The sequence below is a fragment of the Streptomyces sp. NPDC051172 genome (assembly GCF_040682555.1).
Lineage (GTDB): Bacteria > Actinomycetota > Actinomycetes > Streptomycetales > Streptomycetaceae > Streptomyces.
Window position 1 is genome coordinate 1 of sequence record NZ_JBFBBE010000008.1, and the last position, 57459, is coordinate 57459.

47 protein-coding genes and 4 pseudogenes (1 of these 51 only partly in view) are annotated in these 57459 nt (G+C 71.0%); 22 read left to right on the forward strand and 29 right to left on the reverse strand.

All coding sequences use genetic code 11. The annotated features are described in order from the left end of the window. Positions 1 to 78 precede the first annotated feature (78 nt). Entirely contained in the window at positions 79 to 1113 is a 1035-nt protein-coding gene (locus AB0N07_RS06485; RefSeq protein ID WP_365832693.1) for a 2-dehydropantoate 2-reductase N-terminal domain-containing protein, read from the reverse strand. Positions 1114 to 1170: 57 nt separating this feature from the next. Further along, positions 1171 to 1719: a DUF1697 domain-containing protein gene (locus tag AB0N07_RS06490; protein ID WP_365832695.1), complete on the reverse strand. Its 549-nt coding sequence runs from the start codon at positions 1717 to 1719 to the stop codon at positions 1171 to 1173. Positions 1720 to 2108: 389 nt separating this feature from the next. Here AB0N07_RS06490 and AB0N07_RS06495 point away from each other — a divergent pair, with 389 nt between their 5' ends. Further along, on the forward strand, positions 2109 to 4367 hold the full coding sequence (locus tag AB0N07_RS06495) for an MMPL family transporter (protein WP_365832697.1): 2259 nt from the start codon (positions 2109 to 2111) through the stop codon (positions 4365 to 4367). 73 nt (positions 4368 to 4440) lie between these two features. On the opposite strand, the pseudogene mgt reads toward AB0N07_RS06495, so the two are convergent. Next, positions 4441 to 5713: pseudogene (gene mgt / locus AB0N07_RS06500) on the reverse strand (macrolide-inactivating glycosyltransferase). A 12-nt stretch (positions 5714 to 5725) separates the two neighbouring features. Between mgt and AB0N07_RS06505 the strand changes: the two are divergent. Beyond that, positions 5726 to 5905: pseudogene (locus AB0N07_RS06505) on the forward strand (IS200/IS605 family accessory protein TnpB-related protein); the annotation flags it as partial. 455 nt (positions 5906 to 6360) lie between these two features. Further along, complete coding sequence (locus AB0N07_RS06510) at positions 6361 to 7233, forward strand: aminoglycoside phosphotransferase family protein (RefSeq protein ID WP_365832699.1); 873 nt, start codon at positions 6361 to 6363, stop codon at positions 7231 to 7233. Positions 7234 to 7237: 4 nt separating this feature from the next. On the opposite strand, the gene AB0N07_RS06515 is transcribed toward AB0N07_RS06510, so the two are convergent. The 4 genes from AB0N07_RS06515 to AB0N07_RS06530 form a co-directional block, all read right to left on the reverse strand. Next, on the reverse strand, positions 7238 to 8026 hold the full coding sequence (locus AB0N07_RS06515) for a 3'-5' exonuclease (protein ID WP_365832701.1): 789 nt from the start codon (positions 8024 to 8026) through the stop codon (positions 7238 to 7240). A 102-nt stretch (positions 8027 to 8128) separates the two neighbouring features. Further along, positions 8129 to 9406, reverse strand: a complete 1278-nt coding sequence (locus AB0N07_RS06520) for an SAV2148 family HEPN domain-containing protein (RefSeq protein ID WP_365832968.1) — start codon at positions 9404 to 9406, stop codon at positions 8129 to 8131. Positions 9407 to 9486: 80 nt separating this feature from the next. After that, the gene (locus tag AB0N07_RS06525; RefSeq protein ID WP_365832703.1) at positions 9487 to 10809 is read right to left on the reverse strand and encodes a copper amine oxidase; all 1323 of its coding nucleotides are present in this window, start codon (positions 10807 to 10809) and stop codon (positions 9487 to 9489) included. Positions 10810 to 10864: 55 nt separating this feature from the next. Further along, positions 10865 to 11665 (reverse strand): Tat pathway signal sequence domain protein, encoded by an 801-nt coding sequence (locus tag AB0N07_RS06530; protein WP_365832705.1) that lies wholly within the window; start codon positions 11663 to 11665, stop codon positions 10865 to 10867. 193 nt (positions 11666 to 11858) lie between these two features. Here AB0N07_RS06530 and glgX point away from each other — a divergent pair, with 193 nt between their 5' ends. Continuing rightward, positions 11859 to 13988 (forward strand): glycogen debranching protein GlgX, encoded by a 2130-nt coding sequence (gene glgX, locus AB0N07_RS06535; RefSeq protein ID WP_365832707.1) that lies wholly within the window; start codon positions 11859 to 11861, stop codon positions 13986 to 13988. Here glgX and AB0N07_RS06540 read toward each other — a convergent pair. Continuing rightward, positions 13985 to 14539: a hypothetical protein gene (locus AB0N07_RS06540; RefSeq protein WP_365832709.1), complete on the reverse strand. Its 555-nt coding sequence runs from the start codon at positions 14537 to 14539 to the stop codon at positions 13985 to 13987. The two genes, glgX and AB0N07_RS06540, sit on opposite strands and share 4 nt — an antisense overlap. Before the next feature lie 603 nt (positions 14540 to 15142). On the opposite strand from AB0N07_RS06540, the gene treY reads away from it, so the two are divergent. Then, positions 15143 to 17500 carry a malto-oligosyltrehalose synthase gene (gene treY, locus AB0N07_RS06545; protein ID WP_365832711.1) on the forward strand — a complete coding sequence of 786 codons (2358 nt, stop codon included), beginning with the start codon at positions 15143 to 15145 and terminating at the stop codon, positions 17498 to 17500. A 160-nt stretch (positions 17501 to 17660) separates the two neighbouring features. Here treY and AB0N07_RS06550 read toward each other — a convergent pair whose 3' ends face one another. Further along, positions 17661 to 18578 (reverse strand): LysR family transcriptional regulator, encoded by a 918-nt coding sequence (locus AB0N07_RS06550; protein ID WP_365832713.1) that lies wholly within the window; start codon positions 18576 to 18578, stop codon positions 17661 to 17663. A gap of 87 nt (positions 18579 to 18665) precedes the next feature. On the opposite strand from AB0N07_RS06550, the gene lpdA reads away from it, so the two are divergent. Both lpdA and AB0N07_RS06560 read left to right on the forward strand, forming a co-directional pair. After that, complete coding sequence (gene lpdA / locus AB0N07_RS06555; RefSeq protein WP_365832715.1) at positions 18666 to 20111, forward strand: dihydrolipoyl dehydrogenase; 1446 nt, start codon at positions 18666 to 18668, stop codon at positions 20109 to 20111. Between the two features lie 144 nt (positions 20112 to 20255). Then, the gene (locus tag AB0N07_RS06560) at positions 20256 to 21506 is read left to right on the forward strand and encodes a M14 family zinc carboxypeptidase (protein WP_365832717.1); all 1251 of its coding nucleotides are present in this window, start codon (positions 20256 to 20258) and stop codon (positions 21504 to 21506) included. 43 nt (positions 21507 to 21549) lie between these two features. Here AB0N07_RS06560 and AB0N07_RS06565 read toward each other — a convergent pair whose 3' ends face one another. The 3 genes from AB0N07_RS06565 to AB0N07_RS06575 form a co-directional block, all read right to left on the reverse strand. Then, positions 21550 to 21969 (reverse strand): SSI family serine proteinase inhibitor, encoded by a 420-nt coding sequence (locus AB0N07_RS06565; RefSeq protein ID WP_365832719.1) that lies wholly within the window; start codon positions 21967 to 21969, stop codon positions 21550 to 21552. Further along, positions 21966 to 23330 carry a M14 family zinc carboxypeptidase gene (locus AB0N07_RS06570; RefSeq protein ID WP_365832721.1) on the reverse strand — a complete coding sequence of 455 codons (1365 nt, stop codon included), beginning with the start codon at positions 23328 to 23330 and terminating at the stop codon, positions 21966 to 21968. The genes AB0N07_RS06565 and AB0N07_RS06570 overlap by 4 nt, the downstream gene beginning before the upstream one ends. A gap of 160 nt (positions 23331 to 23490) precedes the next feature. Then, positions 23491 to 24042: a DUF1707 and FHA domain-containing protein gene (locus AB0N07_RS06575; protein WP_365832723.1), complete on the reverse strand. Its 552-nt coding sequence runs from the start codon at positions 24040 to 24042 to the stop codon at positions 23491 to 23493. Between the two features lie 173 nt (positions 24043 to 24215). Here AB0N07_RS06575 and treZ point away from each other — a divergent pair, with 173 nt between their 5' ends. Further along, on the forward strand, positions 24216 to 25961 hold the full coding sequence (gene treZ, locus AB0N07_RS06580) for a malto-oligosyltrehalose trehalohydrolase (RefSeq protein ID WP_365832726.1): 1746 nt from the start codon (positions 24216 to 24218) through the stop codon (positions 25959 to 25961). A 316-nt stretch (positions 25962 to 26277) separates the two neighbouring features. Here the strand turns inward: treZ and AB0N07_RS06585 are convergent, their stop codons facing one another. From AB0N07_RS06585 to AB0N07_RS06595, 3 genes and pseudogenes are all read right to left on the reverse strand, one after another. Further along, a complete protein-coding gene (locus AB0N07_RS06585; protein WP_365832728.1) occupies positions 26278 to 27231 on the reverse strand; it encodes an aminoglycoside phosphotransferase family protein in 954 nt (317 codons plus the stop codon). 47 nt (positions 27232 to 27278) lie between these two features. Further along, positions 27279 to 28406 (reverse strand): aminopeptidase P family protein, encoded by a 1128-nt coding sequence (locus tag AB0N07_RS06590; protein WP_365832731.1) that lies wholly within the window; start codon positions 28404 to 28406, stop codon positions 27279 to 27281. Between the two features lie 100 nt (positions 28407 to 28506). After that, a pseudogene (locus AB0N07_RS06595) lies at positions 28507 to 28841 on the reverse strand (LysE family translocator); the annotation flags it as partial. A gap of 125 nt (positions 28842 to 28966) precedes the next feature. Here AB0N07_RS06595 and AB0N07_RS06600 point away from each other — a divergent pair. Further along, on the forward strand, positions 28967 to 29722 hold the full coding sequence (locus AB0N07_RS06600) for a metallophosphoesterase (protein WP_365832733.1): 756 nt from the start codon (positions 28967 to 28969) through the stop codon (positions 29720 to 29722). On the opposite strand, the gene AB0N07_RS06605 is transcribed toward AB0N07_RS06600, so the two are convergent. The 7 genes from AB0N07_RS06605 to AB0N07_RS06635 form a co-directional block, all read right to left on the reverse strand. Continuing rightward, on the reverse strand, positions 29715 to 30290 hold the full coding sequence (locus AB0N07_RS06605) for a PDZ domain-containing protein (protein WP_365832735.1): 576 nt from the start codon (positions 30288 to 30290) through the stop codon (positions 29715 to 29717). The genes AB0N07_RS06600 and AB0N07_RS06605 overlap by 8 nt on opposite strands. Before the next feature lie 21 nt (positions 30291 to 30311). Next, positions 30312 to 30578 (reverse strand): hypothetical protein, encoded by a 267-nt coding sequence (locus tag AB0N07_RS06610; protein WP_365832737.1) that lies wholly within the window; start codon positions 30576 to 30578, stop codon positions 30312 to 30314. 53 nt (positions 30579 to 30631) lie between these two features. Beyond that, the gene (gene cyc2, locus AB0N07_RS06615; RefSeq protein WP_365832739.1) at positions 30632 to 32788 is read right to left on the reverse strand and encodes a germacradienol/geosmin synthase Cyc2; all 2157 of its coding nucleotides are present in this window, start codon (positions 32786 to 32788) and stop codon (positions 30632 to 30634) included. A 97-nt stretch (positions 32789 to 32885) separates the two neighbouring features. Beyond that, positions 32886 to 33641 carry an ABC transporter ATP-binding protein gene (locus AB0N07_RS06620; protein WP_365832741.1) on the reverse strand — a complete coding sequence of 252 codons (756 nt, stop codon included), beginning with the start codon at positions 33639 to 33641 and terminating at the stop codon, positions 32886 to 32888. Beyond that, entirely contained in the window at positions 33638 to 34414 is a 777-nt protein-coding gene (locus AB0N07_RS06625) for an ABC transporter permease subunit (RefSeq protein WP_365832744.1), read from the reverse strand. The genes AB0N07_RS06620 and AB0N07_RS06625 overlap by 4 nt, the downstream gene beginning before the upstream one ends. 68 nt (positions 34415 to 34482) lie before the next feature. Then, entirely contained in the window at positions 34483 to 35283 is an 801-nt protein-coding gene (locus tag AB0N07_RS06630; RefSeq protein WP_365832746.1) for an ABC transporter permease, read from the reverse strand. A 7-nt stretch (positions 35284 to 35290) separates the two neighbouring features. Continuing rightward, positions 35291 to 36247, reverse strand: coding sequence for an ABC transporter substrate-binding protein (locus AB0N07_RS06635; protein WP_365832748.1), 957 nt, complete (start codon positions 36245 to 36247; stop codon positions 35291 to 35293). A gap of 113 nt (positions 36248 to 36360) precedes the next feature. On the opposite strand from AB0N07_RS06635, the gene AB0N07_RS06640 reads away from it, so the two are divergent. Further along, positions 36361 to 37623 carry a cytochrome P450 gene (locus AB0N07_RS06640; protein ID WP_365832750.1) on the forward strand — a complete coding sequence of 421 codons (1263 nt, stop codon included), beginning with the start codon at positions 36361 to 36363 and terminating at the stop codon, positions 37621 to 37623. Positions 37624 to 37639: 16 nt separating this feature from the next. Here AB0N07_RS06640 and AB0N07_RS06645 read toward each other — a convergent pair whose 3' ends face one another. From AB0N07_RS06645 to AB0N07_RS06655, 3 genes are all read right to left on the reverse strand, one after another. Then, positions 37640 to 38809 (reverse strand): damage-control phosphatase ARMT1 family protein, encoded by a 1170-nt coding sequence (locus AB0N07_RS06645; RefSeq protein WP_365832752.1) that lies wholly within the window; start codon positions 38807 to 38809, stop codon positions 37640 to 37642. Between the two features lie 322 nt (positions 38810 to 39131). After that, positions 39132 to 39776, reverse strand: a complete 645-nt coding sequence (locus tag AB0N07_RS06650; RefSeq protein ID WP_365832754.1) for a ScbR family autoregulator-binding transcription factor — start codon at positions 39774 to 39776, stop codon at positions 39132 to 39134. Positions 39777 to 39845: 69 nt separating this feature from the next. Then, positions 39846 to 40742: a ScbA/BarX family gamma-butyrolactone biosynthesis protein gene (locus AB0N07_RS06655; RefSeq protein ID WP_365832756.1), complete on the reverse strand. Its 897-nt coding sequence runs from the start codon at positions 40740 to 40742 to the stop codon at positions 39846 to 39848. A 264-nt stretch (positions 40743 to 41006) separates the two neighbouring features. Here AB0N07_RS06655 and AB0N07_RS06660 point away from each other — a divergent pair, with 264 nt between their 5' ends. Beyond that, positions 41007 to 41921 (forward strand): lytic polysaccharide monooxygenase, encoded by a 915-nt coding sequence (locus tag AB0N07_RS06660; protein WP_365832758.1) that lies wholly within the window; start codon positions 41007 to 41009, stop codon positions 41919 to 41921. An 18-nt stretch (positions 41922 to 41939) separates the two neighbouring features. On the opposite strand, the gene AB0N07_RS06665 is transcribed toward AB0N07_RS06660, so the two are convergent. After that, positions 41940 to 42593 (reverse strand): Tat pathway signal sequence domain protein, encoded by a 654-nt coding sequence (locus AB0N07_RS06665; RefSeq protein WP_365832760.1) that lies wholly within the window; start codon positions 42591 to 42593, stop codon positions 41940 to 41942. Positions 42594 to 43256: 663 nt separating this feature from the next. Here AB0N07_RS06665 and AB0N07_RS06670 point away from each other — a divergent pair. Both AB0N07_RS06670 and AB0N07_RS06675 read left to right on the forward strand, forming a co-directional pair. Further along, positions 43257 to 43910, forward strand: a complete 654-nt coding sequence (locus AB0N07_RS06670; protein ID WP_365832762.1) for a DUF6230 family protein — start codon at positions 43257 to 43259, stop codon at positions 43908 to 43910. After that, complete coding sequence (locus AB0N07_RS06675; RefSeq protein ID WP_365832764.1) at positions 43910 to 44338, forward strand: DUF6114 domain-containing protein; 429 nt, start codon at positions 43910 to 43912, stop codon at positions 44336 to 44338. Before AB0N07_RS06670 ends, AB0N07_RS06675 begins: the two co-directional genes overlap by 1 nt. A gap of 392 nt (positions 44339 to 44730) precedes the next feature. Here the strand turns inward: AB0N07_RS06675 and AB0N07_RS06680 are convergent, their stop codons facing one another. Further along, positions 44731 to 45165, reverse strand: coding sequence for a class I SAM-dependent methyltransferase (locus tag AB0N07_RS06680; RefSeq protein WP_365832970.1), 435 nt, complete (start codon positions 45163 to 45165; stop codon positions 44731 to 44733). A gap of 224 nt (positions 45166 to 45389) precedes the next feature. Between AB0N07_RS06680 and AB0N07_RS06685 the strand changes: the two genes are divergently transcribed. Beyond that, entirely contained in the window at positions 45390 to 46409 is a 1020-nt protein-coding gene (locus tag AB0N07_RS06685) for an Lrp/AsnC family transcriptional regulator (protein WP_365832766.1), read from the forward strand. A 159-nt stretch (positions 46410 to 46568) separates the two neighbouring features. Here AB0N07_RS06685 and AB0N07_RS06690 read toward each other — a convergent pair whose 3' ends face one another. Further along, complete coding sequence (locus AB0N07_RS06690; RefSeq protein ID WP_365832768.1) at positions 46569 to 47951, reverse strand: MFS transporter; 1383 nt, start codon at positions 47949 to 47951, stop codon at positions 46569 to 46571. 429 nt (positions 47952 to 48380) lie between these two features. On the opposite strand from AB0N07_RS06690, the gene AB0N07_RS06695 reads away from it, so the two are divergent. The 7 genes and pseudogenes from AB0N07_RS06695 (at position 48381) to AB0N07_RS06725 (ending at position 55907) form a co-directional block, all read left to right on the forward strand. Continuing rightward, positions 48381 to 49190, forward strand: a complete 810-nt coding sequence (locus tag AB0N07_RS06695; protein WP_365832972.1) for an SAM-dependent methyltransferase — start codon at positions 48381 to 48383, stop codon at positions 49188 to 49190. Positions 49191 to 49424: 234 nt separating this feature from the next. Beyond that, a complete protein-coding gene (locus AB0N07_RS06700; RefSeq protein ID WP_365832770.1) occupies positions 49425 to 50432 on the forward strand; it encodes a substrate-binding domain-containing protein in 1008 nt (335 codons plus the stop codon). Between the two features lie 173 nt (positions 50433 to 50605). After that, complete coding sequence (locus AB0N07_RS06705; protein WP_365832772.1) at positions 50606 to 52981, forward strand: nitrate- and nitrite sensing domain-containing protein; 2376 nt, start codon at positions 50606 to 50608, stop codon at positions 52979 to 52981. Positions 52982 to 52996: 15 nt separating this feature from the next. Next, positions 52997 to 53428, forward strand: coding sequence for a roadblock/LC7 domain-containing protein (locus AB0N07_RS06710; protein WP_365832774.1), 432 nt, complete (start codon positions 52997 to 52999; stop codon positions 53426 to 53428). A 1-nt stretch (position 53429) separates the two neighbouring features. Next, the gene (locus AB0N07_RS06715) at positions 53430 to 53789 is read left to right on the forward strand and encodes a DUF742 domain-containing protein (RefSeq protein WP_365832776.1); all 360 of its coding nucleotides are present in this window, start codon (positions 53430 to 53432) and stop codon (positions 53787 to 53789) included. Next, a complete protein-coding gene (locus AB0N07_RS06720; RefSeq protein WP_365832778.1) occupies positions 53776 to 54378 on the forward strand; it encodes an ATP/GTP-binding protein in 603 nt (200 codons plus the stop codon). Before AB0N07_RS06715 ends, AB0N07_RS06720 begins: the two co-directional genes overlap by 14 nt. A 109-nt stretch (positions 54379 to 54487) precedes the next feature. Further along, a pseudogene (locus AB0N07_RS06725) lies at positions 54488 to 55907 on the forward strand (glycoside hydrolase family 43 protein). 66 nt (positions 55908 to 55973) lie between these two features. Here the strand turns inward: AB0N07_RS06725 and AB0N07_RS06730 are convergent. Further along, the gene (locus AB0N07_RS06730) at positions 55974 to 56933 is read right to left on the reverse strand and encodes an ABC transporter substrate-binding protein (RefSeq protein WP_365832780.1); all 960 of its coding nucleotides are present in this window, start codon (positions 56931 to 56933) and stop codon (positions 55974 to 55976) included. 264 nt (positions 56934 to 57197) lie between these two features. Between AB0N07_RS06730 and AB0N07_RS06735 the strand changes: the two genes are divergently transcribed. Beyond that, positions 57198 to 57459, forward strand: the beginning of a protein-coding gene (locus AB0N07_RS06735) for an ATP-binding protein (RefSeq protein ID WP_365832782.1). It continues 2474 nt past the right edge of the window; 262 of the gene's 2736 nt are visible here — the first part of the coding sequence; its start codon is at positions 57198 to 57200; its stop codon lies beyond the right edge, outside the window.

Sequence of the window (57459 nt, forward strand, 5' to 3'; positions counted from 1 at the left end):
GATCTACCAGCGGTCCCGTTCGTCATTCACCGCAGGGCCAGCACGCCCACCCGCGCCTGGACAGCGCCCCAGCCAGCCTTAACTTCCCGGCCTTGGCTCTTGAACAAATGCGACAGCCTCGTCGGCGAGGTGGACGAGGTCCTCGACCGGCATGGATCCGGGGGCCCGGCGCTCGCGCGCGAAGGTGTTGGCGAGGCGCTGGAGGAGCTCGTTGAGCGGGGTCGGTACGCCGTGCAGGCGGCCCAGCAGAGCGATCTCGCCGTTGAGGTGGTCGGCCTCGATGGTGCCGGTGCCCCGGCTGAGCGACTGCCAGGAGGAGCCGCCGCCGCGCGGGGCGCCGTCGAGGGGCACCAGGTCGACCTTGTGGCCGCGTACCGCCTTCTGCTCCTCGGCGCTCGCGTACGCGATCCCGGCGGCATCGAGCACGGACTCGCCTTCGGCGCGCACGCGCGCGTACAGTGCCGCGGCCCCGTCACCGGCGATCGGCCCGGCGACCGCCTCCAGCGCGTTGCCCAGGTTGGACAGGAGCTTGGCATACTGCCAACGCGCCACGTCCGGCACGACCGGTGCCTCGAAACGGGACTTCTCCAGGTCGGCGGCGACCAGCCGTACCGTGTCGTCGATGCCGTGCGGATGGCGGCCCAGGTGCAGGATGCCGGTCAGCGGGGCGCACGGGGCGGAGACGACGCCCGGCTCGACGAACGTGGACGGCAGCCAGACGCAGACGCCGTACACCCGGCGGAACACCCGCAGGGCGAGCCGCTGGCCCTCGACTCCGTTCTGCGCGCAGAACAACGGCAGCCGCTCGGCCGCCGTGCCACCGCCCGCGACCGGTGCCGGGCCCCAGGCCTGCAGCGCGCTCACCGTGTCCTGGGTCTTCACGGCGAGGACGAGAACGTCGTCGGCCCTCAACTCGCCCAGCTCGTCCGGCCCTTCGACGGTCGGCAACCGGTGGGTGTACTCGCCGTCGGGCACCTTCAGGCGCAGCCCGCCGTCCCTCAGCGCCGCGTGGTGCGCGCCGCGCGCGACCAGGACCACCTCGTGCCCCGCACCCCCGAGACGCCCGCCGGTCGAACCGCCGACGGCTCCCGCTCCGATGATGATGTAACGCATGGGAGGAGCCTCGCACAGTCGTGTGTACCTGCCATGAAGAGCCGGGTACTCGCCCGGTCACTCTCCCGTGAGTTCCACCAGTTTCACGACGGTGTTCCAGTTGCGGCTGGTGGCGATCACGCCTTTGTTGATACGGGATTTGGCGAGGTGGGCGGCTAGCTGGGAGCGGCCGAGGCCGTCCGGCGCGTACAGGTACAGGGCGCGGTCGCCGAGCCGGAACTCCTCGGGGAGGTAGGCCTCCCGGTCGATCTCCGCGAACCGTTCGGCGTCCACCGGGGCGGAGAAATAGGTGACGTGGAGCTGCTTGGCCTCCAGTTCGGCGGCCGGGAACGGGCAGGCCTCGGCGACCGCCTTGAGGTAGGCGTGGTCGCGCACGATCACGTCGACGGAGAAGCCGAAGTGCTTCTGGATCGCCTGCGCGAGTTCGGCGGCCAGGGACTCCTCGTCGCCGTGGCCGGACGCGAAGACGGCCTGGCCGCTCTGCAGATGGGTGCGGACGCCGTCGTAGCCGAGGCCGTTCATCAACTGCCGCAGTTCGGCCATCGGGAGCTTCTTCTTGCCGCCCACGTTGATCCCGCGCAGCAGCGCCGCATACGTCGTCGTCATGGCGCACACCATAGAGCGGCCGTCGTGCCCCGTGGGGGCGGGCACGACGGCCGCCGCGGTCCGCGCGGGCGGACTTCCCGAAACTCTGTCCGAACCCGGGGCTCCGGTTCAACCGATACACACACCTGTGACTTGTTCAACAAGGTTTCGCAATAACAAAGAGGAGCGATGCCGACGGACCGGACACCCCGATCTTCATCCCCGAGAAGCCCCGATAGATGTAAGGGGCCGAATCCTCCCCACCGGTGAGGCGTCGCGGTCCGAGGGGAGGACCCGCGCCGCTCGCACTTCACCGAGCAGCACGACGAGACGCTCTTATCCGGCCCATACCTTCGAAGCGAAAGGTGGCGGCAGGGGGCTGTCACCGGATACGAGGGGGCAGGCCCGTCATGGGGAACGGAGATTCGCGGGTGCGGGGCATAGCCGCCCGGGCCGGTGGCTGGAGCGCCCGGCACCGATGGGCTGCCGTCGGCATCTGGGTGCTGTTCGTCGTCCTGGCGATGGGGCTCGGTTCGGCCGCGGGCCGGGTCGACGTCAAGGAGAGCGAACAGCTCAAGGGCGAGACACACACCGCCGCCAAGATCATCGAGGATGCGGGGATCAAGGAACCTGCCGGCGAAACGGTTCTGATCCAGGCGAAGGCCGGGAACCTCAAGGCGACGGACGCCGAGTTCAAGTCCGCGGTCGACGCGGTCGTGAAGGCCGTCGACGGGACCGGCAAGGTCACGGACGTGAAGTCGCCGTACGTCACGCGCACGATCTCCAGGGACGGGCGCAGCGCACTGGTGCAGTTCGACATGCGCGGCGACGCGGCGACCGCGTACGAGCGCGTGGAGCCGGTGCTGAAGGCCGTCGCGGGAGCGCAGAAGGAGCACCGGACGCTGCGGATCGAGGAGATCGGCAGCGCCAGCATGAACAAGACGTTCAAGGACGCGTTCGGCGACGACTTCAAGAAGGCCGAGCTGTCCGCGGTGCCGGTGGCCCTCGGCATTCTGCTCATCGCCTTCGGTGCGCTGGTGGCCGCGCTGCTGCCGGTGGCGCTGGCGATCACCGCGATCATGGCGACGATGGGCCTGATGGGCGTCGTCAGCCATGTGATGCCGATGAGCGACACCGCCAACTCCGTGATGCTGCTGGTCGGTCTGGCGGTCGGCGTCGACTACTGCCTGTTCTATCTGCGCCGTGAGCGCGAGGAGCGCGCTGCCGGACGCGATGCTCAGACGGCCCTGCGGATCGCGGCCGCCACCAGCGGCCGGGCGATCGTCGTCTCCGGCATCACCGTGTGCGTGGCGATGGCGGGCATGCTGTTCACCGGGCTCGTCACGTTCCAGGGGATGGGGCTGGCCTCGCTGATGGTCGTGGCGGTCGCCATGGTCGGGTCGGTGACGGTGCTGCCGGCGCTGCTCTCGCTGCTGGGCGAGCGTGTCGAGAAGGGGCGGATTCCCTTCCTGTGCAAGGCGATGGAGCGCCGGGCCGCCCGCACGGGCGGGGAGAGCCGGTTCTGGACGGCGGTGCTGCGCGGTGTGCTCGCCAAGCCGCTGGTCTCCGTGCTCGTCGCGGCCGGTGCACTGCTGGCCGTCGCGGCTCCGGCCCTCGGCATGAAGACCCAGAACCTCACGCTGGACCAGGAGTTCGGCGACTCGCTGCCGATCGTGCAGACGTACAACCGGGTCAACGAGGCCTTCCCGGGCGGCTCCGAGCCGGCCGAGGTCGTCGTGAAGGCCAAGGACATCAACGCGCCCGAGGTGAAGTCCGCGCTCGCCGACTTCAAGGCGCGGGCGATCAGTTCGGGTGCCTCGCACGGCCCGGTCGAGATCAAGCTGCACGACGCACAGAACATCGCCTACGTGTACGTCCCGCTGGTCGGCGGCTCCGACCTGGACAAGGCGGGTGCCAGCCTGGAGAAGCTGCGCGACGAGGTGCGGCCGGCCACGCTCGGCAAGGTCGACGGCCTCCAGGCGCCGATCACCGGACAGGTCGCCGGCTCGCACGACTTCAACGCCCAGCTCGGCGGCGCGGTGGTCCCTGTCTTCGCGTTCGTCGTGGTCTTCGCCTTCGTGCTGATGCTGCTGTCGTTCCGCTCGCTGACGGTCGCGATCACGTCGATCCTGCTCAACCTGCTGTCGGTGGGCGCGGCCTACGGCATCCTCGTCGCCGTCTTCCAGCACGGCTGGGGCGCCTCGCTGGTGGGCGCGCAGGGCGTCGGCGCGATCATCACCTGGCTGCCGCTGTTCCTGTTCGTGATCCTGTTCGGGCTGAGCATGGACTACCACGTGTTCGTGGTCTCGCGGATCCGCGAGGCGCGGCTGCGCGGCCGCAGCACCAGGGATGCCATCCAGCACGGTGTGGTCACCACGGCCGGTGTCGTCACCAGCGCCGCGGTCATCATGGTCGCCGTGTTCGCGATCTTCGGCACGCTGTCCATGCAGTCCATGAAGCAGATGGGTGTCGGCCTCGCGGCCGCGGTGCTCATCGACGCGACGATCATCCGGGGCGTGCTGCTCCCGGCGGTGATGGCGCTGCTGGGCGAGCGCAACTGGTATCTGCCGAAGTGGCTGCACCGGCTGCCCGACCTGACGCACGACGAGTCGGCCGAGGTCATCACGCACCCGGTGCGGCGCGACGAGGGTGAGCGGCTGCGCGTCTGAAGGGGTTGAAACCCTCACCGACCGAGGGCCCGTCGGCCACAGGGGAGCCGGCGGGCCCTCGCCATGCCCGGAACTACCGTAGTCCTGCGGGAAGTTCGGCCTCGATCAGGTCGGCCGCCCGCCGAGTTCCCCCCTCCTTCGCCATGCCGGCCTGGACCTCCTTGAGGCGGTGGGCGACCTCGGGGTCGTCGACGAGGGCGAGGGCGGTCCTGCGCAGGGTCTTTGCGGTGGCCTCGGCGGTGGGGACGTGCCGGGCGACCCCCAGGGCCTGCAGCATGTCCGCGTTGCCGAACTGGTCGACGGCCTGCGGTACGGCGATCATCGGTGTGGCGGTGGCCAGACCCTCCTGGCTGCCGCCCGCCCCGGCGTGCGTGACGAACAGGTCGGCCTGCCGGAGCACCGCCAACTGCGGCACCCAGGAACGCACTTCCACGTTCGCCGGTACATCGCCGAGCGCCTCGGGGTCCACGCGCTTGCCGATCTGCAGGACGAGGTGCCAGCCGGGCAGGCCGCCGAACGCCTCGACACACTCCCGGTAGAAGCCGGGACGGTCGGTGAAGGTCGAGCCCAACGACACCAGCACCACCTTCTCGGCTCCGGCCGGCCGCTGCCAGTCGCCCTCCCTGGTGCGGTCGCCCTGGCAGGCGCCGACGAAGGTGTACCGGCTCTCGTCGACCCGGTCGGCGTGGGGCTGAAGCGCCTTGGGGATCAGGACGAGCGAGCGGTCGGGGCGGCCCGCGAAGTCGTCCGGGTGCTGCATGATCCCGTTCTCCTCCAGCCAGGCCGAAAAGCGCGCGTAGTACGCCCGCCCGCGTTCGGTCCGCCTCGGCTCCGCCCACATCGGCTCGGCGACCTCCTCCTCGTACCCCTCCCAGGCGACGAGGTTCGGCGAGAGCGAGATCGCGGGGACACCCCAGCGGTGGGCGAGGACGCGGGCCGGGTACGCCGTGATGTCGTGCAGCACGAGGTCCGGTACGTCCCCGGCGTAGGCCTCGGCCAACTGCGGCAGCGCCTGGATCGCGTCTTCGAGGAACAGCTCGACGTGGTCCAGCAGTTCGCTCCCCCACGCCGCCGGGTCCGCGTCGGGGCCCGGCAGCGTGGAGTTCCACGGCTTCGGCTCGGCGCCGGTCTCGGCGACCTTCTCCGCGAACGCCGGCGGAACGGCGTAGGTGACCCGGTGGCCACGGGCGACCAGCTCGCGGACCACCTCGAGGCTGGGGTTCACATGTCCGTGGGCGGCGATGGAGAACATGGCGAGGTGGGCGGGGCCGGCGTGGTGAGGGCGACTGGTCATGCGACCGACAGTAGGCGAGACGATACGTCTCGTGCAATTTGTTTAGGACCACGGGACCGAACCCCACCAGACCCTCCGCGTCACCCCCGACGGCGAAGTGTCCTCAAGCCGCCGGCCCCGCTCGCCGAGTACGCGAACGCTCAGCACGACCGGTACGTCCTCGCGGGGCCGGGTCGGCTTCCTCCATCGGGGCGCCGAGTGGGCCTACTGCGTCGCAGCCGATCGGGCGGTCGCCTACCGCGTACTTCGACGATCCGACCGGCACCGACCGGCATCGTGACGCTCGGGTGTCCCTGGGCGCGCCGTCCGATCGCGGCGGCAGCGTCGTGGCGAGTGGTCTTCTTGGTCTTGCATGCCGGTTGAGCTGCCGAAACCGCTTCTCGCGGCCGTGCCATCCGGCGACGGACGGCACCGTCCCCGCATCCCCGGACCACGGCGGACCACGGCGGACCACGGACAGGATCCGTGCGCGCCGGATGCGGAGCAGACGCGGGGACCAGAACGCCCAGCACCGTTCGGGGCGTTCGGCTGAGCATGAGTTCCGGCAACAGGCCTCACTCCGGCTCAGCCTCCAGGAACGGTATGCACCGTCAAGGCAGTACACACACGGTCCGACCTGTGCGAATGCGAGACTGGGCCGGTGGGTGGCGGGATCTCGACGCCGTTCACCGATGCATACGCGGACGTGGGAGGAAGGCGATGGACGAGTCACGGGCACGCTACGTACTGGCCGCGGCGCGGGTGCTGCCCGGCCCGGCGCGGGACGCACGGCTGCTCGCCCTGGGCGAGAACGCGGTGTTCGCCTCCGGCGACCTGGTCGTCAAGGTGGGCCGCGACGCCGAACTCCTGGGCCGCGCGCGCCGCGAGCTGGACATCGCGCTGTGGCTCGCCGAGGCGGGCGTCCCCGCGGTGCGGGCGGCGGAGCCCAAGCCACTGCTGGTCGAGGGGCACCCGGTGACGGTGTGGCACCGGATCCCGGATGCCGTACGGCCGGCCGAGCCCCGGGATCTGGCCGAACTGCTACGGGTCGTCCACGCACTGCCCACACCCCCTGTCGATACCGTCGAACTGCCGCCCCGTGAGTTGCTGGGCGGTGTGGAACGCTGGCTGCGGCTCGCGGGCGACGCGATCGACCCCGCGGACGCGGCGTATCTGCGCGAGCGCCGCGACGGGTTCGCCGCGGCCGCCGCGGCACTCACTCCGCATCTGCCGCCCGGCCCCATCCACGGCGATGCGCTGCCCCGCAATGTGCACGTCGGTCCGGACGGGCCCGTTCTGGTCGACCTGGAGACCTTCTCCGCCGATCTGCGCGAGCACGATCTGGTGGTGATGGCGCTCTCGCGTGACCGCTACGGGTTGCCTGCGGCGGCCTATGAGGAGTTCACCGAGGCGTACGGGTGGGATGTGCGGGAGTGGGAGGGGCGCGGTGTGTTGCGCGGTGCCCGTGAGACGGCGAGTTGTGCGTGGGTCGCGCAGCATGCGCCGAGCAACCCCAAGGCGTTGGTCGAGTTCGAGCGCAGGGTGGCGTCGTTGCGGGACGGCGACGAGGCGGTGCGGTGGTATTCGTTCTGAGCGCCTATTGATCGGGGGCTTGTTGTTGTCCGGCGACTGCGGGTTCTGTGTGGCTGATCGCGCCGTTCCCCGCGCTCCTATGGGGCGCGGGTTCACGGAGGGGCCATGTGCCGTCGACCACCGCGGTGGGGTCTCCCTTGCGGCGCAGGAAGTTCTGGAAGTCTGCTGCCCACTCCGCGTACCACTCGATCTGGCGGAGGTGGAGTTCCGCCGGGCCGAGGGCTGCGATTTTGGGGTGGCGGGTGGCTATGGCACAGGCCAGGCCGGCTGCGGCCAGGGCGTCGGCGGAGGCGTTGTGGGCGGCGTCGAGGGTGACGCCGTATTCCGTGCAGACCGCTTCGAGGTTGCGCTTGCCGCGGCGGTAGCGGTCGACCCAGCGGTCGATGGTGTACGGGTCGATGACCGGGGCGGGGTCGAGGCCGCCCAGTCGGTCGCGCAGGGACGGCAGTCCGTATCTGCGCAGTTCCGCGGAGAGCAGGCTCAGGTCGAAGGCCGCGTTGTAGGCGACGACCGGGACGCCCGTCCTCCAGTACGTCGCCAGGACGTCCGCGATGGCGTTCGCCACCTCGTCGGCCGGGCGGCCCTCCGCCGCCGCCCGTTCGTTGCTGATGCCGTGCACCGCCACGGCGTCCGCCGGGATCTCCACGCCCGGATCCGCCAGCCACTCCCGGTGCCCTATGGGCTGTCCGCCCCTGACCTCGATCACGGCCCCCGTGACGATGCGCGCCTCACGCGGATCGGTCCCGGTCGTCTCCAGGTCGAAGCCGATCAGCAGCTCCCGGTGCCAGCCCATGCGTGGCCCCCCTTCTTGGTGGTGCTTTCCCCCAGTGGTCTCCACCTTCCCATGGGCCACTGACAATCCGAGGACCGCATTCCGCTTGGCCGCGGCGACAGTTCAGGACACAGGCCGCGAATCCGCCCAGGATGTTTCGAACTCCTCGCGGTATGTCGGGAAGAGCCCGCTCTCGACTCCCTTGTCCATGTCCTCCGGCTTCACCACCCGGCTGCCGTTGCGCAGGACCAGCACCGGAGCCTCCATGCCGCGCGAGCGCCGCAGATAGGACTGCACGACGGCGACGCCGTCCGTGCCGTCGCCGTCGACGAGGTAGGCCGCGAAGCGCGGGGTCTCGTCGTAGACCTGGATCTCGAAGGCGGCCGGGTCGCGCAGCCTGGACCGGACGCGGCGCATGTGCAGGATGTTCATCTCCACCGCGCGGCTCAGCTCGCCGCGCTTCATGCCCAGTTCCCGCTCACGCCGTTTCACCGCGCTGGAGGCCGGGTTGAGGAACAGCAGCCGGACCCGGCAGCCCGCCTCGGCCAGGCGTACCAGCCGGCGCCCGGAGAAGTTCTGCACGAGCAGGTTGAGGCCGATGCCCACGGCGTCGAGGCGGCGGGCGGCGCCGAAGATGTCCTCGGCCGGGAACTGGCGCAGCAGCCGCACCCGGTCGGGGTGTACGGCGACCACGTCGGCGTACCGGTCGCCGACCAGTTCCTCCACCGCGTCCACGGGCAGCCGGCGGCCCGACGGCACGTCCCCGGCCGCGCCGAGGATGTCCAGCAGCTTCGCCGAGGCCCGCTCGGCCTGGTTCAGGACGGCCTCGGACAGGGCCCGGTTGCGGGAGACGACGTTGCGGGTGACCTCGAGCTCGTCCAGGGCGAGTTCGACGTCGCGGCGGTCGTCCACGTACGACTCGAAGCAGGGCCAGTGCTGCACCATCAGCTCACGCAGCTGGGGCAGGGTGAGGAAGCTGAGCACGTTGTCGTCGGCCGGGTCGAGCAGATAACCCTTTCGGCGGCTGACCTCGCGTACGGCGACCGCGCGCTGCACCCATTCCTGGCCGGCCGGCCCGGCCGCGGCGACCACCCAGTCGTCGCCGTGGACGGGTTCGTAGATGGGCCGCAGAACAGCGGCCACGACCGCGCGCAGCCGCTGCTCGACGAGGTTCAGCCAGATGTAGGCCCGCCCGGCTCGCTGGGCGCGCGTACGCACCTCGCGCCAGGCGTCGGCATCCCAGTCCAGCTCCGGCCCGATCGAACTCGTCGCCATCGGCCGGGCCAGGGACACCGTGCCGGGCGGGACATCTGTGGAGTGCCCCTCGTGACCCTCGTCACCAGGGGGCAACTCCAGCCCTCCCGACCCCACCCGCGCACCGCCTTCCGCTCCCCTGAGCATCCCCGTGTCAACGATCAAGGAAGGGTACTCCGGGAGCAGTCAGCGGTGCAGCCGGATGGACAGGTCGATTCTCAACTGCCTTAGTGCCAGTGCCCGTTCTGAGCGGCCAGAGCGGGCGGAGTGAGCGGATTCATAGCCGTGACGTCACGCGGGGCGATGGAGAAGCCCTGCCAGTGGACCGGCATCGGCTGCTGGTCCTCGTCCCGGGCTATGTGGTGGAAGCCCACATTCACCCAGACTATGGGGTGGGTGAGCGTCTGCCCGTTGACCCATGTGTCGACGGACTTGCCGTGTCCGGCACCGCAGTTGAGCGGGTTGCCGCTGGCGTACTGCTCGCACTTGTTGTACTCGGTGAAGTACACGTCGTGCTGGGTGAAGCTGCGGCCCAGATACTTCGCGGTGGGACCCTGGACGATCTCGTACGAGCGCGGGTGGTCGTCGTTGTTCTTTCCGGCCGTGCTGACCACACGCCACCAGCGCATGTCCTTGGCGTCGCCCGCGAGTTCCTTGGTGACCTTGGTGAGGGTCGTCTTGTTGGTCGGCGCCTGCTGGCCGCCCACCGGAGCGCTGACCTTGGAGTCGTACTGCTCGATCCTGGTCTTGGAGGACCCGTCGAGGCCGAAGTCGAGCCGCCAGAAGATGTTGTGGCTGTGGCTGGTGGCGTAGGCCTTGGCGCCCTTGCCGATGGGCCAGCCGCGGCCGTCGCCCGCGTCGTAGTCGTCGGGCGAGAGGCTGCCGGTGGCGCCGGCGTTCATGCTCATCGTGCCGTCGTCCTGGAAGCGCCACTCGGTGATGTACTCGTACCAGCCGACCTTGTTGACCGTGTAGAGGAGCAGGTCGGTGCCCTGCGCCTGGTAGGTCTTGTTGGCGTCGGACAGCAGGTGGTAGGCGTGGCCGCGGGAACGGGTCGTGGCGCACAGGCCGTTGACGTCCGACGAGTCCGAGTAGAAGGGTTCCGCGACCTTGACCGTCTTGATGGTGCCGCCCGGGCATTCGTCGGGCGTGAGGTTCAGCAGGCCGTTGCCGAAGTTGTAGTCCGTGATGTCGTTGTACTCGACGCTGCCGTCGTCGTACGGCACGTCGATCTGGGCGAGTCTGGCGCTGTTGAGGACCTTGATCGGCTGGGGCTCGCCGGGCGGCTGGTAGGAGATGTCGTCCAGGACGACTCCGGACCTGCTCTCGAAGCGCCAACACATCCGCCAGGTGGTACCGGAGGAGAGCTTCTGCTCGATCTGGTAGGCCGCGCTGCACTGGGGGGCCGCGGCGGCGGCCGCCTCCTTGTGCTGGGCGAAGGCCGGTGCCGCTGCCGTGCCGCCGAGGGCGAGCCCGACCGCGAGCGGGCCCGCCAGGGCCCGCCTGCGCAGCGCACTGCGGCGGGCACGGCTGTCTCTGTTGACGTGCATGACGAAGTGACTCCCTTACAGGAGAAGCAAGTGTGAAAAGTGAACGGAGCCCGGCTCAGCCGAGCTTGACGACCTTGCGGGCGCTCAGGTCGACCACGAAGTCCCGGGTGTCGATCCAGGCACCGTTCTTGACCTTCGGGAAGAGCCGGGTGCAGCGGTGCTCGCCGCACTTGCCGAGCTCGGCCGGCTTCACGCCCGGGGTCGCCCGGAACACCATGCTGGTGAGCGTCAGCTGGTCCGGGGAGGTGAGTTCCTTGCCCGTGGCGTCCTTGTAGTCCGCCTTCAGGCCGGCGCCCAGCGGGTCGGCGATCAGCAGCCGGGCCGCCTCGGTCTGCTCGGCGATGCTGAGCGGCGGCTGGACGTCGTGCTGGGTGCTCGTCTCCTCGACCTTGCCGGTGTCCAGGTTGACGGTCCTGGTGACGACGCTGTCGCTGCGGTAGTCGTAGAACGTCACGTCCGCGCGCCGGGGCGCGTTCGCACTGTCCGGCTGGTCGGTGTCCGGCTCGGTCAGCTCCACGGTGAGGCGCTGCGGGCCGCGGGCGCCCTTGACGTTCTCACCGGAGTTCAGCAGTTGCCCGCTCAGCGCGATCTTCTCGACACGCTTCGTCTCGTCGTCGGTCAGCGGATCGAGGCCCTTGCCCTTCTCGCCCTCGGCCGGCGCCTGCTCGACGACACCCGGAGCGGGCTTGCCGTTCGCCTGAGCCGCCTGCCGGGCCTGCCCTGCCCTGGTCCCTCCCGAATCGTCGGCCCCCGCCGTCCCCGGCAGCGTGATCCCGACCATCACGGCAGTTCCGGCCACCGCTGTGGCCGCACCGGCCACCACCTTGCCCAGATGGCGGTGCACTATCTTGCGCACATTTGCCCCCTACTCCCCCTTAGTCCCCGGGAGTACTTTTCTGCCCCACTGATTGGCATACTGCATTGACATACGGCGTATGCACAGGTCGCTCGGTAAGAGGGACGTAAGTCATAGGTGGTTCCATCACTTTCGGGGACACTCGACGCCAAGGCGCCCCCTGGGGCGCGCTCCACCTGAAAGAGTCGTGTCCATGCAGGTCTGGCCTGGCGAGGCGTATCCGCTCGGTGCCACGTACGACGGCGCCGGCACCAATTTCGCGGTCTTCACGGAGGCCGCGGACCGAGTAGAGCTGTGTCTGGTGCACGACGACGGCTCGGAAACGGCGGTGGAACTGCGCGAGAGCGACGCATTCGTACGGCACGCGTACGTGCCCGGCATCATGCCGGGACAGCGCTACGGCTTCCGCATGCACGGTCCGTACGCCCCCGAGCGCGGTCTTCGCTGCAACTCGGCGAAGCTGCTGCTCGACCCGTACGCGAAGGCGATCAGCGGCAAGGTCCGCTGGGGCGAGGAGGTCTACGGCTACCACTTCGACGCGCCCGACAAGCGCAACGACCTGGACTCGGCGCCGCACACGATGACGTCGGTCGTGGTGAACCCGTACTTCGACTGGGGCGACGACCGGCGGCCGCGGCGCGGCTACCACGAGACGGTGATCTACGAGGCCCATGTCAAGGGCCTCACCATGCAGCATCCGGGGCTGCCCGAGGAGCTGCGCGGCACCTACGCGGCGCTCGCGCACCCGGTGATCATCGAGCATCTGGTGGAGCTCGGCGTGACGACGCTGGAGCTGATGCCGGTGCACCAGTTCGTCAATGACCACCGGCTGGTCGACATGGGCCTGAACAACTACTGGGGCTACAACACGATCGGCTTCTTCGCCCCGCACAACGCGTACGCCTCCTGGGGCGACCGGGGCCAGCAGGTCCTGGAGTTCAAGTCGGCGGTCCGGGCGCTGCACGAAGCGGGCATCGAGGTCATCCTCGACGTGGTCTACAACCACACTGCCGAGGGCAACCACCTGGGCCCGACGCTGTCCTTCAAGGGCATCGACAACCCGCAGTACTACCGGCTCACCGACGACCCGCGCTACTACATGGACACCACGGGCACCGGGAACTCGCTGCTCATGCGGTCCCCGCACGTCCTGCAACTGATCATGGACTCGTTGCGCTACTGGGTCACCGAGATGCACGTCGACGGCTTCCGCTTCGACCTCGCGGCGACCCTGGCCCGCCAGTTCCACGAGGTGGACCGGCTGTCGTCCTTCTTCGACCTGGTGCAGCAGGATCCGGTGGTCTCCCAGGTGAAGCTGATCGCCGAGCCGTGGGACGTGGGCGAGGGCGGCTACCAGGTGGGCAACTTCCCGCCGCTGTGGACCGAGTGGAACGGCAAGTACCGCGACACCGTACGGGACATGTGGCGCGGCGAGCAGCGCGCGCTCGCCGAGTTCGCGTCCCGGCTGACCGGCTCCTCGGACCTCTACCAGGACGACGGGCGGCGCCCGCTCGCCTCGATCAACTTCGTCACCTGCCACGACGGTTTCACCCTGCACGACCTCGTCTCGTACAACCAGAAGCACAACAAGGCCAACGGCGAGGACAACCGGGACGGCGAGAGCCACAACCGGTCCTGGAACTGCGGGGAGGAGGGCGAGACCGACAACGCCGAGGTACTGAAGCTGCGGGCGCGTCAGATGCGGAACTTCGTCGCGACGCTGATGCTCTCCCAGGGCGTCCCGATGATCAGCCACGGCGACGAGTTCGCACGCACCCAGCGCGGCAACAACAACGCCTACTGCCAGGACAACGAGCTGGCCTGGGTGAAATGGCTGGACCCCGACGCGGAGGAGGACGGGTCCGACGGCGAGCTGCTGGCCTTCACGCGCGCGATGGTGTGGCTGCGCAAGGACCACCCGGTCTTCCGCAGACGCCGCTTCTTCCACGGACGCCCGGTGGAGGGCACCCACGACGAGCTCTCGGACATCGCCTGGTTCACACCGGAGGGCAAGGAGATGACCCAGCGGGACTGGGACTCGGCGCCGGCCTCGGCGCTGACGGTGTTCCTCAACGGCAACGCGATCTCCGAGCCGGGTACGCGCGGGGAGCGGATCACCGACGACTCGTTCCTGCTGATGTTCAACGCCTCGCCGAAGACACTGGAGTTCGTGGTGCCCGTCAACCACGGCCGCCAGTGGGAGGTCGTGGTCGACACCGCCCGCTCGGACGGGGTGCCGCCGCACACCGGCCCGAAGGTGCAGGCGGGCGAGCGGCTGACACTGGTGGACCGCAGTCTGACGGTGCTGCAACGGCCGGTCTAGGTCAGCTCCAGGCCCTCTTCCTGCGTCGGTGTGGTCGGCTGCTCGTCGGGTACGCGCGCGTGGTCGGCGGGTTCGGTGGTGGGCCCGGTGTACGAGGACGGGCGCGCCGTCAGGGCGATCGCGCAGGCGAGTGCGGCAAAGGCGGCCGCCGGACCGTACGACTCGGCTAGGCGGCCGGTGACGGCGACCGCGAGGGCCTGGCCGCCGACGAGCGCACTCGTCGCGTACGCCATCACCTCGGCCGGCCGGGTGGGCGGCACCGCCCGCTCGGTGAGGCCGAACACCGTGATCAGGTGCGGGGCGTAGGCGGCACCGAGGAGGGTGACGACCGCATGGAGGACGCCCATGCTCTGCGTCCACAGCAGGGGCAGCGGGAGCAGGAAAGCGTCCGCGGTCGCCGCCCGCCGACGGCCCGCGAGGGGGATCCGTGCGGGCACGGCGGCCGTGGAGAGGCCCGCCACCGCGCTCATCACCCCCATGGCGGCGTACACGAGACCGGCCTGCTCCTCCTGTTCCAGCCGCTCGGCGAGAGTGGCACGGAGGGGGTGCACGGAGCGGGGCATACGGGAGCGCGGGACGCTCCGGGCCGGACGGCCGCGCCGTGTCGCCCTCGCCGTCGGGCGCAGTGCGAAGCCGCTGCCGCACAGGGCCACCAGGAGTGCTGCCGCGCCCAGGGCGTCGGCGGGGTGGGCGAGGACGGTGGCCAGGCCGACCAGGGCCGGGCCCAGGAGGAAGGGGCTCTCGTCGAAGGTGCTCTCCGAAGGAGAGGGTCCCGCCGACCGTGGACTCGGGGGCGGCGGACCGGCGGACCGGCGCCACCGGACGGGCGCTGCCCAGGGAACCGATCAGCTGCACGGTCGCGCCCGCCACCGCCCCGAGGAGCGCCGGCAACGCGACGAACAGGCCGGCGAGGGCACCCGCGGCGATCACGGTGGCGTCGGCGAGCGAGAAGACGAGCACGACCGTCCTCCGGCCGTGCCGGTCGGCGAGCCGCCCCACCAGCGGACCGCAGGCCACCTGCCCGGCCGTCGGCGCCCCGCCGGTCAGTCCCGCGGCGGCGAGCGACCCGCCATCGTCCGACGCCGGCCACGCGTGCGTGCACCCGTGGAGGGGACGATGACACGAAGGGCGGCAGGGCGGGTACGTAGGTTTGCATGACACCTGAGCGACCCGACCCCCTGCTGCCCACGGCCACCTACCGGCTGCAGCTGCAGCCCGAGTTCCCGTTCGCGGCCGCGGCGGCCGCCGTGCCGTATCTGGCCTCGCTCGGCGTCTCGCACCTGCACCTGTCCCCCGTCCTGGAGGCCGTACCGGGCTCGGCGCACGGCTACGACGTCGTGGACCACGCGCGCGTGCGTGAGGAACTGGGCGGCGAGGAGGGGCTGCGCACGCTGGCGCGCGCCGCGCGGGAGCACGGTCTCGGTCTGGTGGCGGACATCGTGCCGAACCACATGGCCATGGCTCCACGCCACAACCACGCCCTGTGGGAGGTGCTGCGGGAGGGCCCCAAGTCGCCGTACGCGCGCTGGTTCGACATCGACTGGGAGGCGCAGGGCGGCCAGGTGCTGCTGCCGGTGCTGGGCGGCCCGCTCGGTTCGGTCATCGGTGAGCTGCGGGTCGACGGTGACCTGCTGCGCTACTACGACCACGTGTTCCCGCTGCGCGAGGGCACCGAGGAGCTGCCGCTGCCGCAGCTCCTGGACGCGCAGTGGTACCGCCCGGTGTGGTGGCGGCTGGCCCGTACCGAGCTCAACTACCGGCGTTTCTTCAGCATTTCGGAGCTCATCGGGGTGCGGGTCGAGGACCCGGAGGTGTTCGAGGCCACGCACGCGAAGATCCTGCAGCTGCTGCACGAGGGCGTGCTCGACGGTCTGCGCGTCGACCATCCCGACGGGCTCGCCGATCCCGACGCGTATCTGCGGCGGCTGCACGAGGCGACCGGTGGCCGTTGGACGGTCGTGGAGAAGATCCTGTCCGACGGGGAGCCCCTGCCGGCCTCCTGGCCCGTGGCGGGCACCACCGGCTACGACGCCCTGCGGCACATCGACGGCCTCTTCACCGATCCGGCCGGGCTCGGGGAACTCCTCGGCCAGTACCGGCGGTTCGCGGCCCCGCAGACGGACCGCGGCGGCGACTGGGCGGCGACGGTACGGCGGGCGGCGTACAAGGTGCTCACGCACGAGCTGGCCACCGAGACGGACCGGCTGACCCGGGTGGCGAGCAGACTGTGCGCCGCCTCGCCGGACCCCGCGCTGCGCGACCGCGCTCCCTGGGCGCTGCGCACGGCGCTGCAGGAGCTTCTGGTCCGCCTGGAGGTCTACCGGCCGTACGCCTCGGGGGACGCGGCCTGTGTGGTCACCGAGGAGGCCGCAGCCGAGGCCCGGCTCGCCTTCGTCGTGCCCGAGGAGGCCGGCGCGGTCGACGTCGTACGGGATCTGGTCCTCGGGCGTCATGGCGACGGGCCCGACCATGTGGAGTTCCGGGCGCGGTTCGCGCAGACCGCGTCCGCGCTGCGGGCCAAGTCCGTGGAGGACACGGCGTTCTACCGCTATGTGCCGCTGCTGTCGGCGACCGAGGTGGGCGGCAACCCGGGGAGCCCTGCGGTGTCCGCGGAGGACTTTCACGCCTACTGCGCGCGCGTGCAGCGCGACTGGCCCGCGACCGGGACCGTCGTGTCGACGCACGACACGAAGCGCAGTGCCGACGTACGGGCGGCGCTGGCCGTCCTCACCGAGTGCCCGCAGCGCTGGGCGGACGTGCTGGCGGAGGTGACGCGCGCGGATGAGGGCGTGCCGGACGCGCAGGTGGCGTGGGCGGCGTGGCAGACGGTGTTCGGGCTCGGTGCGGCGGCCGGGGAGCGCGTTCAGCAGGCCCTGTTGAAGCATGTGCGCGAGGCGGGGCTGCTGACGAGCTGGACGGAGCAGGAGCCCGCCTACGAGGAGGCGGTGGCGGCGTTCGTCGCGGCGGGTCCCTGCGGGGCTCCGGGCGGGCACGTGGTGGCCCTCCGCAGTGCGCTCGCGCCCCACATCCGGGCGAACGTGCTGGGCACCGCCCTGGTCCAGCTGACGATGCCGGGCGTGCCGGACGTCTACCAGGGCACCGAGGGCGAGTACCTGGCGCTGGTGGACCCGGACAACCGGCGTCCGGTGCGGTTCCCGCCCTCCGCGGATCCCGGCGAGAAGGGTTCGGTGACGGCTGCGGCGCTGCGGCTTCGTGCGCGGCGGCCCGGGGTCTTCGGGGAGGGGGCGACGTATGCGCCGCTGACCGCCGAGGGCCCGGCGGCGGCCCACTGCGTGGCGTTCGCGCGCTCCGGAGAGGTCGTCACGGCCGTGACGCGGTTGTCGCTGCGGCTGGCGGAGTCGGGGGGCTGGGGGGACACCGTGCTGCCGCTGCCGGGCGGGCGCTGGTCCGATGTGCTGTCTCCCGGACGGGAGTTTGAGGGGCACGCGCGCGCGAGGGAGCTTTTCGGGCGGCTGCCGGTGGCTTTGCTGGAGCGGGTTGCCGCGGACTGAGCCTCCGCGGGCTGCGTGGCTTTGCGGCTCCGCCGCGGGGGTGCGACAGGTCTTCAGCCGTCTGCAGCACCATCGTGGCTGATCGAGCCCGCGCGGCGAAGCCGCAAATCGGCACAGCCCCGCGTCCCTTCGAGGCGCTGCCGGTCCCGGATGGCTTTGGTCAGCGTGCTTGGTCCGCCAGGGAGACCGATGTTCCCGGTGTCGGCCATGACGCCCTCAGGAGGTCTACGAAAGCCTCCGCGGCGCCGGTTGGCGGTACGCGGGCGAAGACCGTCATGGGGCGGCGCCAGGGTGGGGTGTGGGAGAGGACCGTGCAGTCCTCTCCCACCGCTCCGCGCACGATGTGCGAGGGGGCGACGCAGATGCCGACGCCGGACGCGGCCATCCGTACGGCCGTCGACGTGTGCTCGGTCCACACGGCGGTGCGAGGCGTGAAACCGGACTGTCCGCAGGCCCAGTCGAGGAAGCGTTCGCCGTGTACGACGGGTTCCATGGCGCAGCGGATCCAGTGGCGGTCGGCGAGTTCGGACAGGGTCACCGTCGTACGACCCGCGAAGCGGTCGTCGAAGGGGACGACGAGGACGGCTTCCTCCTCGCCGACCGGCACGACGGTGCCTGGGCGGTCGGCAGGTGCGGGGCCGACGGCGAGGTCCGCGGTGCCGCGCTCGACCTCCTCCTCCAGGGCCCGGGAGGTGGCGTACTCGTGCAGGTGGAGCAGGACGTGGGGGTGGGCGGTTCGCCAGCGGGCGAACACGTCCGGCAGGACGCCGACCGCGACGGAGTGGACGGCGGCGATGTGCAGTTCGCCGCCCTCGGCGCCGGCGGCGGCACGGGCCGCGCGGCGGGCCTGGGCGGCGCTGCGGACGGCACGCTCGGCGTGCGGCCGGTAGGCACGGCCCATCGGCGTGAGGCGCACTCCGCGCGGCAAACGCTCCAGAAGAGCGCCCCCGACCGACCGCTCCAGGGCCTTGATCTGGTGCGAGAGCGCGGGCTGGGAGACGTGCAGGACCTCGGCCGCGCGGGTGAAGGACGCCTCGTCGACGACCGCCAGGAAGTACTCCATCTGGCGCAGACTCATGACAGGCCTCGTCTCATAAACATCTTGCATCGGTTCCACAAGAACATTGCCTTGGACTTATGGCAAGGGCTGGGCGGAGGCTGGGGCATGGTCGACACACAGGACTTGAGCACTGCGGATGTCATCGTCATCGGCGGCGGCACCGGCGGGTACAGCACCGCCCTGCGCGCCGCCGCCCTCGGACTCGGTGTCGTGCTCGTGGAGCGCGACAAGGTCGGCGGGACCTGTCTGCACCGCGGCTGCATCCCCAGCAAGGCGATGCTGCACGCCGCCGAACTCGTCGACGGCATCGCCGAGGCGCGCGAGCGCTGGGGGGTGAAGGCGAGCCTGGACGCCGTCGACTGGCCGGCGCTGGTCGCCACGCGCGACGACCTCGTGACCCGCAACCACCGTGGCGTGGAGGCGCATCTCGCGCAGGCCGGCGTACGGGTCGTGCGGGGCAGCGCCCGGCTGACGGGGCCGCGCACGGTACATGTGCAAGGCCCGGGCGGTGAACCGGCGCCGGGTGTGCGGGACTTCGCCGCACGCCGTGCGATCGTCCTGGCCACCGGCTCGCGGCCGCGCACGCTCCCGGGGCTCGAGCCGGACGGCCGGCGCGTGGTGACGAGTGACGACGCGCTGTTCGCGCCGGGTCTGCCGGCGTCCGTCCTGGTGCTCGGCGGTGGCGCGATCGGCGTGGAGTACGCCTCGTTCCACCGCTCGATGGGTGCGGAGGTCACCCTCGTGGAGGCCGTCGACCGGCTCGTGCCGCTCGAGGACGTCGACGTGAGCCGTCATCTGACGCGTGGCCTGAAGAAGCGCGGCATCGACGTGCAGGCGGGCGCCCGGCTGCTGGACGCCGAGCTGCTCGAGGACGGCGTGCGCGCGCGTGTCCGCACTGCCCGCGGCGAGACTCGTACCGTCGAGGTGGAGCGGCTCCTGGTGGCGGTCGGCCGGGCGCCGGTCACCGACGGCCTGGACCTGGCTGCCGCGGGCCTTGCGACGGACGCGCGCGGCTTCGTCGAACCGGCGGACTGGGCCCGGCTGGAGACGCCGGTGGACGGCGTACACGTCGTCGGAGACCTGCTGCCGCCGCCGTCACTCGGCCTGGCACACGCCTCCTTCGCGGAGGGCCTGCTGGTGGCCGAGACGCTCGCCGGTGTGGCGTCCGTGCCGGTCGACTACGCGGCCGTGCCCCGGGTGACGTACTCGTCGCCGCAGACCGCGGCCGTGGGCCTGGGCGAGGCGGAGGCACGCGCGCGTGGGTACGAGGTGGACGTCAACACCATGCCCCTGACGGCGGTCGCGAAGGGCATGGTGCATGGTCAGGGCGGGATGGTGAAGGTGGTCGCCGAGGCCGGCGGCGGGCAGGTGCTCGGCGTGCACCTGGTGGGCCCGCATGTGTCCGAGATGATCGCGGAGAGCCAGCTGATCGTCGGCTGGGCCGCCTATCCTTCGGATGTGGCCCGCCACATCCACCCGCACCCGACGCTGTCGGAGGCGGTCGGCGAGACCTTCCTGACGCTGGCCGGACGCGGGCTGCACCAGCAGTGACCACCGGTGTCCGCGTCGGCATGCCCCTTGTCTTCGGCGGTGAATGCATCTGGGCGCCCCCAGGAGCCTCCCCCCAGGCGTTATTGACACTTCACCTGGAGCATGGGGTACTGCGGATTGCGAAGCCGGGCGGACGTGACGGGGGTGAGTCTCCTGCCGCAGCTGCGCTATCCCACCCTGACTCAACTCGTCGCGTCCGCCGGCGCCTTGGCTACTCACAGACCCGGTCTGTGCACGCTGAGGCAGGTCGGCGTCTCCCGGGCGGGCAGACCGCTGCATCTGCTGTCCGTGGGCCATGCACGGCGTGCCGTGCTCGTCGTCGCGGGCGCCCACGCCAATGAGCCGACCGGTGGCTCCACGTCGCTCGCGCTCGCCGAACGGGTAGTGTCCGAGCGGGAGTTGCGCGCGGACACCTCCTGGCACTTCCTGCTGTGTGCCGATCCCGACGGGGCGAGTCTGCACCGCACTCCGGCGCCGCGCAGCCTGTTCGACTACCACCTCGGGTTCTTCCGGCCGGCGGCAGAGGAGCAGCCGGAGTGGTCGCCGTCGGTGCTGCCGCCGCACCGGCTGCCGCCCGAGACCCGCGCGCTGACCCGGGTCATCGACGAGCTGCGCCCCTACCTCCAGGCGACCCTGCACGGGACCGAGCTGGGCGGCAGCTGGGTCCAGTTGACCAAGGACATACCGGGTCTCGCCGAGCCGTTCGCCAAGTCCGCGGCCGAGCTGCACATCCCGGTGGAGACGGGTGCCTCGGACGCCGCGGGCTGGGTCGCGTCCGGGCCCGGGGTGCATGTGATGCCCTCCCCCGGCGCGGGTGCCGCGTACCCGAGCATGCCGGACGACGCCCGCCACAGCACCTGGTACGACACCCACCGCCACGGCGGTCTGACGGCGGTGGTCGAGGTGCCGATGTGGGCGAGCGACCTGGTGGACGACCCCGCTCCACATCCGGCCCCGGCCGCGGTGATGCGACGGCTGGCGCGCCGGCTGCTGCGGGACGCGCTGGAGGTGGAGCGGGTGCTCGCCGAGGCGCTGCCGCGTCTGGAGGGGGTCGACGGCCCGCTGCTGCGGGCCGCCAAGTGGGCGCTGGAGCTGATTCCGGGTCTGGCAGCGGACTGGATGCACACGCCGCCCGCCGACAACACGATGGCGTACGTCGGCAGTGTGGACGCGTTCGGCCGCCGCCTGCCGCTGCGGGCGGCGGCCATGCTGCTGCGTGTCCTGCAGGAGGTGGACGACCGGGCGGCGCCGGGCCTGGAGCGGCTGGTGGCGACCTGGAGCGACGCCTTCGCGGAGCGTTTCCGCGCCCGCTGGGTGCCTTTGGAGCACCAGGTCGAGCACCAGTTGCGGACGGTCGTCGCGGCGGCGCTGCATGCGCGCGACCGGGCGGCCTGACCGCGAGTCGTCACACGCGCGGCGGGCCGCCGCAGCACGGGGGTCAGGCGTCCAGCGCGAACACCGAGCCGGTGCGGCCGGCCATGACGCAGGCGCTGGAGAAGGTCTGTGTGTACTCGACCCGTCGGCCGTTCCACTCCCCGCGCGCGTGGACGGTCACCGGGGCGTAGATCATCGGGCAGAAGATGTTCTTCTTCGACGGGATACGGGCGATGTCGCCGTCCGCCGCCGCCAGCTCCGAACACGCGTCGGCCGCTCGCGCATGCCCCTGGGGCGGGTCGCACAGCAGCAGGGTGTCGCGCGTGTGGGGGGACCGGGCGTCGCCTTTGGTGACCGTGAGGTAGAGCCAGTCGCTCGGCGGGAAACCCAAGGATGCCGCCTGGGCCGGGGCCGCGCCTGCGACGAGGAGGGCGGCCGCCAGCAGCGAGCCCCGTACCGCTTTCACTGTGGTGCTGATCGTCATTCCCGATGCATCGGCACGGCGGCCTGGGAACCCCACCCCGACTCACCCGAACGGGAGCACGCCGGCGTATGCCGCAGCGCGAGTTCGAACGCGGCGAGTACCACGCGCGACTGGTACTCCACCTGCCGCGGGACCGGGATCCAGCGCGCCCCCATGCCGTCGCGGTAGTCGGCGCACCAGTCGTCGATGAGACGGTCCAGGTCCGGCAGCACACCGGCCGGGTCGCGGCCGGCGCGGGTCACGAGTTGCTGCAGCAGCCCCGCCGTGCGCAGTGCCAGTCGCCGCCCGGCGATGCGCAGGGCGGCCAGATGGGCGGTGCTGAGCGGCGGGAGGGGGCGGGCCCCGTCGGCGACATCGGGGTCCCACGCATCGGCGAGCCCGGGGCAGACCAGTAAATAGTCGTCCACCGGGGCGAGCAGGCGGGCCGCGTCCGGCATGCCTGCGAGATGGGGCCGCAGCCGCGCGAGGAGCACCTCCAGGAGCCCTGTGTCGTGGCGCAGTGCGTGGCTGACGGCGCGCAGCACGGCGGCCGCGTCGGCGGGCGCAGAGCCGTCCTCCACGGCCGCCACGCCCCACATGGGCGCCTCGACGACCGCCGTGACCGTGCCGTGCCGGTGGGGGTGGAACCAGGTCGACTCGACGGCCGCCTCGGTGATGGCCGCGGCCAGGTCGCCGATGCGGGGCGGCGGGATGCGGTGGACGGCGGGGCCCAGGCTCGGCCAGTACAGGGTGTCGTAGGGCCCGAGTTCGCGCGGGATGCCGAGGCGTGCGGCGGTGTGCGCGACGCGTCCGGCGAGGCCCGGCAGGTCGTGGGTGAGCTCGACGAAGCCGCCGCCCACGTCGACGCCGTGCAGGGAGCACTGCAGGAAGGGCCGCAGTTCGTCCTGGAGGTCGAGCAGGGTGCGGGTCTCCGGCAGGGCGGCGGCGGCCGCGCCGTCCGGCAGCCATTCGGGCTGTTCGAGGAAGCCGGGCCGGAAGAAGTTCCGGAAGTACCGGCCGAGGCTGTACGGGCCCGGCAGCCAGCCCTCGTTGCGGCGCAGGCCGTCGGGATCGAGGCTCAGCAGCAGGTTCCAGGTGGCGTCGGCGCCCTCGGTGAACCTGGGGTCGGCCAGGGCCCGTTCGGCCAGACGCAGCACGGTGGCGCCGCCGACGGGTTCGTTGGCGTGCGGCCCTGCGACGACGAGGGCTTGGCGGCTGCCGTGACCGACGGAAAGCAGCCACATGGGGGTGCCCGCGCGCGAGGTGCCGACGCGGCGCAGACGGGCGTCGCTCGGACGCCGGGAGACGAGTGCTGCCGCCCGCGCGCCGAGCTCGTCGACGGTCGGGTAGCGCAGGAGGGGCGGCAGGGCACACCTCCACAATGTGGCGCCGTCGATTCACCTGATGTGCATGGCGTACGCACAGTCAGTCACGACTTGAGGGGTACGTCAACACCATGGAAGGCACTGCGATTTGCGCCATCACCCCACGTCAACACGGTGTCATGCCCAGGCCAAAGCTAAGGCGTGACTCAGTCGGGGCTCAGTCGACGGCGAGGCGGAACGCCATCCGCCCGAAGCCCACCTGATCGCCTTCGCGGACGACGGCCGCTCCGATGACCCGCCGGCCGTTCACCGTCGTGCCGTTGGTCGAGCCGAGGTCGCGCAGCACCCACATGCCGCCCTGGCGGCTGAGTTCGGCGTGTACACGGGAGACGGTTTCATGCGTGAGGCGCAGTCCGTTGGCCGGATCCCGACCGATGCGCAGCGGGTGGCCTCCCGCCGGATGGGGCAGCAGCAGCTTGGGGAGGCGCTCGGCCTGCCAGGCCCTGCGCAGCCGTACGGTGAAGCCGGAGACCGCCTCCACGGTGCCGAACACCAGGCGGGCGACGCGGCTCTCCTGCGGGAGGTCGGCGGTGAGTGCGGCGAGTTCCTCGGAGCGGCGGGCGGTGAGGGCCAGCTCCATACGGCGGATGAACGTGTCAGGCGACAACCGACCCATGGCGACGCCGTCACGCAGCACCTTCAGCGCCTTGTCGCGCTCCACGTCGGACAGCCGCGCGGGGTACGTGTTGAACTCGAAAGACGACGTCACGTTGGTGATTGTCGGTCAGTGAACCGCGGGTGTCCAGGAAACGAGAAAACGGCCGCCACGCGCGCGTACCTGACGACACCCGCCGTAAAAGGGGTGATTCAAAAGCGGATTGATCTCGTTTGAAGCACCATGGACGGGCTACATCACGGTGAGCAGACGAAGGGGAACCGTCCGTGCAGTTCGAGGTGTGGGCACCGCAGGCCGGCCGAGTGACACTCCAGTGCGATGGCACCACGCGCGCGTTGGAACGTGATCCGGACCGGGAGGGCTGGTGGCGGACGGAGGCCGCGGCGCGGGACGGCTCGCGGTACGGGTTCGCGGTGGACGACGGTCCCGTGCTGCCCGACCCGCGTTCGCGCCGGCAGCCGGACGGCCCGGACGGGCTGAGCGCGGTCGTCGAGCACGACCGGTACGCATGGCGCACCGAGTGGGCCGGGCGCCCGCTGCCGGGCGCGGTCCTGTACGAGCTCCATGTGGGCACGTACACCCGCGAGGGCACCCTGGACGCGGCCGCCGAGCGGCTCGGACATCTGGCCGAACTGGGCGTCACCCACGTCGAGTTGATGCCGCTGTGTCCGTTCCCGGGCCGGCACGGCTGGGGTTATGAGGGCGTCTCGCTGTGGGCCGTGCACGAGCCGTACGGCGGACCCGAGGCGCTGAAACGGTTCGTCGACCGGGCGCACGAACTCGGCCTGGGGGTGGTCCTGGACGTCGTGCACAACCACCTCGGTCCGTCGGGCAACTACCTGCCCGCGTTCGGCCCGTACTTCACGGACACGCACCACACACCCTGGGGTTCCGCGGTCAACCTGGACGCCCCCGGCTCGGACGAGGTGCGGGCGTTTCTGCTGGGCAGTGCGCTGGCGTGGCTGCGTGACTACCGGATCGACGGGCTGCGGCTGGACGCGGTGCACGCGCTGGCGGACACGCGTGCGCGCCACTTCCTCGAGGAACTGTCGACGGCCGTGGACGCGCTGGCGGCCGACCTGGGCCGGCCGCTGTTCCTGATCGCCGAGTCCGACCTCAACGACCCGCGGCTCATCACGCCGCGCGCACAGGGCGGGTTCGGGCTGCAGGCGCAGTGGAACGACGACTTCCATCACGCCCTGCACACCGCGCTGACCGGCGAGTCCCAGGGCTACTACGCGGACTTCGGCCGCGCCCCGCTCGCCGCGGTGGCCCGGACCCTCACCCGCGGCTACTTCCACGACGGCACGTACTCCAGCTTCCGCGGCCGGCACCACGGGCGCCCCCTGGACAGCACGCGGGTGGCCGCGCACCGGCTGCTGGGCTACAGCCAGACCCACGACCAGGTGGGCAACCGCGCCCAGGGCGACCGCCTTTCGGCACTCCTCTCCCCCGGCCTGCTCGCCTGCGCGGCCGCCCTCACGCTCACCGCGCCCTTCACCCCGATGCTGTTCATGGGCGAGGAGTGGGCGGCCGGTACGCCCTGGCAGTTCTTCACCGACCACACCGATCCGGAGCTCGCCGAGGCAGTACGGCGGGGCAGACGGCGGGAGTTCGCGGCACACGGCTGGGCCGAGGAGGACGTCCCGGATCCGCAGGACCCGGCGACCCGTGACCGTTCCTGCCTCGACTGGGCGGAGCTCGCCGACGAGCCCCACGCGCGCGTGCTGCACTGGTACCGCAGGCTCATCGCACTCCGGCACGAACAGGCCGACCTGACCGATCCCGACCTCGCCGACACCAAGGTGGCGTTCGACGAACGGGAGCGCTGGCTGGCCTTCCGCCGCGGGGACGTCCGCGTCGCCGTGAACCTCGCCAAGGAGCCGGCAGCGATCCCCCTGGGCCCCCGCCACGCGGACGTACTCGCCGCATGGGAGCCCGTCGAGCCGCCGGGCGCGGACGGAGTGCTGCATGTGCCCGCGGAGTCGGCCGTGGTACTGCTGCAGGCCTGAACGGCCACCGGGCGCTGCGCGGGCCGTGAGTGATCGGCCGTCCATCGTCTCCGGGACCCTCGCGGCTGGTCGCGACCGCGCGGCGAGCCGCATCTGAATACTGCCCCGCGACCCTGGGCGCGGACGGAGTGCTGCATGTGCCCGCGGAGTCGGCCGTGGTACTGCTGCAGGCCTGAACGGCCACCGGGCGCTGCGCGGGCCGTGCAGTGATCGGCCGTCCATCGTCTCCGGGACCGCCGTCGCTGGTCGCGCCCGCGCGGCGCAGTCGCACATCGATACCGTCCCGCGCCCGTGCACCGGACTTTGCCGGGGCCGTCTAGAGCTCGTCGTCCGCGTCCTCGTCACGGAACTCCGTGACCCTCTCCAGGAGGATCGCCTCCCAGGCGCGGCGGAGCTGGAGCCTGAGGAGGGGCAGGGGGGCGGTGTCCCGGCCTTTGAGGTGTTCGGCGAGGCGTACGACCGTGTCGCAGCGGGCCAGCCAGAGGCCGCGGAGGCAGGGGCGGGCGGCGTAGCCGGCCAGTGTGGCGGCGCGGACGGCTGCGGGTGAGCCGACCGCGATCGCGAGGCCGGCGATGTCCTCGGCGGGGTCGCCGACGGCCGCGTCGGTCCAGTCGAGGATGCCGCGCACCCGGCCGTCGGCGCTGACCACGAGATGCTCGCCCTTGAGGCCGTGGTGGACGAGGACCGCGGTGCCGGGCTGCGCGGCGAGCTGGACGGCGGCCTGCGGGGTGAGCTGGTGGAGGCGGACCGGGTCGAACTCGTCGGCCGCGGCGAGCCGTTCGGCGGCGCGCCCGGCGGCCCGGCGCAGCGCCTCCAGGGAGCGCGGGGCGGTGCGCGGCACGCCGAGCGTCTCGGCCTGCCGTGCGGGTACCTCACGCAGCCCGGTGAGCAGCCCCGCGAGGTCGGCCTCCCCGACGGCGGACACGTCGTACTGCTCCGCCGTCCCGCCGGGCACCTTGGTGTCGAGCGTGTACGTCAGCCCGGGCGCCCACTCGCCGTGCGCCACGCTGGTCGGCACGGCGATCGGCAGATGAGGGCGTACGAGGTCACGCAGGCGCAGTTCGCGACGCTGGCGCAGGGCGGCGTCGCGGTCCGGGGCGAGGCGCAGCACATGGCGGGCACCGACCCACCAGGTGGAGTGCTCGCCGCCCTCGGCGACGGGCCGCACCTCGGGTCCGGCGGCGGTGGCCCCCCTCGTGGTGCCCTCCTTGATCAGAGAACTGACCAGCCGGCGGACGGTGTCCGCGGTGGGTGTCGGTGCCTGGGTCATGGTCGCGCCGTTGTCACTCGAAGGTGTGCTGGGGCTCCTGGGGTCGCTCAGTCCACTATGACCATCTCGCGGTCGGTGTCGTTGAGGCGGCGGCCGCCGTCCTCGGTGACCGTGACGATGTCCTCGATCCGCACGCCGAAGCGGCCGGGCAGATAGATCCCCGGCTCGACGGAGAAGCACATGCCGGGCACGAGGGGCTGCCGTTCGCCCTCGATCATGTACGGCGGCTCATGCGTGGTGACGCCGATGCCGTGCCCGGTGCGGTGGATGAAGTACTCGCCGTACCCGGCCTCCGCGATGACCGCGCGGGCGGCACGGTCGACCTCCTGGCAGGCGACGCCGGGCCCGACCGCCCTGAAGCCCGCCTCCTGGGCCTCGCGCACCACGTCGTGCACCCGGCGCTCCTCGTCGGTGGGTTCGCCGACATGGACGGTGCGGGAGGTGTCGGAGCCGTAGCCGTCCTTGAGGCCGCCGAAGTCGAGGACGACCATGTCGCCGCGTTCGATGACGCGCTCGCCGACCTCGTGGTGCGGGTTGGCGCCGTTCGGGCCGGAGGCGACGATGGTGAAGTCGACCTGCGAGTGGCCGAACTGCCGCAGCAGGTCGGCGAGGTCCGCGCCGAGGTCGGACTCCTTGCGGCCGGCGAAGGGAACCTTGCGGATCTCCTCGAACGTTGCGTCTGCGGCCGCGCCCGCGGCCGCCATCAGTTCCAGTTCCGCCGGGTTCTTGACGGCGCGGAGCATCGGCAGGGCGTCGGTGAGGGACGCGTAGTCGGTGCCGGGCAGCGCGCGCTGCAGTCCGAGCAGGTGCATCGCCCAGGCGTTGTCGCTGATGCCGAAGCGGCCGGTGCCGGCGAGCAGGGCGGCGGTCGCCGCGTAGGGGTCCTTGCCGTCGGTCCAGTCGCGCAGTGCCAGGGTGGGAGCGCCGGCGGCCTGTGCGGCGTCCGGGGCCTCCAGGGTGGGGACTACCAGGACGGGGGTGCGTCCCTGGACTAGGACCAGCAGGGTGAGCCGTTCGGTGACCGCGGGGGGCGCATAGCCGGTCAGCCACACCAGGTCCGGGCCCGGCGCCACCAGCAGCCCGGCGAGACCGGCATCGGCGGCGGCCCGCGCGGCGCGGTCCATCCGGTCCCGGTAGTCGTCGGCGGTGAAGGGCGCGCGCGTACTGCCGGTCATCCGGGCCTCCCTGGGCGGGTGAAGGGACCACAAGGGACTACGGGCAGCATCCTGCCCGTACCGCGGGGGCGGCGCGACCGGTCTGCGGGTCTTTCGGAGGCTGCGGCAGGAAGGACATGGCGAAGATCGCCGCCTTGGGGTTGGCGAGGTTGAGCAGCAGCCCGCCGCGGTAGGCGGCCCAGCCGCTCTTCTCGGCACCCTCCCAGCCCTCCCAGCCCTCCGGGACGCCTTCGTGCGCCGTGCCTGCCGCAGCGTCTGGATGCCGAAGCCGACGAGGACGACCGCGCCGCCGATCAGCATCACCTCGTACGCCACTTCGGAGGCCGCGAGCAGCGCGGTCAGCCCGAGCACGGCGACCACGCCCCAGACGAAGACGCCGGTCTCGTTGCCGAGCACGGTCAGGAAACCGGAGCGCCGGCTGCGCAGCGACCGCTGTGGCCCACTCCATGGACGTGGACCAGTGGTTTCCCCGCCTAACGAATACAGGGCACCAGACCATTAGCCATTAATGCTTAGATGACCTCGTACCATTAGTCACCGATTCGGGGAGGCGTACGGCCGTGCTCGTACTGGCACACATCAGCGATCTGCATCTCGACGGGACCGCGCGGGCGAGGGAGCGTGCCGAGCGGGTCCGCGACCGGCTGTGGGCGTTGCCGGGGTCGGTGGACGCGCTCCTGGTGACCGGCGACATCGCGGACCACGGCGCGGAGGCGGAGTACGAGGAGGCCGCCCGGATCCTGGGGCTCGGCGAGGCGGACACGCCCTTCCCGGTGCTGACCTGCCCGGGCAACCACGACAGCCGGGCGCCCTACCGCAAGGCCCTGCTGGGGCAGCCCGCGGCCGACGGGCCGGTCAACAGCGCGCATGTCTTCGACGAGGGTGCCGTACTCATGTGCGACTCCAGCATCCCCGGGAGGGACGAAGGGGCGCTGTGCGAGGAGACGTACGACTGGATCGAGGCGACGCTCGACGAACTGGACGGGAGCCTGCCCGCACTGCTCGCCTTCCACCACCCGCCGGTCGCACTGCACCACCCCCTGCCCGACTCCTACCAGCTGGGCGACCCCGGCAGGCTCGCTGCGCTGCTGGAGCGGCGGCCCGAGATCGCGGGGCTGATCACCGGTCATGCGCACACGCCTGCCGCGAGCGTGTTCGCCGGGCGGCCGCTGATGGTCGGCCCCGGCGTGACCTGGACGCTGCGGCTGCCCTGGGAGGGCGAGCAGATCGCCGACCGGGACGCCCCGGTCGGCCTTGCCTTTCATGTGCTGGACGACGACGGGCGGCTCACCACCCACTTCCGGGTGGTCATGTGACGACGCCCGGGATCGTCGTCAACTGCTGGTAGCCGCCGCTTCGGTGACGGACGGTCAGTGTGATGCCGACGCCCGGGCGGGCCCGGGCGACGGCTCGTGCGAGGTCGGCAGCCGAGTCGATGCGGGTCCTGCCGAACGCGAGGACTACGTCTCCCCGAACGAGGCCCGCCGCATAGCCCGGGCCGGGCACGTGGACGCCGACGACCAGGGCGCCCGCCTTGTACACGTCCACGGCCTCCAGGCCCAGGGTCGCGACGGCGGGCGCCGGAGACGCAGATGCCGTCGGGGACGACGGGCTGGGGTGCGCCGTGGCCGACGGGCTGCCCGGGGCCTGCGCCTGGCGTTGCAGGTCGGCGAGTTTGCTCATGCCGATCACCGTGGCGCCGACGGTGCCGAGTCCTACTCCGGACAGCACCAGGACCGTTCCGACGAGCAGGCCGAACAGCGCGGCCCTGAGCCGTCGGCCGCGCCGGCGCACGGCGTGCGGGCGCCGGGCGGTGCCGGGTTCGCTGCCGCCGCCGGGCTCCCCACCCGGCATCGGCTTGGGACGCAACGCAGTCTGTTCCATGGATCGCCTCCGGCTGGAGCTCTACCCGGAGCCCCGGCGCCCGACGAGCCACGAACGAGTGAGACTGCGACGGCCCGCGGAGGTGTTCGACCACGGCGGCCCACACGGCGGCCACGGCGAGGGCCGCACGGGCTGACAGGAGCCCTCGGCGACGGTGAAGCCGAGGCCGTCGTTGGACGTCCAGGAGGTGCGCCGGTACGTCTTCGTCGTGCCGTCCGGGCCCTTGAGCTGGATGATGCCGTCCGTGGGGACCGGAATGTCGCCGGGGTGGGCGGGCGGGGTGAGCACACGGCGGTGCGCCTCACCCGAATTACCTGAATGTCCCGTTCCGCACGAAGAGATTAATGTGCGGTCATGGCGGCGGACCGGTCCGGGAGGAAGCCGTGAGTGCGGCGGGCCAGATGCTCCGGCTTGTAACGGTCCACGTTCCGGTGCCAGTTGAGGATGCCCGCCATCCAGTTCTGCAGGTCCTTCACATAGCCGTCCATCGCCTCGCGTGCCTCGTCGGAGAGCTTGAAGTCGTCGTAGACCACGGACAGTTCGTGTGCGGCGATGTGTTCGAACTGCTGCATGCGCTGGGTCATCAGGTCGTGGACGACGGAGAGTGCGGTCGGGTAGTCGATGCCGAAGAAGTTCTGCACGACGAGGATCGCGTTGTGGATCTCGCCCTCGTACTCGATCTCCTTCTGGTACGAGAAGACGTCGTTGATGAGGCACCCGTAGTCGATGGCGGCGTTCTCCAGGGCGCGCACGGGGCCGCTTCGGTAGACCTCGGGCGGGACCGCGGGGCCGTGGCCCGTCCGGCACATGCTCAGGGTGAGGTCGGAGCCGAAGGTGGCACGGCGCATCTCCAGGTAGTCGACCGGGTCGGGGATGCGGTTCTGCAGCTGGTTGGAGAGCTCCCACACCCAGCTCTCGGTCATGACGTTCACCGAGTCCTTGAGGGTGCGCCGCTGCTCGGGGGTCATCTGCGCCGTGGTGCGCGCCCACAGGTCGGTGAGGCCGCGCTCCATGGCGTTGAGCGGGGCGGGGACCTCCTCGCCGTCGACGGGCATGCAGTCCGCCAGGCGCCGGGTGGTCAGCCGGGCGGCGGCCAGGTCGCGACGGTGGCCGTGGACGAGCGGGTAGTAGTCGTCGCCGTAGGTGCCCCAGGCGAGCCACTGCGAGCTGAGGTCGAGGGCCTCGGGTGTCGCGTCGGGGTCGAGCCCCGCGGAGCACAGCGGAAGGTCGGCGGCGGCGAGCCTGTCCTCGTCCCAGACGCCCTCCTGGAGCATTCCCATGGCGTGCATCCAGTCGGTGAGGCGGTGCCGGGCGCCGTCCAGGTGCGGGCTCAGTTCCACCTCGAAGGGCATGTGGAAGTCCGGCAGCAGGGACGGGCCGACCTTCTGGTACGGCACGTGCGTGTAGGCGCGCAGGCGCTCGGCGCCGGCCGCCGCGAGCAGGGCACCGACGTCGGCGGCGGAGGTGCCGGGGCCGGTCAGGCCGTGCCACGGGTGTGTGGCCTGTGCGCGGGCGTTCATGTAGCGGCTGGAGCGCATGTGCCATTCGTGACCGCCGGACTGCCAGTCCTGCAGGCCCTGGGTGTACTTGGCGACGGCGGCGACCTCGTCCGGGGTGAGGCCCTGGTCCAGGGCCAGTGCGGGCACTTCGGTGAGGGCGGTGTGCTCGAACTGGTGGAGGCGGGAGGTGAGGACGTCGTTGACGGTGTCGGCCGCCTCCTGGGTGGTGCAGTCGAAGAAGGTCTCCAGGACGAGCACGCCGTTGCTGTTCTCGCCTTCGTCCTCGACTTCCCGCTGGTAGGAGAAGAGGTCGTTGCGCAGGTGGACGGCGTCGGCGAACGTCTCCATCAGCACCCTGAGCGGCCTCGATGCGGCCACGGACGCAGGCACCTCGGCGGTCGCGTACTCCACGAGCCCGGCCGACCAGGGGGCGCCGCCCACCTTGCGGCGCATCTCGATGTACTCGACGGGGTTGGCGATCCGCCCCTCGTTGATGTTGGACAGCTCCCACAGGGACTCGTTGAGCAGGTGCTCGGTCGCCACGGCGAAGCGGCGGCGCCAGTCCACCGACATCGACGGCACGGTGCGTGCCCACAGATCGGCGAGCCCGGCCTCGACCGAATTCTGCGGCTCCGGTACGGGAGTTGCCAGGTCGAGGGGCATGAACAAGGGCAGCCGGTCCAGGTGGGCCTTGCCGCCGACGCGGTCCTGGCTGCGCTTGAAGGTCTCCAGGAAGTGGTCGTCGAAGAAGAAGACCCACACGTACCAGTCGGTGATCAGGGAGAGGGCGGGGCCGTCGCACTCGGGGTGGGTGTAGGCGCACAGAAGTCCGTAGTCGTGGGCGTCGAGGTCGGACTGCTCCCAGACCCCGGACCCCTCCAGCATGCCCATCCCCCTTGCCCACTCGGTCGAATGGGCACGCGCCTCGTCGACATGCGGATTCAGCCGCGCGGGATACGGCATGTAGAAGTGCGGGAGTTCGAAGGGCTGCTGCGTCATGGCCGGGGCCCTACCCGTGACCCTTCGGCGCCATCCGCGGGCCGGGACATGATCACACCATCGCGTGAATCGGGGGCGAAACGGGAACAGGGCGGCCCTAGGAGCCCCGCACTGCTCGTCCCACCTCCGCCCGCAGCGCCACGAACTCGGGCAGGCCCCGGGTGGCGATCTGGTCGCGCTTTCCGGGGAGTTCGACGGGCAGGTCGAGGACGACGTGGGAGGCGGGGGCCGGGGAGAGGACGACGACGCGGTCGCCGACGTAGACGCTCTCGTCGATGTCGTGGGTGACGAACACGATGGTGGTGCCCTCGGTGCGGTGGACCTCCAGCAGGAGGTCCTCGAGATCCTCGCGGGTCTGGGCGTCCAGGGAGCCGAAGGGTTCGTCCATGAGCAGCAGGGAGGGGCGGCAGACCAGGGCGCGGGCGATGGCGACGCGTTGCTGCATTCCGCCGGACAGCTGCCACGGATGGCGGCGGCCGACGCCGTCGAGGCCGACGCGCTCCAGGATCCGCTCGGCCTCGGCGCGGCGCTCGGCACGGGCTCTGCGGCCGCGGCGGCGCAGTGGGAGGGCGACGTTGTCGCGGACGGTGAGCCAGGGGAAGAGGGAGCGGCCGTAGTCCTGGAAGACGACGGCGAGTTGGTCGGGGACGCCGGTGACCGGGGTTCCGTCGACGGTGACGGTGCCCTCGTGCGCGGGCTGCAGTCCCGCGACGGTGCGCAGGAGCGTGGACTTGCCGCATCCGGACGGACCCACGACGCACAGGAGTTGGCCGTCGGGCACGGTGAGGGTGATGTCGTGCAGGACGCGCTGGTCGCCGTAGCGCTGGCCGAGGGAGTCGAGGCGGAGCGTCATGCCATGCTCCTTCCCCGTCCGACAACCCGCCTCTCGGCCGCCAGCAGGGCGGTGTTGAGGAGATGACCGAGAACGCCGAGCAGGAGCAGTGCCGCCCATACGGTGAGCAGGTCGGAGCGGGACTGGGCGTCGGTGAGTGTGTAGCCGATGCCGTTGGCGGTGCCCGGGAGCAGTTCGGAGAACACCATGAGGATGAGGGAGAGCGAGAGACTCAGGCGCAGGCCCGCGAAGATGCGGGGCAGGGCGGAGGGCAGGATCAGGAAGCGGAGCCGTTCGACGGGGTTCAGGCGCAGCACGGCGGCGACGTCGAGCCGCAGCGGGTCGGTGGTGCGTGCCCCTTCCGCCGTGTTGACCAGCACCGGCCAGACGGCGCTGAAGGCGATCGACGCGATCTGCATCGGCGTGCCGAAGTCGAGGACGACGACGAAGACGGGCACCAGCGCGGGCGGCGGCACGGCCCGCGCGAACTGCAGGACGGGATTGCACAGGGCGTACGCCCGGCGCGACCGTCCCACCGCGACACCCACTGCGATCCCGGTGACGGCGGCGATCCCGAACCCGGCCGCCATCCGTCCGAGGCTCGGCAGTACGTCCGCCACGGCGGCCTCGGTGAGAAACGCGCGCCGGACCGGCCCCGAGAACCACAACTCGTAGGCGCGGTGTGCGATGCGGCCCGGGGGTGGGAAGTACACGCTGCCGTGGGCCTGGGCGGCCACCTGCCACAGCGCGAGGGCGAGAAGGAGCACCAGGACGCGGAGGAGCAGGTGGCGCAACGGCGTACTCCTGCCGGGGTCCCGCGACCCCGGGCGTGCTGCGGTTCTCTCCAGCCGGATCATCCGCCTCACGACCGCACCCCTCGCCCGTCCGCCCGCCGCTCCGGTGTCCACGGGAACAACCGGCGTTCGCACCGGACCAGGACGCCGTTGACGACCAGCCCGAGGGCGCCCGCCCACACCACGCCGGCCAGGACGTCCCGGGTGCCGTCGGTGGCCAGGCCCGCCTGGGCGATGAAGATGCCGAGGCCCTCGCCGAAACCGGAGAGGAGCTCGGTGGCCACGGCGAGGATGAGGGCGACGGCCGCCGAGATACGGATGCCGGCGGCGATGAACGGGGCCGTGCCGGGCAGCTCGACCCGCAGCAGGACCGAGACCCGGCCGAAGCCGAAGGCGCGCAGGGTGTCCTTGGCGAGCGGGTCGGCCTCGCCGAGGCCGTAGATGGTGTTGAAGAGGACGGGCCAGACCGACGCGTAGGTGATCAGTGCGACCTTGGTCTCGGTGCCGGTGCCGAGGAGCAGCGAGACCAGGGGGATCAGCGCGACCGAGGGGAGCGGCCGCAGGAACTCCACGATCATGCGTACGGCGGAGTCGACGACCGGAACGCTGCCGAGCAGCAGCCCGAGCGGGACGGCGATCGCGACGGCGAGACCGAGCCCGAGCGCCCAGGCCCGCAGCGTGGCGCCGACCCCGTCCAGGAAGGCGCCGTCGCCCGCCAGCTCGACGGCACGGGCGAGGACTTCGGAGGCGGGCGGGAGGTAGCTGCGCCGGACGATGCCCGCCCTGCCCACCACCTCGCAGACCCCGAAGGCCAGCAGCACCCCGAGCAGGCCGAGCCACAGCTCCTGATGCCTTTTCAGCCGCTTCACCCGGGCGTCACCTGACGAGCAGCGTCGCCGGGTCGAGGGCCGTCTTCAACAGCCCCTGCTTCTTCATGAGTTCGGTCAGGCGCCGCAACTGTGCCGCATCGGTGGCGGCCGGATACGCCGGCAGCCCGATCGACCTGGCCTGGTCCGCGGTCACCTTGGTGTACTTGGGGAGTTCTTCCCGTACGGCGCCCGGGTCCTGCGCCGCGATCTTCGAAGCGGCCTCGATGGCACGCCGGAAGGCCGCGGCCTCCTTGGGGTGCCCGGCCGCGAACTTCTGCGTGGTCACATACCCGCTGATGGGCAGCGACTGGACGGGCGCCGACCCGCCGTCCAGCAGCGCCTTCGCCTTCAACTCCCCACGGATCGCGCTGTCGAAGGGCTCCACCGCATGCACGGCGTCCACCTGACCCCGTTCCAGGGCCGGCCCCATCTGCGGGAAGGCGATCTGCCGGTAGAGGGGCCGGCCGACGCCCTTCGCGTCGAGGATCGCGTTGAGAGTGAGCGACTGGATGTTGTTGAGGATGTTGACCGCGACCTTCTTGCCCGCGAGGTCGGCGACGGTCCTGATGCCCGAGTCCTTCGGCACCAGGACGTCCATCATGTGCGGCGCCACCCGTACACCCTCGGCGAGGATGCGGAGGTCGAGCGTGCCCTTCTCGTCGGCCTGCAGGAACGTCACGTAGTTCGCGCTCGCGATCACGTCGACCTGCCCATTGGCCAGCGCGGGCAGCGCCTGGATGCTCTGCTGGACCGGCTGGATCCTGACGTCCAGCCCCTCCTTGGCGAACAGCCCGCGGTCCCGTGCGAGGTAGAGCGCCGCGGAGTCCGTCAACGGCAGGGCGGCCACGGTGATCTTCGTACGTCCGCCCGCGGACGCGGAACCCCCACCGCCGCCACCGCAGGCCGCGAGGAGCAGCGCCAGGGCGGCCGCGACGGCCACCGCTTTCCCGATTCCCGTCCGCAATCCCCGTAACACCATGCGGCATGAGTACCAGGTAATTGTCATGATCACCACATCACGCCCCAAAGGGGCGCGTCCCCTTGCCGAAGCCCCGCAGCGAACCTCACCGTGGTCGCATGAATCTCCGCCAGGCCCCGCCCGTCCCGGACGTCTTCGATCCGAGGCAGTACGCCGCCGGGGTCCCCCACGCCGCCTACCGCGTGCTGCGCGACCACCACCCCGTGGCCTGGCAGGACGAGCCCGAGGTGCTGGGCTGGCCGGCCGGACCCGGGTTCTGGGCGGTGACCCGGCACGCGGACGTCGTACGCGTCCTCAAGGACTCGGCCACGTACTCCTCGCACCTCGGCACGACCCAGATCCGCGACCCCGACCCCGCCGACCTCCCCTTCGTCCGCCGCATGATGCTCAATCAGGATCCGCCGGAACACGGGCGGTTGAGGCGGCTGGTCAGCCGCGCCTTCACCCGCGGCCGCATCGACCGCTTCACGTCCGTCGCGCAGGAGCGGGCCCGGGCCCTGTTCGCGCAGGCGCTGGAGACGGCCCGTACAAGCGACGGCACCGTCGACCTCGTCACCGCCGTGACCGACGACTACGCCCTGCTCAACCTCGCCGACCTGCTCGGCGTCCCCGGCAGCGACCGCGGACTGCTGCTGCACTGGACGCAGCGGGTCATCGGCTACCAGGACCCGGACGAGGCCGGCACCGTCGTGCTCGACGCGGACGGCAAACCGGTCAACCCCCGCTCCCCCGCGATGCTCCGGGACATGTTCGCCTACGCCCGGCAACTCGCCGCGCACAAGCGCCGCCACCCCGCCGACGACGTGCTGACGACGCTCGCCCAGGACCCCGAACTCGCCGACGCCGAACTGGAGATGTTCTTCTTCCTGCTCACCGTGGCCGGCAACGACACCGTCCGCAGCGCCGCCCCCGGCGGCCTGCTGATCCTGGCCGAGCACCCGGAGTCGTACGAGCTGCTGCGCGCCGGAAAGGCCGAACTGCCCCGTGCCGTGGAGGAGTTGCTTCGCCGGCACCCGCCCGTCCTCACCTTCCGCCGCACCGCCGCCCGCGACACCGAGCTGGCGGGGCGGCGCATCCGTGCCGGCGACAAGGTGGTCGTCTTCCACGCCTCCGCGAACCACGACGAAAGGGTCTTCGCGGCTCCGGACCGCCTCGACCTGTCCCGTACACCGAACCCGCACGTCTCCTTCGGCGACGGTCCGCATGTCTGCCTGGGCGCGCACTTCGCCCGGTTGCAGCTGCGGGTGCTGTACGGGGAGGCGCTGCGCGCCCTGCCGGTCCTGCGCCCGGCGGGGTCTGCCCGGCGGCTGACGTCCAACTTCATCAACGGGATCAAGTCGCTGCCGGTGCAGGTGGCTTGAGCTCGGACGGAGGCCCTCACGTCCGCACCTGGATCAGTGCGTGGGTGCCGCCGGTCCGCCACCGCTGCCCCTCGGCCGCCACGAGCGCGGCCTCCGTTTCGGGGTCCAGGCCGGTGATCACGTCGGACTTCAGGGTGCGCAGGGCGGCGACCGGGCCGGGGAAGTGGGCCGTGACGTCCGCGAAGGGCGTGGTCGGGGCCCACAGCCGGTCTCCCACGAGGCGGCGGTAGTTGAGGTCGCCCTTCACGACGGTCAGCGCGGCCGCGGCGAGTTCCGCGCGGAGGTCGCCCGGCATGTCCTCGTACGGCAGCGGTGCGGCGGAGAAGGGGTGGGCGCGGAGGCTGAGGCGGCCGTCGGTCAGCGCCGACCACAGGATGCGGCCGTACTCGACGGCTGCGCCCCGCGCCCCGGTCAGCCTCCCGAGCGCGTCGAGCACATCGGTCGTCGTCGCGTCGGAGACGTAGTACGGGTACGGCTTGAGGTGCAGGACGGCACGCCCGATGCGCCCGCGGTCCAGGAGGTGGGCGATGAGGAGCAGGTCGGGGATGAGTTCGCGGCCCGCGTTGTCCGCGATGAGGCAGAGCGTGCCCGCGCCGGACGGCGGGAGCAGCGACCAGAGGGTCTCGCTGTCGTCGGCGACCAGGCCCGGGGCGGCGTCGGAGGTGCCGGCGCCGGTGGCGGAGAGGCGGAAGCCGAGGTCGGCGCGGTTGCCCCAGAGGGAGCCGTGCAGCAGGGAGCGGTCCTGGTCGTCGACGGACAGGGCGTCGAGGGCGGACAGTTCCTGGTCCGTCTCCGGGGAGTCGAGCTCGGCCAGCTTGAAGGGGCGGAACGGGTCGATGCCCTGCCAGGGCCCGGGGCCGAAGTAGCCCACGGCATGCAGGAGTTGGCGATAGAAGTAGCTCTCCGACCAGAGCCAGGGGACGTCGTACCAGGAACGGCCGGCGTACTGGGCCAGGCCCCACGCCTCCCAGCGGTCCCGGTCGTGCGCGTTGCCCGGGAGTGGTTCGACGACGCCCTTGGTGCAGCTCGCGAGGAGAGCGTCGAGGGCGCGGTGCTGTGCGGGTCCGTAGGGGAAGGCCTCCCGGACCTGCCGGATGATCGCGGGGTGCCGCTCGGCGAGCACACTGCGGGGGAAGGACCCCGGCTCGTTGCCGAGGATCACGGGCGCGGACGGGCTGTGGGGCATGCGCCCACCCTAAGCGGGCCGCGCGAGTCCACTCCGGTTGCCGGCGCAAGATGGGCGCGGGGCTGTGTCGATCTGCGGCTCCGCCACGGGCACGACACGCCACGATGCCACCGCGGACGAGCGCCCCTCAAGGAGCGCGGGGCCGTATCGACTTGCGGCTCTGCCGCGCGGGGGCGACAAGCCTCGATGCCGCGGCAGACCAGCTCCGCTCAAGGACCGCGGGGCTGTGTCGATCTGCGGCTCCGCCGCGCGGGCGCGGCAAGCCACGCCGCAGACGACCGACGCCCCATCGCACCCCGCGGCCGAGCCGCACATCGGCGCTTCAAGCGGAGCGCTCCCGCTCCAGCCGGGCGGCGAGGCTCACATAGCGGGCGCGGCGGGTCACCGGGACCAGGCCGCGGATCGTGAGGCGCCACATCTCGGCCAGTCTGCGGGGCTGGTGGGCGACGGGCTCCAGGGTGCGGCCCACGACGCGGGTACCGACGAAGAAGCTGACGAGGGAGTGGGCGACGGCGTCGACGTCGATGTCCGGGTGGACATCGGACTCCTTGACCGCGCCGAGGAGTTTGCGAGTGGCGATGTCCCGCCACTCGGTGAACGGGTGCTGCAGGGGCGGCCGCACGGCGACTTCCCCGGTGGCGAGCCGGAGCCCGGCCCGTGGGATCGGGCCCTCGACGGAGAGACGGGCTATGCCGAAGGTGATGCGCATCAGCGTTTCGAGCGAGGAGTAGCCCCGGCCGTCCAGGTCCTTCGTCACCTCGCGGGAGGCCTTGGACTGCAGCTCCATGATGGCGTGGGCGAGGTCCTCCTTGGCCGCGAAGTGGAAGTAGAGGGCGCCCTTGGTGACTTGGGCATGTTCGACGATGTCGCTCAGGCTCGTCGATTCGTAGCCGCGGCGGTCGAACAGGTCTGCTGCGGCCGTGATGATCGTCGCGCGGGTCTGCTCGGCGCGTAACTGCCTCGCCATCGACTGAACACTCCTGGGACTGTAAACGGGCCGGGCTGTTTGTTTTTCTCACTCCCAGTGAACGATATCTCACCGTTCGGCGGCGCCGACGGCGCACTCGAAGACCGTCGACCCGCCCTGGATTCCGCGGACCTCCAGACCCGTCCCGGTCTCGTCGGTCACCTCGATCCACGTGGGTCTGTCCAGCTCAGCATACTGATGGAAGGCCGCACGGAAGGACTCACCCCCGGTCGGACCGACGGCCCGAACGCGGGCGGCCTGCCGGGCCGCCTCCAGGAGCAGCATGCCGGGGACGTGATCGAGCGGATGGTCGAAGAAAACGGGATGGGCGGTATCTACTCGCAGTTGCCAGCGGCCGGACCGGTCGGGCGGGGCCAGCACGACGTCCGCGGGTAGGGCACGGTCCACGGCGGCGGCCGGCAGTGCGGGCGGGAGCGGCAGCGCCGAGACGGTGGCCGGGGTGCGGCCGCCCCGCAGTCGGCGGTAGACGGACTCGCTGATCCAGCTGACGGCGATGTGCGCGGTGGCGACGCGCTCGCCGCCGAGGCGTACGTCGGTGTCGTAGCGGAGCGCGGTCGGGCGGCCGGCGCGATGGCGGACGTCGGACACGGTGACGTCCAGGGCGGGTTCGGCGGGGACGGCGCCGACGGCGAGGTGCTCGGGATGCGTGGTGAGGCGCAGCTCTTTCAGCACGAAGCAGTGGTCGAAGGGGGCGTCGTACTCGGCGTGCGCGAGGAGTGCTCCGCACTGGCGGACGGTCTCCGCGACGAGCAGCGGCTCATACGCCGACCGGTCCGGGGACACGTGTAACTGATGGGCCCGGGGCCACTGCGCGAACAGCGCGAACCGGTCGGGGCCGGTGCGCTCCCAATCGGTAAGAAACGTTTCCGCTACGGCGGCGCGGTGAACGAGCTGACGAGGCACGGTGGCCGTCAAGGCAGGTCGAGGCATGGTCGGTTGGGGCATGTGCCTCCCTCGGTCCCCCCGGAAACGGATGACAGACCAGACGGCGAGGTGCCCGTGCCGGCGACCGCCAGAGTACGAGGCGACCGGTTGGTTTTCAATGCGACCCGGGTGGCTTCGAGGGGCGGACGGAGCAGGTGAACGGTCAAGGTTCAAGGAGCTGTTCGCCCCGGACCGCTCCTGGGCGTCATGCGCTGAACGCGCCGGGCCGGTCGCCCGTACTTCACGGGAGCACATCGTTCCGCGCCGGCCGAGGAGACGTTCCGGATGCCCCGGATGACCGCACACCGCACCGCCCTGGCGGCCGCCCTCGTGACCCCGTTCCTGCTGCCCCTGTGGGCGGCGGGCCCCGCGCAGGCGCACGGCGCGCCCACGGATCCGGTCAGCAGGGCCTACGCCTGCTCACCCGACGGCGGCAGCAACGCGCAGTCGGCGGCGTGCAAGGCGGCCGTCGCGGCGAACGGCGCCCCCTTCACGTTCTGGGACAACCTGCGGGTCGCGGACGTGGGCGGCAGGGACCGGCAGGTCATCCCCGACGGAAAGCTGTGCAGCGGCGGACTGCCCGCCTACAAGGGCCTCGACCTCGCCCGCTCCGACTGGCCGTCGACGACCCTGAAGCCGGGCGCGACCCTGACGATGAACTACGCCTCGACCATCCCGCACACCGGCACGTTCAAGCTCTACCTCACCAAGCCCGGCTACGACGCGAAGAAACCGCTGACCTGGTCCGAGCTGCCGGAGCAGCCCTTCGCCTCGGTCAAGGACCCGGCTCTGACGAACGGCGCGTACCGCATCAGCGCGAAGCTGCCGTCCGACCGGGCAGGGCACCACGTGCTCTACACCATCTGGCAGAACAGCAGCACCACGGACACGTACTACTCGTGCTCCGACGTGGTGTTCGGGACGTCCGGGAGCGGCGGTACGGCGGCGTCAGCGGGCGGCGGCGGGACGGGCGCGAGCAGCAGCCCCACGGCCACGCCCGAACCCCGTACGACTGCATCCCGTACGGCAGAGGCGGCAGCGACTCCGCGGCAGGGCTCCAGCGAGCCCGACAGCACACCGGTGGCCTCGACCTCCACCGCGGGCTCGGGTCCGTCCGCGCCCATGCTGGCGGGCGGCGCCGCTGCGGTGCTGGTGCTCACCGGCGGCGCCGCCCTGGCGCTGCGTCTGCGTCGACGCTGAACTACGCCTGCTTGAGGATCAGTTGACGTAGACAGTGGCGCCGTTGTCGGTCACCGGGGCGTACTTGGCGGTGAAGTAGCCGCTGCTGAAGCAGAGCGACGAGCCGGACACCTTGGTGAACTGCTGGTTGGTGAAGTTGATGCTGGCGTCGCTGTTGCTCGTCGTGCCGGTCAGACCGGGGGCCTGGTAGACGCAGGTGATGCTGCCCAGCAGCGTCTTCAGCTTGACCGTGGTCTGGATGGTGGAGCCGCTCGCCGGGGTCACGGTGAGCGTGCCGTCGGAGGCCACGGTGGTGGTGTACGGCAGGTTGTCGACCGTGATGCCGGTGACGCCCGTCACACCGAAGACGTTGCTGGTGCAGCTGCTGCTGTCGAAGGTCTGCGCGCCGACCGACTCCGTGGCCGTGCCCGGCGCGGCGGGGTTGTCCGCGACCGTGGCGGTGAAGGTCGAGGACTTGCAGCTCACGCCGCTGGTGCCGGTCGCGCTGGAGTAGAGCGTGGCGTTGGTGCCGCTGGCCAGCGGCGCGGAAAGGACGTCGCCGACCGCGACCGCCGTGCCGCCGACCGAACCGGTGGTGAGGACGGGGGTGTCGGCCGCCGAGGCCGGGACGGCCGCGGGGATCGAGAGGGCGGCGACGGTGCCGACCAGGGTGAGGAGGGTGCGAGTGCGCATGCGGACGTACCTCTTTCTTGTGCGGGGTTTGAGGGTTGGGGGGCTTCCGATGTGGCGCGAGGAAGGTGGGGGACGCCGGTCGGCGTCCGCCGATGCCGGACCGTGACGCCTTCTCCGTACGTCACGGGCCGGCAACGACGTCCGGCCGGTGACCGGCCGCAGACCCTGGGGGTGGGCCTCCGGCCGGGCCGGGCGGAAGCGACGGCCTGGAGCAGGCCAGGGGGAAGTGGCCTTACCGGGCCGCCTGGGGGGGATCTCGGGCCGTGAAGGGCCCGTGCGGACAGGAGGGGTCCGGGAGACGCGGACGGTGCCGCGTGGCTGGATCCGGCGCCACGGATCTGGGGGAAGCCAGGGGCAGTTGTAGACCTGAGTGTCAGTCAACGTCAAGGCGGGACAAGGGAGTTGACGATCGTTCAAGAGTGGGGTGGAACCCGCGAGACCTGCTGAGCCACAGGTGGGGCACAACCGACACCCTTTTTTCACAACTCCCTTGACCCTTGAAAGTAACCACGGGTAACTTCCTCGCTGGCTACTGCGGAGTACGAGAAAGCCCTTCCACCCGCCGGGAGTTTGGGAGGAGGCGTGCGTCTGCAGCCGCTGTCCGCGCCAGGACAACGCGCCGATGATGCCCAACCCGCACTGACTATGCACATGGGAGCAGAAATGGCCTCGTCCGCCGAACTGACCACAGGGAACCCGGAAAGCGGTTCCTCGCCCGACCCCGCAAGACGCGGGCGGGTCCGGCTGCGCCGCGCCGCTGTGATGGCGGTCCCGGCCGTCGCGGTCGCGGCCGGCCTCGCGATCATGACCGCCGAGGGTGCACTGGGGGTCTCGTTCTCGATCTCCGGAATGCCCTTCACGGTGACCGCCAAGTCGCTCGACGGCACCGGCTTCGAGCAGTTCGGTGGGCTCGACAACATGATCGACAACAGCCCCAACGCGGGCGACACCGGCGGCCAGGTGCTGATCGTCACCTCGGCCATCAAGACCGCAACACTGGACAGTCTGTGCCAGAGTGTCGACCTGGGTGGCACCAACCTGCTGATCAAGGCGGGCAGCGGCTCGTCGAAGGTGCAGGCGACCGACCTCACCACGGACTCGACCCAGCTGACCGGCGACGCCGCCTTCAAGAACATCGAGATCGGCAACGACGCGAGCACGCTCAACAAGGCCGGAGTCAAGGGACCGGCGGGCGTCTTCAGCCAGCAGGCCGACACGGTGCACATCGACAACCTGCGGCAGACCAACTATGCGACGACGGCCGGGGTGTTCAAGCTGCCGGGCCTGAAACTCAGCTTCAGCGACTCGGGTTGCTGATGTCGGACAGTCCGAAGCAAGGCGCGCGGCCCGCTTTTCGTGAGTGGCGGGCCCGCCGTCCGTTCTGGGGCGGGCTGCTGCTCGCCCTGGGCGGGGCGGAGATCCTGCTCACCGAGAAGGCCTCACTGAAGGTCATCATGCACTCCGGCGCACAGAACCTGGCCGGCTACCTCCTGCCCACCGTGATGCTGCTGTGCGGACTGCTGATCCTTTTCAACCCCACGCAGCGCCTGTTCTACTCGATCATCGGCGTGCTGGCCTCCCTGGCCACCTGGCTCACCTCGAACCTGGGCGGCTTCTTCGTCGGCCTGCTCCTGGGAGCCGTCGGCAGTTGCCTCGCCTTCGGCTGGCTGCCGGACCAGGAGCCGCGGGTCAGCCGCCGGCAACGCAAGAAAGAGGCGCGCGCCCTGGAGGCCGTACAGCCGTAAGCCGTGCGGCCGGGGAGCCGTACAGCCCGGGAGCCGCACCGCCACAAGCACGGCAGCCCGCACCGGCCGGCCCGTTTCGGGGCCGGCCGGTGGGGCGTGCGGTGTCGTCGGGCATTCGATTCCTCTGCTGTCCGCGAGGCGGATGGCCGAGCGGGATTCCCGGATGCACCCGCAAGAGCCAGGCAGGGAAATTCCCGGGGAATCCAGCTTTTCCGATCGGAACGGCGATTCTCGGAGCGGATACGGTATGGCGGATGTGACGTGGCTCAAATCGCCGTCCGGCCGGTCCGATCGGCCTCCGCCGGGAATACCGGACTGCTTGACCGGTCCCGGCCGAATACCGCGACGGCGACCGAAAAACGGCGGCAAGCAACGGAATGAGGAATTCCGAATCACCGGGCGCGGGACTTCTCCCGCCGTTTCTCTCCCACTACCGCGGATCGGTGAGCACCGCGGTCGTGAGCCGGCAGGCGGGAAGCGGGGCCACCGTGCTGCCCGTGGCCGATGCGCGGGTCGTCGGTCAGGTACATCAGCAGGCCTTCGGCCGGCCGGACCATGGGCTGCGCCGTCAGCTCGCAGGCCAGGGGCAGCCCGCAGCGCGCGATCGGGGCGCCCTTGAACTCCGTCAGCTCCGGCGGTTCCACCTCGAACCAGCGGGAGCCGGCCGGCAGATCGAGCCGTACCGTCCGGCCGTCCACCCCGGCGGCCAGCGTGACGACCTGCCGGATCCCGGCACCCAGCCCGGCCAGGATCTCGTCGTCGAAGCACCGCGTGCGCACCGCGAAGTACGTCGGGAAGCCCGCGGCGCTGGTGTGCGTCTGCTTGATCGTTCAATGGGAAAGCACAGGCCTGCACGGGTAGACAGTTAAGCGTGAAACTTCCGGCTTAATTGCTGATTGTTGCCCGGCAGATGGGGCTCGAATGCCCGGGGGAACATGGCCCGCGCAGCGATCTGATGGAATTCTGCGGGGCCTTGGGGCGGCGATGGTAGCGTGCACTGCGTTATCTTCAACTTTATTCCACGGAGCAGGCCCCACTGAAGGATGTGTGCATGCTCGACGACCTGGACCGTGCCCTGATCCACGCGCTGCACATCGACGGCCGTGCGCCGTTCAGCCAGATCGCCGCCGCGCTCGACGTCTCGCCGCAGACCGTGGCCCGTCGCCACCGCCGGCTGCGCACCGAGGCGTCCCTGCGGGTGGTGGGTCTGCCGGACCCTCATCAGGCGGGTCGGACGCAGTGGCTCGTGCGGCTCACCGCGGCGGCGAGCAGCGCGCAGGACCTGGCGCAGGCGCTGGTGCGGCGGCAGGACACCTCGTGGGTGAAGCTCACCTCCGGCGGCACCGAGATCGTCGCGATCCTCCACACACCGACCGAGGCGGGCGCGGGCAACTCCCTGCTCCTGCGCGACATTCCGCGCACCGACCACATCACCGCGGTGTCCGCGCACTGCATCCTGCACACCTACCTGGGCGGGTCGACGAACTGGCGGCGCAGCGCCGACAGCCTCGACGACAAGCAGCAGCGGATGCTGCGCGAGCACCAGTCGGCGGACACCTCCTACGTCCCCGTGCCGCGCCAACTCACCGATTCCGACAGGGACTTGCTGGTCGCACTGCAACGGGACGGGCGGGCCACATACGCCGAGCTGGCGCAGGCCACCGGCTGGTCCCCGGTCACGGTGGCGCGCCGCCTCGCGGATCTGCAGGCGGGCGGCGCGATCTTCTTCGACGTGGAGGTCGACACCGGGCACTTCGGCGCCAACACCCGGGCGCTGCTGTGGATGTCGGTGAGCCCCGCGCACCTGGAGCACGTGGCGACGACCCTCGCCGGCCACGACGAGCTGGCCTTCGTGGCCGCGACCACGGGCCCCACCAACCTGGTGGCCCAGGCCCTGTGCCGCGACCCCGCCGACCTGCACCACTACCTGGCCCGGCGGCTCGGCTCACTGGACGCGATCCACACCCTGGAGACCAGCCCGGTCCTGCAGAACCTCAAGGCGGCGAGCCCGATCATCACGGACCTGGCCCGGACCAGGCGCTCCGCGGCGGCGACCCGTACCCGGGTCTGAAACCCCTGCCCATACGGAAGAAGCGGCGGCCCGAAGGCCACCGCTCACCCCTGCGCTGATCCGCTGGTCCGCTCCCCGTGCTGGAAGGGCTCGGCTAATGTCCCGTCCCGGCCTTTGCCGACGCATTCCTGTCGATCATCATGCGGCTCGTCACGAAGCTCACCACCACCAGGGCGACGGCGACCCAGAAGGCCAGCTGGACGGCGTGCAGCGCCGAGGACGCGTCGCCGGAGGGGGCACTGCCCAGATAGACGCTGCCGAGGACCGCCACACCCAGCGTGGCGCCCAGCTGCTGGACGGCATTGAGCAGCCCGGCGGCCGAGCCGATCTCCTGGGGCTGCAGCGGCTTGAGGGCGATGGTGAGGCGGGGCTGAACAGACCCACGCCGAGCCCGACGACACCGAGCGCGAGGAGCAGCGGCGTGGGGTACGTGTCCGGGTCCGCCGCGTGGTACACGGCGACGGCGGCGAGCGCGCCGACCAGCAGCACGGCGAGCCCCAGGGACATCATGCGGTGCCCGTAACGCCTGACCAGGTGCGCGCCGGCCACCCAGGAGGCGACCGCCAGGCCCACCGACCACGGCGCGAGGGTCAGGCCCGCCTTCAACGCGTCCGTGCCCAGGCCCAGTTGCAGCTGGAGCACGATGACCGTCATCAGGCCGCCTGTGACGGCGAAGAACGCGGTCGAGGTCACCAGGGCGGCGGGGAAGCCGCGGTGGGCGAACAGGCTCGGCTCCACGAGCGGGCTGCGCCCGGCGGCCGCCACCGACCGCTGGTGCAGCGCGAACACCAGCAGCAGGCACAGCCCGGCGGCGATGACCGCCCAGCTCCACCCGGACATGGCCGACAGATCGGCGCCGATCAGCGGGTGGACCACGAGCCCGATGCCGGCCATGGCCAGCAGGGTGCCGGTCAGGTCGAGGGTGGGCCGCTCGGGTGCGCGGTTCTCCATCAGCCTGGGCGAGATCGCCAGGACGACCAGTGACACGGGAACGTTCACGAGGAAGGCCGCGCGCCATGAGGAGCCGAACAGGTTCGCATGGGTGAGCACCCCGCCGAGCACCGGCCCGCAGACGGCGGCCAGGCCCATCACCGGGCCGATACTGCCGAGGGCCTTGGACATCTCGGGCCCGGCGAACATCGTCTTGATCAGACCGATGGTCTGGGGGATGATCACGGCCGCCGCGGCCCCCTGCACCACCCGGAAGGTGATGAGCAGACCGACGGAGGGCGCCACGGCGCAGGCGGCGGACGCGATCATGAATCCGGTGACACCGATCACGAACAGTCGCTTGCGGCCGGCGATGTCGCCCAGCCGGCCGCCGGTGATCAGCAGCACGGCGAACGGCAGGGTGTAGGCGGTCGTGAACCACTGGATGTCGGACACCGACCCGCCCAGGTCCGCATGGATCGCCGGCGCGGCGACCTGCACGATGGTCGCGTCCAGCAGGTTCATCGCCTCACCGAGCAGCAGGGCGGTGAGCGCCGGCCACCGCCATCGGTACGCCGTGGGAGTCGGCGTCAGCACACGCTCAGCAGTCATCGGGGTTCCTCTCCACCGTTGTCGACACACCGGCCCGGCCCCGTCGAGGGGGCCTCGGGCCGACCACGACTCAGCGTGGGGCGGGGTGAACAGGAGGCTCCAGCCAGAGCGGAAAGATGGAGGATTCCTTCCATCCGCGCCCTCCGTCCTGTCGACTTCCCACACCACGGGACCGTGCCGGGACACGGCCGCCCCGCGGCCTGGGCGCGGTCAAGGCGACCCGCACCCTGGAAACCGCACCCGTGCTGCGCCCGCTCAGGGCGGCACGATCACGCCCGTCGGCCCGGCGAGGGAGAACCGGTGACTGGTGTGGCCCAAGTGGTTTGCGCAGCCCGCGAGTTGACGAGGTAGTCGTCGAGGTTTCGTGGATGTCGACGACGTTACGGGAGGGGCCGCGTGCCCGAGGACAGCGCCCGGCCGGTCGGCCGCATCACTGCAGCCGACGGCGGCTCCGCCGCGGGAACGACCGCGCACGCCGCGCGGATCTACGACTACATCCTGGGCGGAAAGGACCACTACCCCGCCGACCAGGAGGCGGGCGACGCCATGTGCGGGGAGTGGCCCGCCCTGCCGATCCACATGCGGGCCAACCGCGACTGGATGAACCGTGCCGTGCGGTGGCTGGCCGAGGAGGCGGGGATACGGCAGTTCCTCGACATCGGCAGCGGCATACCGACCTCGCCCAACGTCCACGAGATCGCCCAGTCGGCGGCCCCCGCCGCCAGGGTCGTGTACGTCGACAACGACCCGCTGGTCCTCGCCCTCTCCCAGGGGCTGCTGAACAGCACTCCGGAAGGCAGGACCGCGTACGTCGAGGCGGACATGCGCGATCCGCAGGCCATCCTCGGCAGCGCCGCCTTCCGCGACACCGTGGACACGGGTGAGCCGGTCGCGCTGACCGTCGTCGCGATCGTCCACTTCCTCCTCGACGAGCACGACGCCCTCGGCATCGTCCGCCGCCTCCTGAAGCCGCTCCCCTCCGGCAGCTACCTGGCGATGTCCATCGGTACGGCCGAGTTCGCGCCGGAGGAGGTCGGCCGGGTCGCCCGCGAGTACGCGGCCCGCGGCATGCCGATGCGGCTGCGCACCTTCGCGGAGGCCGCCGAGTTCTTCGACGGCCTCGAACTCGTCCCGCCGGGCATCGTCCAGGTCCACAAGTGGCGTCCGGACGGGACGCACGGCGAAGCGATCCACGACGAGGACATCGCGATGTACGGGGCGGTGGCCCGCAAGCCGTGACGAGACCCGCCGCGGCCCGCAGGCCGTGGATGCCCCCCGCCAGCCGGAACGCATCATCACGATGCGGCAGCAACAACTCACTCCATGTTGCTGATCACTTGACTACAGGCGGTCACACGCGATTGGCTCCGGCCAGCGAGAGTCATCCGGACGGTGTACGACGTGTCGGACTCCGTCCGGGGACTCCTCTCGCCGTTCCGCTTGCTCGGCCGCACAGCGAGGTGCCGCACCCTCATGAACACTCCTCCCCCACCGCCTGCTTCCCACAGATCCGCGCGCGTCGCCGCCCTGGCCGCGGCCGTGTGCCTGCTCGCGGCCGGCTGCACCGCCGCCGGCGCCACGTCCGGCTCCAAGGACGGCGCCGGCAAGGCGGGCACCGCCCGTCTCAAGGTCGCCCTGGTCACGCACGCCTCGCCGGGCGACACCTTCTGGGACCTGGTGAAGAAGGGCGCCGAGGACGCCGCGGCGAAGGACGACATCGACCTGACCTACGCCAATGACTCCGACGCGGCGGGGCAGGCCGAACTGGTGCGGGACGCCATCCGCCAGAAGGTCGACGGCATCGCGGTGACGCTCGCCAAGCCGCAGGCGATGAAGGGCCCGATAGCGGCCGCCAAGGCCGCGGACACACCCGTGGTCGGCCTCAACTCCGGCATCGACTCCTGGCAGTCCGAGGGGGTGCTGGAGTTCTTCGGTCAGGACGAGAGCCTCGCCGGGCGGGCCGTCGGCGACAAGCTCGACGACCTGAAGGCCAAGCACGCCCTGTGCGTGATCCACGAGCGCGGCAACGTCGCCCTGGAGGCCCGCTGCGCCGGCGTGAAGAAGACCTTCGACGGCAGGACCGAGATGCTCTACGTCGAGGGCGCCGACGCGAACGCGAGCGCCGCCGCGATCACCGCGAAGCTGCGGCAGGACCCGACGATCGACGAAGTGGTCACCATGGGCGCCCAGTTCGCGCTCACCGCGGTGAAGTCGGTTCAGCAGTCCGGCAGCAGGGCCCATGTCGCGACCTTCGATCTCAACCAGGACCTGGTGAAGGCCGTCGAGAGCGGTGACGTGCAGTTCGCGGTGGATCAACAGCCGTATCTGCAGGGCTATCTCGCGGTGGACGCGCTGTGGCTGTACAAGACCAACGGCAACACCAGCGGCGGCGGTGTGTCGCCCGTGCTCACCGGCCCGGCCTTCGTGACCAAGGCGAACGTGGCCTCGGTCGCCAGCTACGCGGCGCGCGGCACACGCTGAGCCCGGACGCCCGGCGACACTTCGTACATCAATGTCGCGAAAGATTCGGAGACCTGTGGCACGTGCGGTCACTTGTACGGATAGCATCCTGTGCACCCCATCTCTCCCCGCTCACGGCCACCCCCGTGTTTCCCCCTCCGCCCCCTCCGCTCCGCTGACCGCCTAGGACGACGATGTCTCCACGGACAGGTGCCCGGCGCCGTCTCGGCTCCATACGCCTCTCCCTGATCCTGCTGGCCCTGGTGCCCAGCGTCACCCTCGCCGCGATGTGGGCCCTGACGACCACGCAGATGTTCGACGAGGGGCTGCGGCTGCGCGGGCAGACCGAACTGAGCCGGTCGACCGGGGCCATGGGCACGGAGGCGACGCTCGCGCTGCAGCGGGAGCGCAGCCTGTCGGCGGCCTGGCTGGCCGGCGACCCGCGCGGCTCGCGCACCGCGCTGGTCGCCCAGCGCAAGGAGACGGACAAGGCGGTCGCGAAGCTGGTCGGCCACTCCGACGCGATCAGGAAGGCGCCCGCGCGCATCTCGGACCGGCTGTACTCGGTCCTCGGCTCGGTGGGCAGTCTGGAGTACTACCGGGGCCAGGTGGACGATCCCACCGACATCACCCCGGCGCAGGCGCTGGACCAGTACAGCTCGATCATCGACGACCAGATCCACGCCTTCCAGGAGCTCTCCCAGGTCGACGACGGCGACCTCACCTCGCAGGCCGGACCGCTGGTCGCCCTGGAGCACGCGGCGGAGCTGGTCGCGCAGGAGGACGCGCAGCTCACGCTGGCCTGGCCGGCGGGGCGGCTGAGCGACAAGTCGTGGGCCACGTTCACGCAGCTGGTCGACACCCGGCGCTGGCTGGTCGAGGACCAGATCGTGCCCTCGCTGCAGGGCGACGCGAAGACGCAGACCGAGCGGATCCTGCAGAGCCCCGAGTGGCAGACCGTCCAGGGCATCGAGGACAAGGTGCTCGCGGCCCGGCCGGGTGCGGACGGGACGGTGACCCTGCCCGACGCGCGGAACCAGTGGGCGGTCGCCTTCGCCAAGGTCGGCGACGAGTACGGACAGATGATCCGGGTCCAGACGTCCGGTCTGCTCGACCGCAGCGCCGACAAATCCGAGAGCCTGCTGCTCACCGCCGCATCGCTGAGCGCGGGCGGTCTGATCGCGCTGCTGCTGTGCGTGGGCATGTCCTGGCGGATCACCCGATCCCTGTCCCGGCGGCTGCGCGGGCTCAGGGAGGCCACGCTCAGCCTGGCCGAGGAACGGCTGCCGGACGTCGTGGCCCGACTCGACCGGGGCGAGAAGGTCGACGCGGACCTGGCGACCCCGCCGCTGGACTACGGCCGGGACGAACTCGGCCAGGTGGCACGGGCGTTCAACAAGGCACAGCGCACGGCCGTGCACACCGCGGTCGAGCTCGCCGACACCCGGCGCGGCTTCCAGAAGGTCATCCTCGGCATCGCCCGGCAGAGCCAGAACCTGGTCAATCTGCAGCTCACCAAGCTGGACGCGCTGGAGCGCAGCCACTCCGACCCGGACGTCCTCAAGGGCCTGTACGAACTGGACTCCACCGCCAGCCAGTTGCGCCGCTACGAGGAGAACCTGGTCATCATCAGCGGCGAACAGCCGCGGCGCAGCTGGCGCGAGCCGGTCGCGCTGATCGACATCCTGCGCAGCGCCGTCGGCGAGGTCGCCGAGTACCAGCGGGTCGAGGTGCACACCGACGAGGACGTGTGCATCGCGCCGCCCGCGGTGGCCGACGTGATCCATCTGCTGGCCGAGCTGATCGACAACGCGACCGCGTACTCGCCGGCGCCGGCCCCGGTCGCCGTGCGGGCCGCGCTGGTCGCCAAGGGCCTGGTGATCGAGGTGGAGGACCGCGGCCTCGGACTGTCGGAGGAGGACTACGCCTCCTTCAACGAGCAGTTGGCGGTCGAGCCGCAGTTCGACGTGGTGGCGCTGGCCGACGACCTCCGGCTCGGCATGTTCGTGATCGCCCGGCTCGCCACCCGGCACGGCATCGCGGTCACTCTGCGCCCGTCGCCGTACGGCGGAACGACGGCGATCGTGCTGCTCCCGCACGAGATCGTCGTCCGGGAGCCGATTCCGGCCCCCGCCGAGGACGCCCCCGCCGCGCAGCAGCCGCTCCCTGCAAAGGAGCCCGCTCAGCCCGTACGGGAGCTCCGCCCCGCCGCCCCGGCACGCACCGCCCCCGGCGCCGCCCGGCGATGGGGGTCCCCCAGCTCGAGCGAAGCCGAGAGTGGGGGAGGCCTCGCCCCGCTCCCCCGCCGCGTCCCCCAGACCAGCCTGGCCGCCGAACTGCGCGAGGAGGCCCCCGGCGACGAACAGCACGGCCACGCCGAGGAGTTCACCGCCGAGCGGGCCGCCTCCTCGCTCGCCGGTTTCCAGCGCGGCACGCTCCAGGCACGTGACGACGACACAGACACGCAGTACGACCAGGACCAGGAGGACGCACCCGGAACTCGGGAACCGGGTGCGCGCCTCCCTGCCGAAGGCACCACCGTCCCCTCGACTCCGCCCGCCGACCGCTGACGAAGGAACACCGCCATGACACCCCCCATCCCAGCCACCCATACCCAGCTCGACCAGCTGCTGACCGGACTCGTGGAGCGGGTCGCCGAGGTGAACCACGCCGTCGTGCTCTCGGAGGACGGACTGGTCGTCAGCAAGTCCACCGGGTTCCTGCGCGACGACGCCGAGCGGCTGGCGGCGACCGCGTCCGGTCTGATGAGCCTGAGCAAGGGTGTCAGCATGGACTTCCGTGGCGGCCCGGTGCGGCAGGCGCTGATCGAGATGGCGCACAGCTATCTGATACTGACCTCGGCCGGGCCGGGCGCCCATCTCGTCGTCCTCACCAGTCAGGGCGCGGACGTAGGCGTGGTGGCGTACCAGATGAACATGCTGGTGAAGAAGATCGGTGAGCACCTCAGCGCGGCACCGAGGGCGGGTCTCGGCCCGACCGCCGAGTCCGGCGCGTGAGGTGAGCGGAGGCGACACGGACGGCCGTCTGGTACGGCTGTTCGCGCTCACCGGAGGACGGACCCGGCCCAGCCGTGCCGACTTCACGCTCATCACGACGGTGACCGCGGTGGACCCGCCGCCGACCTGGGCCACCCGATGCCAGCCCGAGCACCAGCGCATCCTGCGCCGCTGCGCCGAGCCGATCGCCGTCGCGGAACTCGCCGCCCTGCTCGACCTGCCGGTGAGCGTGGTCGTGATCATGCTCTGCGATCTGCTGGAGAGCGGCCGTATCACCGCCCGCGCCCCGCACCCCGTCTCCTGCAAACCGGAAGACCTGGACCTGCTGCAGAAAGTGAGGGACGGCCTTGACCGGCTCTGACCTCGTCACCCGGGCGGCGCCCGACACGGTGAAGATCCTGATCGCCGGTGGCTTCGGCGTCGGCAAGACCACCATGGTCGGCTCGGTCAGCGAGATCGCCCCGCTGCGCACCGAGGAACCGCTGACCGCCGCCGGTCTCGGCGTGGACGACCTGGACGGCATCGAGGAGAAGCGGGCCACCACCGTGGCCCTGGACTTCGGCCGCATCAGCATCGGCAGCGACCTCGTCCTCTATCTCTTCGGCACGCCGGGCCAGCAGCGCTTCTGGTTCATGTGGAACGACCTCGCCCTGGGCGCCCTGGGCGCGGTCGTCCTCATCGACGTCCGCCGCCCGGAGACCAGCTTCGCCGCCATCGACTTCTTCGAACGCCGGAACATCCCGTTCGTGGTGGGCGTCAACGGCTTCTACGGCGACCACCCGTATCCGCCCGAGGAGATCCGCGAGGCACTCGCGCTCCCGGACCATGTCCAGGTGCTGCTGTGCGACGCACGCGAGCGGGAGTCGTCCCGGGACGTACTCATCGCGCTGATCGACCAGTTGATCGCGGCGGCGGTCCACACAGGTGGTGCACGGCCGGCGGAGAAGTGAACGGCGAAAACCAGCCAAGCACGATCGATTCATTGACGCACACGCGCCACATCCTTAACTTCTGATCGATTTACCGAACTTAGTTCGAGATATCGACCATGGAGCACGAATGAACGCGACGCCGCGCCCCGCGCACCCCCGCCCCTCCCGCCGCTCCTTCCTCGGCATGGCGGCGACCGTGCCGCTCGCCGCCACCGGTGCGCTGGCCCTGGGCGCGGGACCCGCGCGGGCCGCCACCAACTCGGCCTACGTCATGTGCTACTTCACCGAGTCGACCTCCCTGGGCGAGGGCACCGACTACGGCCTGCACCTCGCCGTCAGCACCGACGGACTGGAGTGGACGCCGCTCAACCAGAACAACCCCGTCGTCACCCCCACCGAGGGCGCCATGGGTCTGCGCGACCCGTTCGTCCTGCGCAAGCAGGACGGCACGTTCGTGGTGCTCGCCACGGACCTCAAGGGCACCGACTGGACGTACAACAGCCAGTACATCCACGTCTGGTACTCGACCGACCTGCGCACCTTCACCGGCTACCACCGGCTGAAGCTGCACGACATGGTCACCCACAGCTGGGCGCCGGAGGCCTTCTGGGACGCGGGCCGCGGCCAGTACGCGATCATCTACTCGTCGGTCGACTCCAGCGGCCACAACGTGATCATGGTCAACTACACCACCGACTTCGTCTCGGTCTCGGCGCCGCAGGTCTTCTTCGACCCCGGGTACGACGCGATCGACGGCGACATGACGGTGGGCGTGAACGGCGTCAACTACCTCTACTTCAAGAACAACAGGAACGGGACACTGCTGGGCGCCCGCTCCACCTCGCTCGCCCCGGGCAGCTTCACGCCCTTCACCCCGGCCGTCTCACACGGCGGCACCGAGGCCCCGACCGTCGTCAAGTCCCTCACCTCCAGCACCTACTGGATGTGGGGCGACACCTACACGCCCAACGGCGTCTTCTACGCCTGGCAGACCACCGACCTGGCGGCCGGCGGCCGGCACCTGGACCCCGCTCGACCAGCGGACATACACCCAGCCGCTCGACTCCAAGCACTGCGGCATCACAACGATCACCACGACCGAGTACGACAATCTCGTCGCCAAGTGGGGCGCCCCCACCTGGAACCGGCTGAAGTCGTACAACTACCCCGACCGTTACGTCCGGCACAGCAACTACCTCGGACGCATCGACCCGTACCCCATCGACCCGCCCTCCGACTCCCAGTGGAAGCTGGTGCCCGGCCTGGCCGACAGCTCCGGGGTCTCCTTCCAGTCGGTCAGCTTCCCGACCCGGTACCTCAGGCACTACGACTACGCACTCCAGCTGGACGTGAACAACGGGACGTCGACGTTCGCCCAGGACGCCACCTTCTACCGGACGGCCGGGCTGGCCGACTCCTCCTGGTCGTCGTTCCGCTCGTACAACTACCCGACGCGCCACATCCGGCACTCGAACTACGCTCTGCGCATCGACCCGGTCTCGACCACCACCGACAAGCAGGACGCGACCTTCCACGTCGGCTACTGAGCGCGCCCGCACATACGACCGCGGGCGCCCCCGCAGTGGGGACGCCCGCATTGTGTGCGTCCGGGGTCAGCCCAGGCCGGCCGACTTCAGCCAGGCCTTGGCGACGTCCAGCGGGTCCTTGTTCTCGAGCTGGACCTGGGTGTCCAGTGCCAGCAGGGACTTGGTGTCGAGCTTCGCCGAGACCGCGTTGAGCGCGGCGACGCCCTTCGAGGACAGACCGCTCTTGTATACGAGCGGCTGCACGTTCTCGAAGCCGAAGAGGTTCTTCGGGTCCTGGAGGACCACGAACTTCTCCTTGGTGATGTTCGGGTCCGTGGTGAAGATGTCCGCGACCTGCACGGTGTTCTTCTTCAGCGCCGCCAGAGTGAGCGGGCCGCCCGCGTCGAGCGCCTTGAAGCCCTCGAACTCCAGGCCGTACACGGACTTCAGGCCGACCAGGCCCTGCTGCCGGGTCTGGAACTCCGGCGAGGCGCCTATGGTCAGGCCCTTCGCGATGCCCTTGAGGTCCGCGATGCCGGACTCGGACGTCAGCTTGTACTTGTCGGCGGTGGCCTTGTTGACCGTGACCGAGTCCTTGTCCTGCGCGGCGGCGGGGTCGAGGAGCGTCAGCTTGGAGTCCAGCTTGGCCTCGATCGCGGCGGTGGTCGCCTCGATCGTCTTCGGCGCGGCCTTGGGGTCGAGGTAGGCCAGCAGCGCGCCGTTGTACTCCGGCAGCACGGTGACGGAGCCGTTCTTCAGCAGCCCGTACGTCGTCTCGCGGCTGCCGATGTTCGGCTTGTACGTGACCTTGACACCCTTGGCCTTGAGGGCCTCGCCGTAGATGTCGGCGAGCAGGATGCTCTCGGGGAAGTTGTTCGAGCCGACGACGACGGTCTTGCCGTCGGACCCCCCGCCCTGGAGCGGGTCGGAGGACTTGTTGCCGTCTGAGGAGCCACATCCCGCCAGCAGGGCCGTGGTCGCGGCAAGCGCGACGGCCGCCGCGGGGTAGCTCCTGATGGACCTGCTGCGTGGGGCGTTGGAAGTCACGATTCCCGTTCCGGACCTTGGGGATTGATGAGAAGCAAGCTCTGGAACTGATCCAATCCAGCCTGTTCTTACTCAGTCAAGAGCAGCCGGGTCACCAATTGGCGTCGATGCGTGATCAGTTGTGAATGCTGCGTAAACGGAGAGAGGCGGAACCGGAGGCTCTTTGTAATGGATTCTTGACTCAGGGCAACGTGCTTGATCGTTCAATGAGGCGATAGTCTCCACACCATTGGCGATCAGAATCGGTCAAACAGAGGAGGCCCGGTGGGCGGCATACGGGGCTTCGCCGACCGGTGGTCGTTCCGGCGCAAGCTCAACCTCCTGGTCGGTGTCCCCCTGGCGGTCGTGGCCGCCCTGCTCTCCTATCTCATCGCCGGCCAGGTGGGCCAGGCGCGGGACGCGGCGTCCGCGGCGGACCTCGTGCGCACCAGCGAGCAGGTGGCGTCGCTGGTCAACGACCTGGAGAGCGAGCACCAGCTGGCCATCCTGCTGTCCGTGCGCTACGAGGCCGGAGGCCGGGGCGTCC

Excerpts from the sequence above, each read along its gene's own strand:
- AB0N07_RS06515 (WP_365832701.1), bottom strand. The coding sequence starts at position 8,026 with ATGGGCTGGCACCGGGAGCTGCTGATCGGCTTCGACCTGGAGACGACC.
- AB0N07_RS06620 (WP_365832741.1), bottom strand. The coding sequence starts at position 33,641 with ATGACGCTCCGCCTCGACTCCCTCGGCCAGCGCTACGGCGACCAGCGC.
- AB0N07_RS06590 (WP_365832731.1), bottom strand. The coding sequence starts at position 28,406 with ATGACCGGCAGTACGCGCGCGCCCTTCACCGCCGACGACTACCGGGAC.
- AB0N07_RS06490 (WP_365832695.1), bottom strand. The coding sequence starts at position 1,719 with ATGACGACGACGTATGCGGCGCTGCTGCGCGGGATCAACGTGGGCGGC.
- lpdA (WP_365832715.1), top strand. The coding sequence starts at position 18,666 with ATGGTCGACACACAGGACTTGAGCACTGCGGATGTCATCGTCATCGGC.
- AB0N07_RS06520 (WP_365832968.1), bottom strand. The coding sequence starts at position 9,406 with ATGCTCAGGGGAGCGGAAGGCGGTGCGCGGGTGGGGTCGGGAGGGCTG.
- cyc2 (WP_365832739.1), bottom strand. The coding sequence starts at position 32,788 with ATGACGCAGCAGCCCTTCGAACTCCCGCACTTCTACATGCCGTATCCC.
- AB0N07_RS06705 (WP_365832772.1), top strand. The coding sequence starts at position 50,606 with ATGTCTCCACGGACAGGTGCCCGGCGCCGTCTCGGCTCCATACGCCTC.
- AB0N07_RS06710 (WP_365832774.1), top strand. The coding sequence starts at position 52,997 with ATGACACCCCCCATCCCAGCCACCCATACCCAGCTCGACCAGCTGCTG.
- treY (WP_365832711.1), top strand. The coding sequence starts at position 15,143 with ATGACACCTGAGCGACCCGACCCCCTGCTGCCCACGGCCACCTACCGG.
- AB0N07_RS06485 (WP_365832693.1), bottom strand. The coding sequence starts at position 1,113 with ATGCGTTACATCATCATCGGAGCGGGAGCCGTCGGCGGTTCGACCGGC.
- AB0N07_RS06525 (WP_365832703.1), bottom strand. The coding sequence starts at position 10,809 with ATGCACGTCAACAGAGACAGCCGTGCCCGCCGCAGTGCGCTGCGCAGG.
- glgX (WP_365832707.1), top strand. The coding sequence starts at position 11,859 with ATGCAGGTCTGGCCTGGCGAGGCGTATCCGCTCGGTGCCACGTACGAC.
- AB0N07_RS06495 (WP_365832697.1), top strand. The coding sequence starts at position 2,109 with ATGGGGAACGGAGATTCGCGGGTGCGGGGCATAGCCGCCCGGGCCGGT.
- AB0N07_RS06700 (WP_365832770.1), top strand. The coding sequence starts at position 49,425 with ATGAACACTCCTCCCCCACCGCCTGCTTCCCACAGATCCGCGCGCGTC.
- AB0N07_RS06640 (WP_365832750.1), top strand. The coding sequence starts at position 36,361 with ATGAATCTCCGCCAGGCCCCGCCCGTCCCGGACGTCTTCGATCCGAGG.
- AB0N07_RS06690 (WP_365832768.1), bottom strand. The coding sequence starts at position 47,951 with ATGACTGCTGAGCGTGTGCTGACGCCGACTCCCACGGCGTACCGATGG.
- AB0N07_RS06510 (WP_365832699.1), top strand. The coding sequence starts at position 6,361 with ATGGACGAGTCACGGGCACGCTACGTACTGGCCGCGGCGCGGGTGCTG.
- AB0N07_RS06675 (WP_365832764.1), top strand. The coding sequence starts at position 43,910 with ATGTCGGACAGTCCGAAGCAAGGCGCGCGGCCCGCTTTTCGTGAGTGG.
- AB0N07_RS06665 (WP_365832760.1), bottom strand. The coding sequence starts at position 42,593 with ATGCGCACTCGCACCCTCCTCACCCTGGTCGGCACCGTCGCCGCCCTC.
- AB0N07_RS06670 (WP_365832762.1), top strand. The coding sequence starts at position 43,257 with ATGGCCTCGTCCGCCGAACTGACCACAGGGAACCCGGAAAGCGGTTCC.
- AB0N07_RS06550 (WP_365832713.1), bottom strand. The coding sequence starts at position 18,578 with ATGAGTCTGCGCCAGATGGAGTACTTCCTGGCGGTCGTCGACGAGGCG.
- AB0N07_RS06585 (WP_365832728.1), bottom strand. The coding sequence starts at position 27,231 with ATGACCCAGGCACCGACACCCACCGCGGACACCGTCCGCCGGCTGGTC.
- AB0N07_RS06645 (WP_365832752.1), bottom strand. The coding sequence starts at position 38,809 with ATGCCCCACAGCCCGTCCGCGCCCGTGATCCTCGGCAACGAGCCGGGG.
- AB0N07_RS06605 (WP_365832735.1), bottom strand. The coding sequence starts at position 30,290 with ATGGAACAGACTGCGTTGCGTCCCAAGCCGATGCCGGGTGGGGAGCCC.
- AB0N07_RS06650 (WP_365832754.1), bottom strand. The coding sequence starts at position 39,776 with ATGGCGAGGCAGTTACGCGCCGAGCAGACCCGCGCGACGATCATCACG.
- AB0N07_RS06565 (WP_365832719.1), bottom strand. The coding sequence starts at position 21,969 with ATGACGATCAGCACCACAGTGAAAGCGGTACGGGGCTCGCTGCTGGCG.
- AB0N07_RS06660 (WP_365832758.1), top strand. The coding sequence starts at position 41,007 with ATGCCCCGGATGACCGCACACCGCACCGCCCTGGCGGCCGCCCTCGTG.
- AB0N07_RS06655 (WP_365832756.1), bottom strand. The coding sequence starts at position 40,742 with ATGCCCCAACCGACCATGCCTCGACCTGCCTTGACGGCCACCGTGCCT.
- AB0N07_RS06685 (WP_365832766.1), top strand. The coding sequence starts at position 45,390 with ATGCTCGACGACCTGGACCGTGCCCTGATCCACGCGCTGCACATCGAC.